Source organism: Pseudoalteromonas sp. PAST1 (genome assembly GCF_021532515.1).
Lineage (GTDB): Bacteria > Pseudomonadota > Gammaproteobacteria > Enterobacterales > Alteromonadaceae > Pseudoalteromonas > Pseudoalteromonas simplex.
Window position 1 is genome coordinate 57,672 of the sequence record NZ_JAKGBH010000011.1, and the last position, 57,671, is coordinate 115,342.

36 protein-coding genes (2 of these 36 cut by a window edge) are annotated in these 57,671 nt (G+C 39.8%); 22 read left to right on the forward strand and 14 right to left on the reverse strand.

Annotated features, from left to right (window positions below):
* Nucleotides 1-335, reverse strand: the 5' portion of a protein-coding gene (locus L1272_RS07495; protein ID WP_235373103.1) for a TIGR01777 family oxidoreductase. The gene continues 559 nt to the left of window position 1, outside the view; 335 of the gene's 894 nt are visible here — the first part of the coding sequence; it begins with the start codon at nucleotides 333-335; the stop codon falls past the left edge of the window.
* A gap of 97 nt (nucleotides 336-432) precedes the next feature.
* Entirely contained in the window at nucleotides 433-1,722 is a 1,290-nt protein-coding gene (locus tag L1272_RS07500) for a diguanylate cyclase domain-containing protein (protein ID WP_235373104.1), read from the reverse strand.
* A 203-nt stretch (nucleotides 1,723-1,925) separates the two neighbouring features.
* On the opposite strand from L1272_RS07500, the gene L1272_RS07505 reads away from it, so the two are divergent.
* Together L1272_RS07505 and L1272_RS07510 are read left to right on the forward strand one after the other, a co-directional pair.
* Nucleotides 1,926-8,240 (forward strand): M4 family metallopeptidase, encoded by a 6,315-nt coding sequence (locus tag L1272_RS07505; RefSeq protein WP_235373105.1) that lies wholly within the window; start codon nucleotides 1,926-1,928, stop codon nucleotides 8,238-8,240.
* Between the two features lie 160 nt (nucleotides 8,241-8,400).
* Nucleotides 8,401-10,419 (forward strand): ATP-binding protein, encoded by a 2,019-nt coding sequence (locus L1272_RS07510; protein ID WP_054551472.1) that lies wholly within the window; start codon nucleotides 8,401-8,403, stop codon nucleotides 10,417-10,419.
* Nucleotides 10,420-10,517: 98 nt separating this feature from the next.
* Here L1272_RS07510 and L1272_RS07515 read toward each other — a convergent pair whose 3' ends face one another.
* Nucleotides 10,518-12,740: an NADP-dependent isocitrate dehydrogenase gene (locus L1272_RS07515; RefSeq protein ID WP_138615917.1), complete on the reverse strand. Its 2,223-nt coding sequence runs from the start codon at nucleotides 12,738-12,740 to the stop codon at nucleotides 10,518-10,520.
* A gap of 432 nt (nucleotides 12,741-13,172) precedes the next feature.
* On the reverse strand, nucleotides 13,173-13,388 hold the full coding sequence (gene cspD / locus L1272_RS07520) for a cold shock domain-containing protein CspD (RefSeq protein WP_036968098.1): 216 nt from the start codon (nucleotides 13,386-13,388) through the stop codon (nucleotides 13,173-13,175).
* Nucleotides 13,389-13,597: 209 nt separating this feature from the next.
* Between cspD and clpS the strand changes: the two genes are divergently transcribed.
* Together clpS and clpA are read left to right on the forward strand one after the other, a co-directional pair.
* Nucleotides 13,598-13,906, forward strand: a complete 309-nt coding sequence (clpS, locus tag L1272_RS07525) for an ATP-dependent Clp protease adapter ClpS (RefSeq protein WP_161804337.1) — start codon at nucleotides 13,598-13,600, stop codon at nucleotides 13,904-13,906.
* Nucleotides 13,907-13,977: 71 nt separating this feature from the next.
* Complete coding sequence (gene clpA, locus L1272_RS07530; RefSeq protein ID WP_054551469.1) at nucleotides 13,978-16,242, forward strand: ATP-dependent Clp protease ATP-binding subunit ClpA; 2,265 nt, start codon at nucleotides 13,978-13,980, stop codon at nucleotides 16,240-16,242.
* A gap of 171 nt (nucleotides 16,243-16,413) precedes the next feature.
* Here the strand turns inward: clpA and infA are convergent, their stop codons facing one another.
* The 4 genes from infA to trxB all read right to left on the reverse strand — a co-directional run bounded on the left by infA (nucleotide 16,414) and on the right by trxB (nucleotide 19,192).
* Entirely contained in the window at nucleotides 16,414-16,632 is a 219-nt protein-coding gene (infA, locus tag L1272_RS07535; RefSeq protein WP_002962494.1) for a translation initiation factor IF-1, read from the reverse strand.
* 90 nt (nucleotides 16,633-16,722) lie between these two features.
* Nucleotides 16,723-17,427 (reverse strand): arginyltransferase, encoded by a 705-nt coding sequence (locus L1272_RS07540; protein WP_054551468.1) that lies wholly within the window; start codon nucleotides 17,425-17,427, stop codon nucleotides 16,723-16,725.
* Nucleotides 17,420-18,136, reverse strand: a complete 717-nt coding sequence (gene aat, locus L1272_RS07545) for a leucyl/phenylalanyl-tRNA--protein transferase (RefSeq protein ID WP_194441558.1) — start codon at nucleotides 18,134-18,136, stop codon at nucleotides 17,420-17,422. The genes L1272_RS07540 and aat overlap by 8 nt, the downstream gene beginning before the upstream one ends.
* A 105-nt stretch (nucleotides 18,137-18,241) precedes the next feature.
* Nucleotides 18,242-19,192 carry a thioredoxin-disulfide reductase gene (trxB, locus tag L1272_RS07550; protein WP_054551466.1) on the reverse strand — a complete coding sequence of 317 codons (951 nt, stop codon included), beginning with the start codon at nucleotides 19,190-19,192 and terminating at the stop codon, nucleotides 18,242-18,244.
* Nucleotides 19,193-19,480: 288 nt separating this feature from the next.
* Here trxB and pssA point away from each other — a divergent pair, with 288 nt between their 5' ends.
* Nucleotides 19,481-20,806, forward strand: a complete 1,326-nt coding sequence (gene pssA, locus L1272_RS07555; protein WP_235373106.1) for a CDP-diacylglycerol--serine O-phosphatidyltransferase — start codon at nucleotides 19,481-19,483, stop codon at nucleotides 20,804-20,806.
* Nucleotides 20,807-20,865: 59 nt separating this feature from the next.
* Here the strand turns inward: pssA and L1272_RS07560 are convergent, their stop codons facing one another.
* Complete coding sequence (locus tag L1272_RS07560; RefSeq protein ID WP_054562005.1) at nucleotides 20,866-21,609, reverse strand: YciK family oxidoreductase; 744 nt, start codon at nucleotides 21,607-21,609, stop codon at nucleotides 20,866-20,868.
* A 228-nt stretch (nucleotides 21,610-21,837) separates the two neighbouring features.
* On the opposite strand from L1272_RS07560, the gene L1272_RS07565 reads away from it, so the two are divergent.
* A complete protein-coding gene (locus L1272_RS07565; protein ID WP_235373107.1) occupies nucleotides 21,838-24,270 on the forward strand; it encodes a VolA/Pla-1 family phospholipase in 2,433 nt (810 codons plus the stop codon).
* A gap of 114 nt (nucleotides 24,271-24,384) precedes the next feature.
* Entirely contained in the window at nucleotides 24,385-25,401 is a 1,017-nt protein-coding gene (gene sohB / locus L1272_RS07570; protein WP_235373108.1) for a protease SohB, read from the forward strand.
* 76 nt (nucleotides 25,402-25,477) lie between these two features.
* Here the strand turns inward: sohB and L1272_RS07575 are convergent, their stop codons facing one another.
* Complete coding sequence (locus L1272_RS07575; protein ID WP_054551461.1) at nucleotides 25,478-26,809, reverse strand: dicarboxylate/amino acid:cation symporter; 1,332 nt, start codon at nucleotides 26,807-26,809, stop codon at nucleotides 25,478-25,480.
* Nucleotides 26,810-27,002: 193 nt separating this feature from the next.
* Here L1272_RS07575 and L1272_RS07580 point away from each other — a divergent pair, with 193 nt between their 5' ends.
* Both L1272_RS07580 and topA read left to right on the forward strand, forming a co-directional pair.
* On the forward strand, nucleotides 27,003-30,335 hold the full coding sequence (locus L1272_RS07580; RefSeq protein ID WP_235373109.1) for a hypothetical protein: 3,333 nt from the start codon (nucleotides 27,003-27,005) through the stop codon (nucleotides 30,333-30,335).
* Nucleotides 30,336-30,629: 294 nt separating this feature from the next.
* On the forward strand, nucleotides 30,630-33,290 hold the full coding sequence (gene topA, locus L1272_RS07585) for a type I DNA topoisomerase (RefSeq protein ID WP_138615908.1): 2,661 nt from the start codon (nucleotides 30,630-30,632) through the stop codon (nucleotides 33,288-33,290).
* A 133-nt stretch (nucleotides 33,291-33,423) separates the two neighbouring features.
* Here topA and L1272_RS07590 read toward each other — a convergent pair whose 3' ends face one another.
* Entirely contained in the window at nucleotides 33,424-33,666 is a 243-nt protein-coding gene (locus tag L1272_RS07590; protein ID WP_235373110.1) for a hypothetical protein, read from the reverse strand.
* A gap of 236 nt (nucleotides 33,667-33,902) precedes the next feature.
* On the opposite strand from L1272_RS07590, the gene L1272_RS07595 reads away from it, so the two are divergent.
* Entirely contained in the window at nucleotides 33,903-34,451 is a 549-nt protein-coding gene (locus L1272_RS07595) for a TIGR00645 family protein (RefSeq protein ID WP_235373111.1), read from the forward strand.
* 224 nt (nucleotides 34,452-34,675) lie between these two features.
* On the opposite strand, the gene L1272_RS07600 is transcribed toward L1272_RS07595, so the two are convergent.
* Entirely contained in the window at nucleotides 34,676-36,301 is a 1,626-nt protein-coding gene (locus L1272_RS07600; protein ID WP_235373112.1) for an alpha-glucosidase family protein, read from the reverse strand.
* A 683-nt stretch (nucleotides 36,302-36,984) separates the two neighbouring features.
* Here L1272_RS07600 and L1272_RS07605 point away from each other — a divergent pair.
* The 11 genes from L1272_RS07605 to L1272_RS07655 all read left to right on the forward strand — a co-directional run bounded on the left by L1272_RS07605 (nucleotide 36,985) and on the right by L1272_RS07655 (nucleotide 53,341).
* Nucleotides 36,985-39,777 carry a TonB-dependent receptor gene (locus tag L1272_RS07605; RefSeq protein WP_235373113.1) on the forward strand — a complete coding sequence of 931 codons (2,793 nt, stop codon included), beginning with the start codon at nucleotides 36,985-36,987 and terminating at the stop codon, nucleotides 39,775-39,777.
* Nucleotides 39,778-39,882: 105 nt separating this feature from the next.
* The gene (locus L1272_RS07610) at nucleotides 39,883-41,379 is read left to right on the forward strand and encodes a tryptophan halogenase family protein (protein ID WP_235373114.1); all 1,497 of its coding nucleotides are present in this window, start codon (nucleotides 39,883-39,885) and stop codon (nucleotides 41,377-41,379) included.
* Between the two features lie 2 nt (nucleotides 41,380-41,381).
* The gene (locus L1272_RS07615) at nucleotides 41,382-43,232 is read left to right on the forward strand and encodes a glycoside hydrolase family 13 protein (RefSeq protein ID WP_235373115.1); all 1,851 of its coding nucleotides are present in this window, start codon (nucleotides 41,382-41,384) and stop codon (nucleotides 43,230-43,232) included.
* Nucleotides 43,233-43,326: 94 nt separating this feature from the next.
* The gene (locus L1272_RS07620) at nucleotides 43,327-45,201 is read left to right on the forward strand and encodes an alpha-amylase family glycosyl hydrolase (protein ID WP_442961822.1); all 1,875 of its coding nucleotides are present in this window, start codon (nucleotides 43,327-43,329) and stop codon (nucleotides 45,199-45,201) included.
* The gene (locus L1272_RS07625; protein WP_235373117.1) at nucleotides 45,194-46,678 is read left to right on the forward strand and encodes an MFS transporter; all 1,485 of its coding nucleotides are present in this window, start codon (nucleotides 45,194-45,196) and stop codon (nucleotides 46,676-46,678) included. Before L1272_RS07620 ends, L1272_RS07625 begins: the two co-directional genes overlap by 8 nt.
* Nucleotides 46,679-46,690: 12 nt before the next feature.
* Nucleotides 46,691-49,090: a glucan 1,4-alpha-glucosidase gene (locus L1272_RS07630; RefSeq protein WP_235373118.1), complete on the forward strand. Its 2,400-nt coding sequence runs from the start codon at nucleotides 46,691-46,693 to the stop codon at nucleotides 49,088-49,090.
* Between the two features lie 60 nt (nucleotides 49,091-49,150).
* A complete protein-coding gene (locus L1272_RS07635; protein ID WP_235373119.1) occupies nucleotides 49,151-50,089 on the forward strand; it encodes an alpha/beta hydrolase in 939 nt (312 codons plus the stop codon).
* A gap of 207 nt (nucleotides 50,090-50,296) precedes the next feature.
* Entirely contained in the window at nucleotides 50,297-51,133 is an 837-nt protein-coding gene (locus L1272_RS07640) for a sialate O-acetylesterase (protein ID WP_235373120.1), read from the forward strand.
* Nucleotides 51,134-51,228: 95 nt separating this feature from the next.
* Nucleotides 51,229-51,666, forward strand: coding sequence for a hypothetical protein (locus L1272_RS07645; protein WP_235373121.1), 438 nt, complete (start codon nucleotides 51,229-51,231; stop codon nucleotides 51,664-51,666).
* Nucleotides 51,667-51,737: 71 nt separating this feature from the next.
* Nucleotides 51,738-52,319, forward strand: coding sequence for a DUF1287 domain-containing protein (locus tag L1272_RS07650; protein ID WP_235373122.1), 582 nt, complete (start codon nucleotides 51,738-51,740; stop codon nucleotides 52,317-52,319).
* Between the two features lie 101 nt (nucleotides 52,320-52,420).
* Nucleotides 52,421-53,341 (forward strand): hypothetical protein, encoded by a 921-nt coding sequence (locus L1272_RS07655; protein ID WP_235373123.1) that lies wholly within the window; start codon nucleotides 52,421-52,423, stop codon nucleotides 53,339-53,341.
* A gap of 66 nt (nucleotides 53,342-53,407) precedes the next feature.
* On the opposite strand, the gene L1272_RS07660 is transcribed toward L1272_RS07655, so the two are convergent.
* Both L1272_RS07660 and L1272_RS07665 read right to left on the reverse strand, forming a co-directional pair.
* The gene (locus L1272_RS07660; protein WP_235373124.1) at nucleotides 53,408-55,594 is read right to left on the reverse strand and encodes an OsmC domain/YcaO domain-containing protein; all 2,187 of its coding nucleotides are present in this window, start codon (nucleotides 55,592-55,594) and stop codon (nucleotides 53,408-53,410) included.
* A gap of 193 nt (nucleotides 55,595-55,787) precedes the next feature.
* Nucleotides 55,788-56,807, reverse strand: coding sequence for a LacI family DNA-binding transcriptional regulator (locus L1272_RS07665; RefSeq protein ID WP_138600573.1), 1,020 nt, complete (start codon nucleotides 56,805-56,807; stop codon nucleotides 55,788-55,790).
* Nucleotides 56,808-57,222: 415 nt separating this feature from the next.
* On the opposite strand from L1272_RS07665, the gene glk reads away from it, so the two are divergent.
* Nucleotides 57,223-57,671 carry the beginning of a glucokinase gene (gene glk / locus L1272_RS07670; RefSeq protein WP_235373125.1) on the forward strand. Its footprint extends 550 nt past the window's final position, so 449 of the gene's 999 nt are visible here — the first part of the coding sequence; its start codon is at nucleotides 57,223-57,225; the stop codon falls past the right edge of the window.

Genomic DNA, 57,671 nt, shown 5'->3' on the forward strand with positions numbered 1-57,671 from the left:
GCACTGCCAGAAATGAATGTGTGAGGAGGGGACTCACAGCGGCTAATCGCTTTTGAGATTTGTTGGGTAAGATTAATCCGGCTATTAAGTAAAGTGCGCTTTTGCGATTCACTCCAACGTTTATTGACGATTGGCTCTCCTGCAAGATTAATGACAGCATCAATCTCTTCAAAATTGAGTTCATCTAACGACTTAACAGTGTGTACCTGATGAGTCAGTATCACAGCAGCTTGTATCGGATTGCGTGTTAGCACAGTAACCTTGTGGTGATTAAGTAAGAAAGGGCACAAATGTCTACCAATGAGGCCTGTTCCACCTGTTAATAAAATATGCATAGTGCTACCTTAATTAAAATTTGTGTGTATTTTTTATACATAGTGATGGGGCTTTTTGCAAATTTATACGTATAAAGCAGTAATTTAGATTAGTCTTCTAGCCGCGATTGTTGTGTATGTGATAACTATTCTTTGACTCATGCTTAGCGTGATACATTGCTTGGTCAGCGAGTTTAAGTAGATGTTGATGATTTAGGCTGTGATCAGGAGCGAGGGCTACTCCAATACTTAATGAAATATTTAATGTCAGCTGTTCGAGTACAAAAGGATTGTCAAAACGTGCTAATAAATGAGTGATCATCGCATTAACGTATCTGTAATTGGCAATATTATGTGTAATTATGACAAATTCATCTCCTCCATAACGATATACATCATCATCAGCTCTAACTGATGACGTAATTCGTTTTGCGGTTTCAATGAGAATTTGGTCACCAATTAAATGACCATACTCATCATTCAGTTTTTTGAATTTATTGATATCTATAAATATAACGGCCAGCTTACTGTCTTTAGAACAAGTAGAAATGGCTTGCTTTAATGCAGGCTTTAGCTCTGTTCTATTCAAAACACCTGTAAGATGATCATGACTAGCTTGAAAATTTAACTTGCTCGTTCGTTTATAAACAATGTCACTCATGCGTGCAAAACGTTTTAACACAAAGCCAATTTCATCGTTGTAATTAATCGTCAACATTTTAGGTCTTTCGCCTTTTTCTAGTTGTTCAGTGTTTTGAATTAACAACTTAAGAGGTTTAAAAAGCCTTGAATTAATATAAAAAGCACAAAAAACTAACAAGGTCACTATTAATGGTATTTGCAAAGTAACAAACCTAGTTATGAATAGTCTGTTTCTTTGGTAGTCAGCATTTTGCTGTTCTAGCTTGGCACGTTCAATATTTTGAAACAGTAAAATATGCTTGCGGATTTGGTCCATATACTGTTTCCCCTCATTCGTCAAAACAATCGCTTTTGCTTCTTCGATTGCATATGGCGTGTTTTGCATTACAAGTGTGACAGTTAACGCTAACTCCGCTAACTTTTTGTCGACTAGCTCATCTATTACTGCAAGTGTATTTTGTTGTTCGGGGTTACTTAGCGTTAGTCTATTGATGGCTAAAAAATGTTGTTTAACTTGTTCAAGTGCTGCGTAGTAGGGTTCTAAATAGTTCAGATCTTGCGTTAATAAATAACCACGTTGCCCGGTTTCTGCGTTCGTTATTTGATTGTAGAGCTTTTCTGATTCATCGAGCACATCATGAGTATGGATCACTGCCTCAAGCTTAGCCTGACCTTGTTTATCTAATACATAGATAATGAAGGTATTGGCTACCACCACTAAAAAAATGGTAGATAGCAAAAAGATGAATTTAATTCTCAGCGACATTGAAATAGCGACAGCCTAAAATTACTAACCTGTAATGATAAAGTATTGACTGAGGTTGAGTATTTTACCAGTTTGAGTTTTGATATATGGATTCGAAATTTTAGCTAATTCATTAATGTGAGCTTAACAAATTGGTGCAGATTGTGTTTATTTTTGGTATTTTGGTCCCGATAATAAGTAAAAAATGTATTTAAGGAACTATTATGCATAAGGGATTAATTGCAGGTGCTGCAGTTTTTAGTATGTTCAGTGCATACTCTCTTCAAGCTGCAACAGTCGAAAGGGTAAGTCCATCTAACAAGCCTCAACTTCAAAACCTGTTGTTAATGAATCAGACTCTTCAAAAAAGCCAAATAAAAGGCTCTTATTTTGAAGAAATTACTTCTACTCACCAACACTCTAATAGTGTGTTAAGAAAAAGCTCATCAAATAAAATTCTGCAGCAGTATTACTCTGGTATTCCTATTTGGGGTCAGCAAATTCGTGTTCAAGAGAAGTCACAGCACATGAGTGGCTTTTTTGCGACCGGCATCAATTATGCGCAATTACAATTAAGAGCGAACAATCAATTTGATTTAGATACTGCAGTTAACGCAGTACTTGAAGCTGCTAAATTGTCATTAGACTTGCCATATAAGCTTATAAAATCAGAACGTTATATTTATGTTAAGGATGATAAAGCTCATTACGCATATTTAATTGAACTTGAAATTTTAAATGCCGAACATGAGTCAAAGCCTTCAGCTATCATCAGTGAAAATACTTATGAAGTGTATAAAGCGTGGAATAATATTAAGCACACACAGGCGATGGGTCCTGGGGGGAATGAGAAAGTTGGCCGTTATGAATATGGCGAAGATTATCCTGCCTTTGCAGTTTCTCAAGTAGGAGAAACATGCTTTTTAGAGAATGATAAAGTGAAAACTGTTTCGATGGAGTCAGGCAGTGAGCCATCATCTGCGTTTTCATTCCCGTGTGATCGAAATACTCACAAAGAGGTCAATGGTGCCTATTCGCCTTTAAACGATGCGCATGCATTTGGTACCTCAGTGTTTGATATGTATGAGCAATGGTACAACACGGCGCCCCTGACCTTTAAATTATTACTGCGTGTTCACCAAGGAGATGGATGGGAAAACGCCACCTGGAATGGCTCTGCGATGAGTTTTGGTGATGGTGCTGATAGCTTTTACCCACTAGTATCTTTGGATATTGTATCTCACGAGGTAAGTCATGGTGTAACAGAACAAAATTCTAATTTATTTTATTTTGACCAATCAGGCGGGATAAATGAATCTTTTTCAGACATGGCTGGTGAAACTGCTGAATACTTTGTCAGAGGCACTACAGATTGGTTGTCGGGTGCCGACATCACAAAAAATAGAACTGCATTGCGTTATTTTGAAACGCCGTCAAATGATGGTATTTCAATAGACCATGCATCACAGTTTTATTCTGGCATTGATGTCCATTACAGTAGTGGTGTATTTAACAGAGCATTTTATTTACTTGCAAATAAGCCTGAGTGGGATCCGCGAAAAGCTTTTCAAATTATGCTTTACGCAAACCAAAATTATTGGGTTAATTCAACTGACTTTATCGATGGAGCATGTGGGGCAATAAACAGCGCCATAGATTTAGGTTATGCAGCAAATGATGTTGTTGATGCATTCAATACGGTAGGCGTTGTATGTAATAACATCCAATTCATTGATAATGATAACGATGAAATGGATGACAACTGGGAGCTGTTATACTCACTCGACTCATCAGACCCTACAGATGCAGCAGGTGATCTTGATGAAGATAGATTGAGCAACCTAGAAGAATACAGATTAAATTCGTTGCCAAATAATTCTGATACAGATGACGATGGCCTAACGGACTATCAAGAACATCATGAATATCAAACGAGCTTAACTAATCCAGATTCTGATAACGACAAAATGACAGATGGTTGGGAAGTCAATTTTTCGTTAGATCCACTAGACAGTGCAGATGCACAAAGTGACTTAGATCAAGATAGCTTCACTAACCTAATTGAATTTTTATTAGGTTCAGACCCAACGGATGCTGATTCTACGCCTTCAATTCCTGCAACAATCTCTTTTAACTTTAACGATAATCTTGTTCCTGAAAGTTTTAATTTTACAGATCCTTCTACGTCATGGATAACGTCACAAATAGATGAAAGCTATAGCTTCTCTTTGGCTAATAATGATATTGACGATAGTCAAGCGACTAGTTTTGAATACAGCTTTGTAACAGACCAGACTAAGTATTTAAGTTTCATTTATAAACTTTCTACAGAAGCAGGTTTTGACCATTTGTATGTATACCTAAACGAGCAATTAATTGTTATTGATTCTGGTATTACCGATTGGCGCTCTTTCGAGCAGGTCATTCCTGCAGGCTTAAATACACTTAAATTCGCATATATTAAAGATGGTTCTGTATCATCCGGTTTAGATACTGTCTTCATTGATAACATTTATATCAGTAATGAGTTTGCCGATAATGATGGTGATTCAATACCTGACTCTTGGGAAGTTGTGCACGGCTTAGATCCTTCAAATCCAGATGATGCATTACTAGATAATGATAATGACGGTTTGAGTAATCTAAATGAGTTTTTACATCAGGGAGACCCCAATAACCTTGATACAGATGGAGACCAAATTCCAGACGGCTGGGAATATGAACATGGTCTAAATTTAACAGACTCTACTGATGCCATGCTTGATAGTGATAATGATGGATTTAGCAACTTTACCGAGTTTCAGTTACAAACTGATCCGCAGGATGCAGAGTCATTTCCAGAGCAATTGAATCTAACTAGTTCATTTGAAGATTCTAGACTACCTCAATGGTTTAACCATTCATCAGAGAACAATGCAGATTGGTACATTGATAATAGTTTTGCTAGCGATGGTTCGCAAAGCATTCGCTCCGGTAAAATCTCAGATGGTCAAATGAGCTCATTCAGTGCTACAGGCGTCTTCGCTGAAGCATACCTTGTATTTGACTATAAAATAGAGTCTGAAGAATGTTGCGACTCTTTTATAATGAAAATAAATGGTTCAAACAGTGATATTGAGTGGATCGCTGGGACTAAAGAAGGGTCGGTAATTGTTAAAATCCCCGAAGGTGTTAACGTTATTGAGTTTTCATATTCAAAAGATGGATCAATATCTACTGGAGAGGATGCTGTTTGGCTAGATAATTTTAAGTTTATTGCTAAAACGAGCGATGCTGATACAGATAGTGATGGGCTGCCAGATTTTTGGGAAGTTGAAAATGGGCTTAATTTAACTGATGCTAATGATGCATCTTCTGACTACGATAATGACGCATTAACAGCTCTGCAAGAGTATGGTATTGGAACAGATCCTAGACATTCTGATAGTGATGGAGATGAACTTCCTGACGGTTATGAAGTAAATATACTTATGACCTCACCGATTAATGCAAATGTTACTGGTGCTGATTTAGATGAAGATGGTTATACAGACGTACAAGAGTATTATGCACAAAGCTCACCTTCAGATTACGCTTCAACACCTTCAGCAATAAATAACCTTTTCGAAAGTTTTGAATATGGTGGGTTACCAAACAGCTTTACGGTGTTAGCAGCAAATAATGTTGACTGGATTTCAAGTGATAGTTGGTCTACAAACGGAGTGAATAGCCTTTCTTTCAATCCTAAGTTTGATGGCGAAAATTATACAGAAGTAAATGCAGGTTTTGCTATTGCTGGCTTGTTTGAGCAGGGTTTTATCACAATTGACTATAGAGTTAACAAATATGACCGATTTAATGTTCAACTAAACAACGAAAACATTCAGGTTCAATATAATGAGTCTCGTTTACTAATACCAGTCACTGATGGCTTCAACGTCATTAAATTTAATCTAGTTGATGCTGATTTTTACCGCTATGACCCATTCTTTATTGATAGAGTTATATGGCTTTCAGAGGTTGATACTCGTTTAGATAGCGACAATGACGGCATTCCAGATTTCTGGGAGTATCAATTTGGCTTAAATGTTCTTGACTCATTCGATGCAAGTCAAGATTTAGACAGAGATGGTTTGGCTAACATAACTGAATTTGAAATAGGGTCAAACCCAACCGCTGAAGATACTGATTCAGATGGTGTGGTTGATAGTGAGGATAGTCATCCAGATGATCCAAATTTAGGAGAAAATTTACCACCTGTTTTCTCTGATTTGACAGCTGTGACAATTGAAGGTGTCTATGAAAACACATCTATTCCTAGAAGTCTTTATCCTGAGGTTACTGATAACAATAGAGCAGCAGTTGAGGTATACCCTTTATCTAGAACGCTAGTATATGGCGAGAATCAAGTAACTTGGGTCGCTGAAGATATTGCAGGGAATAGCGCAAGAGCTGTGCAAACATTCTTTGTTACTGATACGACGGCTCCAACCATCCGAAATGATGTCGTCGCTATGAACGGCGAATTTACTGAAGAACAATTGTTTGAAACCTTGCTAGAGCAATTTATTGTCTTTGATAGGGTCTCAGGTATCAAAGAAATAACTGTCGAATCAGGGTTAGATATAGAATTTGAGTCAGGGCGTTACTCTGTAGATATTATCGCAAGCGATAATGCAGGTAATACAGCCTCAGGCACAATAAACCTACATATAAATCCTCGTATTGATATTCAGCCTTATACCCATGCTTATCGAAATGCTCTGCCCGTCGTTGCGCTTAATGTAAGAGGTAAACCGCTATATGATTATTTGGGGTTAAATTTAACTGCTGGAAATTATAGCCATTATGTTGGTGACTACAGTATTGAAGGGATTAAGAATGTAGTCTTCCCAAGTATCGTGGAATCGTCAATCGATTCAATTGAGCTTGAAGTATACGACGGCGGTTATACAGGGGAGTTTAGTAAATCTGAAATAATTCATTTAGATGAAGATGCTCCACGTACTATCAGTGCTACTTATAAACAAAATGGTAAGAAAATGGCAAGTTTGGTCAAAGGGAATAGCGCCGACCTTTCTATTCAAGTATATGGCTTTTCAAATTATGAAAGTTTAGAGCTAAAAGTAACATTATTATCTGCTGAACAAGTCATCAATGAAGTTGACGTGTATATGTATGACACATCAATTTGGAGTGGCTATTTTGGTATTGAAGATACTTGGCAAGGAGACATTACCTTACAGTATGACATTTTACAAAATGGAGAGTCGGTTCTGACTAAAACTGAGACCGTGCCATTAATTAATAATGTTAACTTTGATGATGAAAGTGCGGACACCGATGGTGATAATATCCCTGATATTGTAGAGTGGATAGGCGACAGTGATGGTGATGGGATTGTTGATTTCTTAGATAATTCAGCAAACACCTCGAAAGGGGTACTCGCATCTGACTCTTATGTATATACGAACAATGTTTTCCATATCATCAGAGCAGGTGACGTTATTCGCACTCACAGTGAGCACTTCATAGAAAATATGAATGTCTCTGAAGAGATGTTGCTTGATGCCTTCACGCAGATGAGGGTTGAAGATCCTCATTTCCAATTGAAGAGTGACATGATAAACATCAATGTTGAGCTCGCTCAGCGTACAGAATCAGTAGACCTTGCTTTACCAATGCTCGAAAACGCTTTATTAAGCGATGAGCTACAAGCACGCGTACTAACGTTAAATGGTTGGAAATCGGTAGAGATAATTGCAAGCAGCGAGTTTAGTGCCGAGTGCAGCAATTGTTCAGTGATTAGGATTGAAGATGGTAGTGAGTTTGACTTAGACGGCGTGAAAAATGGTTTTGTTGAGGTTGTCGCAAAACTTGCACAAGAAAGTCTTAATAGCGCACCAACATTGTCTCTTATTATTCCTGAAACGATAGAAGAGCTGCATATTTTCGTTTTAGATGCGTCAGGCACGTCAGATAGCGACGCAGATGAGCTAACGTATCACTGGTCTATTTCAATACCAGAAGTTACTATCGAAAACCAAAATGAAAGTATAGCAATCTTAAAAGTGTCAGAGCTAATAGAGTCAAAGCAAGGGACAATTTCTTTAACCATTAACGATGGTTATGAGGAATTTGTTCATGAACAATCTGTTCTATTCGTGCATGTAAACCAATTGCCAACTCTTGAACTTGCTAGTAGTTATACAGTTAATGAGAATGCAGACGGTGTAATTACCGTTTCTGCGATAGATAAGGAATCACAGTCGTTAACTTACAATTGGACACAAACGCAAGGTCTTCAAGCTGATATTCTTCAATCGAATTCGGCAACGTTAAAATTTAAATCTCCAGCTGTTTCAGAGGATTCATTGCTCAAATTCAAAGTAGCAGTTTCGGATGGGGAAGGAACTACAGAACAATCGATAGAAGTTACTGTTAAAAATGTACCTACTACTAGCAATAGTGATAAAGCTGAATCTAGTAGCGGTGGCGTTTTTGTATTTCTCATTGCTTTGTTACCTTTTGTTTATAGAAGGCGACTATACAGAGATTAAAATAGCGAAAAAAGCCCCTTTTAAAGGGGCTTTTTTAATAGGAGCAAGTCATTATAAATAATTTAAATACAGTCATAAATTATGATTACTACTGTTGTTATTTGAAATTCTTGGTATGCTTATTAAAGCAAAATAAAATTCGTGTAACTAGGGAGCTAGGTTGAACTTTCTGCGCCAATTTCACAACATCGTATCTGATCAAAATACTGACTTCTCAGAGAAAATAACAGAGTTACTAAAATTTGGTCTAGATGTATTTAATCTTGATTTTGCGATAATTAGTCGTGTAGAAAATAATGTTTACACGGTCATACACGTAATTGCTCCAGATGATGCAATTGCTGTTGGTACTCAGTTTGAACTATCGGGTACGTATTGCACCCATACGCTCACAGCGAATAAAGCGATATCTTTTCATCAAGCCTCTAAAAGTACTATTGCAGAGCATCCTTGTTATCTGAATTTCAAACTTGAATCTTATATTGGCGCACCTATTTTTGTAGGTAATAAAGTCTTTGGTACTCTTAACTTTTCTGCACCGCAAGCTTCACCGCCTTTTAATGATGATGCCCATGATTATGTTGAGCTTTTTGCGCAATGGCTTGGAAATGAGTTTGCACGAAATTCAGCATCAAAAAAATTAATAAAAAAGAACTCTATGCTTGCTCAAGTTGAGAAAGTTGCGAAGATTGGTTCATGGGAGTTAGATCTTGCATCAAATCGCCTTTATTGGAGTAAACAAACAAAAGCGATCCATGAGGTGCCAGAAGATTTTACTCCCTTACTTGATAATGCCATAGAATATTACAAAAAAGGGCCAAGTAGGGATGCTATTGAGCTTGCTGTGAAAGAAGCTATTGAAGATGGAAAACAGTGGAATATCGAAATTGAATTGATCACAGCGAAAGGTAAACCTATATGGGTATCCACTTTTGGTGAACCTGAATTCAAAAACGGAAAGTGCGTAAGATTAATAGGTACATTTCAAGATATTACTAAATCGGTATTATTGCGAGAAGAACTTAAAAAGCAAAAGGCAGACGCAGAACGCACCTTAGAAGATCGTAGTATTTTACTTGCAAAAATAAGTCATGAATTACGTACTCCGTTGAATGGTATAACTGGCATGTTGACGACTTTGCTTTATGAGAAATCTGAGCAAAAGCGTGAAGAGAAGTTGAAAGTTGCGCTTCGTAGCGCCGATATATTGCTTAATATTATTAATGAAGTTCTCGATTTTTCGAAAATTAACCATGGAGAGCTGAAACTAGAGCCATGTCATTTCTTGTTAAAGACAATTTTTGTTGACCTTGCTTCGTTATATTTACCGCTATACCAAGAAAAGAACTTAAATTTTGAAGTTGATATTGATATCAGTGATAAGTGCTGGACTTACTGTGATAACACGCGGATCACCCAAATAGTGTCTAACTTGTTAAGCAACGCATTAAAATTTACTGAGCAAGGTGATATTAAATTGCGCGCTGTCGCACAGCAACAAGGTGATGATGTGCTTCTAAATCTGCGGGTAAGTGATAGTGGTGTCGGCATGTCAGAATCTTTTATGAAGTCACTATTCTCACCCTTTACACAAGAAGTAAACAAAGAGCGTAAAAAAGGTGGTACAGGGCTTGGCCTTGCAATAGTTAAGGAACTTATTGACTACATGGGCGGCTCTATTAAAGTTACTAGCGAATACGGCAAAGGAAGTTGTTTTGATATTCAATTAACTTTAAAAAGGGGAGTAGCTCAGACGTCTGACCTTATTACTGCCGCAAATATTGACTTTTCAACCTTGCCATTGTCGATACTCGTTGTTGATGATAACCAAATTAATCGTTTTGTTCTAAAAGCCCATTTAGAAAAGTTAGGTTTAACTGCCGATTATGCATGCGATGGTATTGATGCGATAAATAAGTGCAAACAAAATAACTACAATCTAATATTTATGGATTGTGTAATGCCTGAAATGGATGGTATTGAAGCAACTAGTATTTTAAGAGAAGAGCTAATTTGCCCGGTACATAAAACTTACATAGTTGCTTTGACAGCTAATACTTCAGCCGATGATAAGGCTGCATGTAAGCGAGCTGGTATGGACTTGTTTGTTTCTAAACCTGTTAAAAATACAGCCATAGAACAAGCTATTATTTCAGCAAAAGAGCACTTATTTATGTAATGTTTTTTCTAATTAACCCCACTAAATGGCTCGCGATCAGAGTCCAATAAAAAAGGGTTATCAAATTGATAACCCTTTTTCGTAAGCTTAGTTTGAGATTAAACTAACTTTGCTAATATATCATTAAATGTAGAGCTTGGGCGCATCGCTTTGAATGCTAACTCATCATTTGGTTGGAAGTAACCACCAACACTCATAGCAGGACCTTGTGCATCGTTTAACTCAGCAACGATTTGGTCTTTTTGAGACTCAAGATCAGCAGCAATTTGCGTGAACTGTGCTTTTAATTCCGCGTCATCATTTTGTGCAGCAAGTTCTTGTGCCCAGAATAATGAAAGGAAGAAGTGCGAACCACGGTTATCAATCTCTTTCACTTTACGTGAAGGTGATTTGTTTTCCGCTAGGAAAGTACCTGTCGCTTTATCAAGCGTATCAGCAAGTACTTGCGCTTTCTTATTACCAGCATTAACAGCTAAGTGCTCTAAAGAAGCCGCTAGTGCTAAGAATTCACCTAATGAATCCCAACGTAAGTGGTTTTCTTTTTCGAATTGTTGAACGTGCTTAGGCGCAGAACCACCGGCACCTGTTTCGAATAAACCACCACCATTCATAAGTGGTACGATTGAAAGCATTTTAGCACTTGTACCAAGCTCAAGGATTGGGAATAAATCAGTTAGGTAGTCACGTAGTACGTTACCAGTTACTGAAATAGTGTCTTTACCTTCTTTGATGCGCTCTAAAGAGAATTTAGTTGCTTCAACAGGTGCTAAAATGTGGATTTCAAGACCATCAGTATCGTGGTTTGGCAGATACGCGTTAACTTTTTTGATTAACTCAGCATCGTGTGCACGGTTTTCGTCTAACCAGAAAACTGCTGGCGTGCTCGTTGCGCGAGCGCGGTTAACAGCAAGTTTAACCCAATCTTGAATTGGTGCGTCTTTCACCTGACACATACGCCAGATATCACCTTGCTCAACAGCATGCTCAAGTAAAGTTGTACCAGCTGTGTCAACTACACGGATTGTACCAGCTGCTGCTACTTCGAACGTTTTGTCGTGTGAACCATACTCTTCAGCTTTTTGAGCCATAAGACCAACGTTAGGTACGCTACCCATAGTTGTTGGATCGAATGCACCATTTTCTTTACAGAAATCGATTGTTGCTTGGTAAACACCTGAGTAACAACGATCTGGAATGACAAAGCTCGTGTCTTGTAATTTACCTTCGCTATTCCACATTTGACCGCTAGAACGGATTGCAGCAGGCATTGAAGCATCGATGATCACATCACTTGGTACGTGAAGGTTTGTGATACCACGGTCAGAATCAACCATTGCAATAGCAGGGTTGTTGTCGTATACCGCTTGGATATCCGCTTCGATTTCAGCTTTTTTAGCTGCATCTAGGCTTTCAATTTTTGAGAATACATCACCAAAGCCGTTGTTTACGTCAACATCTAGCTCTTTGAAAAGATCAGCGTGTTTTGTGAAAACGTCTTTGAAGAAAACTTTTACAGCGTGACCGAAGATGATTGGGTCAGACACTTTCATCATCGTTGCTTTCATATGTAATGAGAACAACACGCCTTTGTCTTTTGCTGCTTGAATTTCTTTTGCAAGGAAAGCTTGAAGCTTAGCAGCACTCATACGCGAAGCGTCAATTACTTCACCTGCTAGTAATGGTGTGCTTGCTTTAAGAACTGTAATGTCACCATTTTCAGCAACATGCTCGATACGTACGTCAGTTGCTTGTGCAACAGTGACTGATTGCTCTGAACCGAAAAAGTCACCGTCTTCCATGCTAGCAACGTAAGACTTTGAATCTTTGCTCCATGCACCCATTGAGTGTGGATTGTTACGCGCATATTCTTTTACTGAACCAGGAGCACGACGGTCAGAGTTACCTTCACGAAGTACCGGGTTTACAGCAGAACCTTTGATTTTGTCGTAAGTTGCTTTAACTTTCTTTTCTTCATCAGTTTTTGGCTCTGAAGGGTAGTCAGGTAATGCGTAACCTTTTTCTTGTAACTCTTTGATTACTGCACGTAGCTGAGGGATAGAAGCACTGATATTAGGTAGTTTGATAATGTTAGCTTCAGGTGTTTTAGCCATTTCACCTAATTCTGCAAGTGCATCATCAATACGTTGATCTTCTGTTAAGTACTCAGGGAAGTTTGCAATTACACGACCCGCTAATGAAATATCGCGAGTTTCAACTTCAACACCAGCAGCGTTTGTATACGCTTGGATGATTGGTAACAATGAATACGTCGCAAGAGCTGGCGCTTCATCTGTTTTAGTATAGATAATTTTTGATGTCATCATCATTCCTAGATAGTTGGCGTAATGTTTGGTAATGACTGCTAACAGTAACCCTTAATTAGCCATATTCAACAATGCAATAGATAGCTTTGAATTACCAAGCTTAAGTGCCTTGATAAAACAACAGCAAGCAGTCTGTTAGCTGTTGCCACTCAATACAAAGTATTAAAATAACCACAGCTGACAGACTGTAAAATTCTTATAGCTTAAATAAGCAAATCATGAAATTAGCCAAAAGCCTTACGTCAAAATGACGAAAAAGCTAAATTTAAGCAACAAGAGTGTAACAAGCTTGGCTCTAAAGGGCTAATAACAATTAATCAATTGGGGTAAACAAATGGAATTTCAAGGTAAGTGTAAGGATAAATTTTAGTGGAAGAGTAAGCGAGGAACTTAACAAGGTCGCTCGCTTGATACTCGAATAGGTTTTACCTAAGAGATTTCATCGTTAGGCGCAATATTCGTTGCGTGTAACCCTTTTGGACCTTGTTGCAATTCGAATGTTACATCTTGACCAGCTTTAAGTGTTTTATAACCGTCCATTACAATCGTTGAGTAATGAGCGAAGATATCAGTCTCGCTGCCGTCTTCTACGATGAAGCCAAAACCTTTGGCATTGTTGAACCATTTGACTTTTCCACAAGCCATACTTCTACATCCTTCTATAAGTTGACTAATTTAGTTATTCTAAACCGTGTAATTTGCTAGACTGACTAATGATTAATCAATCTATATTTGACTGTAGTTTATTTAGCCAGTCAGTCAAGTGTTTTAGACTATTTTTTAACAATTTATTTATTTTTTTATTCAAGTTTGCTTGAGTTCTAAAGACAAGACTATATTTAATTATGAGTGGCATGAAAGATTCTGGTGTTATTGAAACGGTTCGCGATAGTGAAAAGCAAAAATTGCAACCACCGCGAAAATATAAGGTCATTTTAAATAATGATGATTACACGCCTATGGACTTTGTGATAGAAGTACTAATGACGTTTTTTAATATGGATAGCGATAGAGCAACAGATGTGATGCTTCAAGTTCATCATAATGGTAAAGCGATATGCGGTGTTTACAGCGCCGATGTAGCTCATACCAAAGCTGAACAAGTTAATCGTTACGCACGAGACAACGAGCATCCACTGCTATGTAGTTGTGAGCAGGAATAAATACCAAGGTAGGGTGAACTTATTAGCCCGTCACAACGGTATATAAATATTATCTCAGTAAGGGGTTGCCAATGCTAAACAAAGACTTAGAACTAACCTTAAATGCGGCGTTTCGCGAAGCGAGAACACGTCGTCATGAATTTATGACCGTCGAGCATCTTTTACTTGCACTGCTCGATAACCCTTCTGCTGGGGAAGCGCTTAACGCCTGCGGCGTAGATATGGGCGCATTAAAAGTCGAATTATCAGATTTTATTGACGAAACAACACCGGTTATTCCTGATCTTGAGGAAGACAGAGAAACACAGCCGACGTTAGGTTTTCAACGTGTATTACAGCGCGCTGTATTTCACGTGCAGTCATCAGGCAAAAACGAAGTTACTGGCGTGAATGTGCTAGTGGCAATTTTTTCTGAACAAGAGAGCCAAGCAGTTTATTTACTTAAAAAATCAGATGTTAATCGTTTGGATATTGTTAACTTTATTTCGCATGGTATTTCTAAAACAGATGACGACATTGGCGGTGAAGATCACGATGACATTCATGAAGAAGTGCAAGAAGTGCAAGGTGAAGAGCCAACTAAGCTTGAAAACTTTACGACCAACCTGAATCAACAGGCCATTGATGGCAATATTGACCCATTAGTGGGCCGCGACAACGAAGTTGAACGCACAGTACAAGTGTTATGTCGTCGTAAGAAAAATAACCCGCTATTGGTTGGTGAAGCAGGGGTGGGTAAAACAGCCATAGCTGAAGGCTTAGCTTATCGTATTGTAAACAAAGAAGTACCTGAAGTGATTGCCGATGCAGTGGTCTACTCACTCGATATGGGCGCGTTATTAGCGGGTACTAAATACCGTGGCGACTTCGAAAAACGTTTCAAATCGCTACTTAAAGAGTTACAGGCTAAACCAGGTTCAATTTTATTTATTGATGAAATTCATACCATCATTGGCGCCGGTGCAGCATCGGGCGGGGTAATGGATGCATCGAACCTAATCAAACCGCTACTTTCAAGTGGTAAACTGCGCTGCATGGGCTCGACTACTTATAATGAGTTCAAGAATATCTTTGAAAAAGACCGTGCGCTAGTACGTCGTTTCCAAAAAATTGATGTGCTTGAACCAAGTGTGGCTGATACCACGAAGATTCTTAACGGCTTAAAAGAGCGTTACGAAGAGCATCATGGTATTCGTTACACACAAAAAGCATTGAAAGCAGCTGCAGAACTTAGTGCTAAATACATAAATGAACGTCACTTACCAGACAAGGCTATTGATGTTATTGATGAGGCTGGTGCTAATCAACGTTTACAGCCAGTTTCTAAACGTAAGAAAACAATTGGCGTGGCTGATATCGAGCTAATTGTATCTAAGATGGCGCGTATCCCTCAGCAAAGCGTTTCATCAAGCGATAAAGAAACACTTAAAAACCTTGATCGTAACCTGAAGATGCTAGTGTTTGGTCAAGACCAATCAATCGATGCGTTGACTTCAGCAATTCGCTTATCACGCTCAGGTCTTGCTAACGAAGATAAACCAGTGGGTTCGTTCTTATTTGCAGGCCCAACAGGAGTTGGTAAAACAGAAGTTACTAAGCAGCTTGCTAAGTGTATGGGTGTTGAGTTTATTCGTTTTGATATGTCTGAATATGTTGAACGTCATGCGGTCAGTCGTCTAATTGGTGCACCTCCTGGCTATGTAGGTTTTGAGCAAGGTGGTTTATTAACTGAAGCGGTAATTAAAAATCCGCATGCAGTTGTACTACTAGACGAAATTGAAAAAGCACATTCAGATATTTACAACATTCTACTGCAAGTAATGGATCACGGTACACTTACTGATAATAACGGTCGTAAAGCCGATTTCAGAAATGTAGTATTGGTGATGACGACGAATGCGGGTGTTCAAGAGACTGTACGTAAGTCAATTGGCTTTACTGAGCAAGACCATTCTCATGATGCGATGAGTGAAATCAACAAAGTGTTTTCACCTGAGTTTAGAAACCGTTTAGATAACATCATTTGGTTTAATCACCTTGAGAAAGAGATTATCTTGCAAGTGGTTGATAAGTTCATTGTTGAGTTACAAGCGCAACTTGATAAGAAGTCGGTTAATCTTGAGCTTACATCCAAAGCAAGAGAGTGGTTGGCAGATAAAGGCTACGATAAAGCAATGGGGGCACGTCCGATGGCACGTGTTATCCAAGATGAGCTTAAAAAGCCGCTGGCAAATGCAATCTTGTTTGGTGAGCTAGCCGATGGTGGTTCAGTTAAGGTTTCGATTAAGGACAAAAAAATCCACTTTGACTTTGAGACTAGCTTAGAAACGGCTTAATTTATCAAGCTGAAACAAAAAGCCCAGCAATTGCTGGGCTTTTTGTTTATTAAATGGAATTAAAACTAAGTTAGTTTGAACACCATTTAACAAACGCTTTTAGCTCTTTGTAATAAACACACCTGCTCATTCAAAGCAGCAAAAAGCTAAATCTCTCGTTAACGCACTAACTTAGCGAGCACGGAATACGATGCGACCTTTCGATAAATCGTAAGGAGTCATTTCTACGGTTACTTTGTCACCAGTTAAGATGCGGATGTAGTTTTTGCGCATTTTACCAGAGATATGAGCCACAACAACGTGACCATTTTCTAGCTCAACTCGGAACATTGTATTTGGTAAAGTATCAAGGACCGTACCTTGCATTTCGATTACGTCTTCTTTCGCCATGTTTAGCGTAACACCTCTTTAATAGTTAAACGCTGCAGATTTTGCCGAAAATACTGCAATAAGTAAAGCTACAGGGCTCAATTTTGTAAATTAAATCGCCAACCACTCGTCGCCAATGTGCTTTTGTGCAGGCAAAAATTGGGTTTTATATTTCATTTTAGTGCATTCGTCGATTTGGTAGCCTAAATAGACAAATTGTTTTGCTTGTTGTTTTGCAAATTTAATTTGTTCCATGATCATGATGCTACCGATACTGTATTGCTCATAGTCGGGATCAAAAAAGGTATAAATCGCTGATAGGGCATTGGTCATACAGTCGGTTACCGCAACGGCAACTAACTTATCGCCATCTCTTAACTCTATAAATGTAACGGGTAGCCACTGGCAAAACAAAAAGCTTTCGTACTGACTTTGGTCAGGCGGAAACATTGAACCATCTTGATGTCTTTGCGTGATGTATTTGCAATATAACGGGTAGTATTCTGCGCGTTCGTACTCACTATAACTGACCGTGAAAACCTTATTTGCTTTATTTAATTTGCGCTTTTGCGATTTTGAAGGAGTAAATTGTTGGGCTAAAACGCGCACTGAATTACAGGCATTACAAATAGGGCAATGTGGACGATAGATTTGGTCGCCACTGCGTCTAAAGCCTAATGCTAATAATTGTTCAAATTTATCAGGGCAATAACAACTCGGATCAAGTATAACAAGTAGTTGTTCCTGACGGTCGGGTAAATAACTGCAATCAAATTGCTGGCTTAAACCAAGCCTAGCGGGTAAGTGCTCAGTCATAAATATTAATCAACTCTTGTGGTTGCCACATATCTTTTTTAGGCACATAACTGTGTGCTAATTTAAGTCTAGTTAAAAATTCTCTACGTGGGATAACTTTTGCACCTAAAGTGATTAAATAAGGGTTTTCTAGTTGGCAATCAATAAAATGGGCTTGATGTTTGTTAAGCCAATTTACTAATGCCCACATCGCCAGTTTCGAACCATTACTGACTTGATGGAACATTGATTCACCACAAAAAATACCGTTTTGCATAATGCCATAGAGGCCAGCTACCAGTTCATCTTCATGCCAAATCTCAAGACTGTGTGCTAACCCCTGATGGTGCGCTTCAATATAGGCATGCATCATTTGCTCTGTGATCCAGGTACCTTCAGCATCGATACGTTGCTCACGGCAAGCATTGATAACATGGGCAAATGCGTGATTAATGGTGACACGCACAGGAAAACGCTTTAAATGCTTTTTTAAGCTACGACTGACATGAAATTCATTTAGCTCAATAACGCCGCGCATGCTAGGTGACCACCACATGATGGGCTCATAGTCACTAAACCAAGGAAAAACACCTGTGTTATAGGCATTTTTAATACGCTCAACTGATAAATCACCGCCAATTGCTAGCAGGCCATCGGGCTCATCAAGAGCGAGTTCTGGGTCTGGAAAATCAACAGTCTCGGGCGAGAGTTGGTACAGTTGCTTGATCATATCAGCTTGTCGTTGTTCTTTGTTCTGATTTTAACAAAATTTTAGCTATAAAAAAGGGGCTGTTTTACAACAGCCCCCAGTATTTAGTGCTTTAGATCAACTAACTTATAGGTTATCTAAAAAGCGTTCAGCATCAAGTGCAGCCATACAGCCAGTACCTGCTGATGTGATTGCTTGGCGATAAATGTGATCAGACACGTCACCTGCAGCAAATACACCTGGTACACTTGTTTGTGTTGCGTTACCGTTTAAACCAGATTGAACAACTAAATAGCCGTCTTTCATTTCTAGCTGACCTTCAAACATGTCAGTGTTTGGCTTGTGGCCAATTGCAATGAATACACCGGCAAGATCTAAGTTTTCTGTTTCTTCAGAATCAGTTGCTTTAATGCGGATGCCAGTAACGCCCATTTCATCACCAAGCACTTCATCTAATGTGCGGTTGTAATGTAAAACAACGTTACCGTTTTCAGCTTTTTCTTTTAAACGATCAGCTAAGATCTTCTCACTGCGGAAGCTGTCACGACGGTGGATAACGTGAACTTCATCAGCAATATTTGATAAGTAAAGTGCTTCTTCAACAGCAGTGTTACCACCGCCTACAACCGCTACTTTTTGACCACGGTAGAAGAAACCATCACAGGTTGCGCAAGCAGAAACACCACGACCTTGGAAGTTAGTTTCTGATTCTAAACCTAAGTATTTAGCTGACGCGCCAGTTGCAATAATTAATGCATCACATGTATATGTGCCAGAGTCACCAGTTAAAGTGAAAGGGCGTTTTGAAACATCAACTTTATTAATGTGATCAAAAACGATTTCAGTTTCGAAACGTTCAGCATGCTCTTTCATACGGTCCATTAATGCAGGACCTGTTAAACCGTGTGCATCGCCAGGCCAGTTTTCAACTTCAGTAGTTGTCGTTAATTGACCACCTTGCTGAATACCAGTGATAAGAACAGGGTTAAGGTTAGCACGGGCTGCGTATACCGCTGCCGTGTAGCCCGCAGGGCCAGAACCTAAGATTAATAGTTTACAGTGTTTTGCGTCACTCATGGTTTTTCCTAAAAACGTTTCAATACGATGTCTATGCGCCCGATTCTAAGAAAAACAAGGCGGAAGTAAACAAAAGCCCCGATTATTTTTTTAGTCAAATTGCGAAGCTGTCAAATAATCCTTACTTAATGCAATTTAAACACCTATTTTTGTTCATAAAATAGGCTAATTGCAAATTGTTCTGTGATCAAAGTACGGTAATTCATGACCAAGCAATTTTTTTTTGGTATGTTTTAGCTAATTTTGATATTAGCTCATGGTATGAGCTAACTAAACTAACAGGCAATTATGGTATTTTGGCAGGAAAAGCCCGCTTTTGGGCTGACTACAGAAGACGTACAGGTCTTAACCAATGCAAAAGAGTATCGCACTGAACTATTGCGTTTAATTGGTTCAGCGAAAAAAAGAATTTATATTACTGCTTTGTATTTGCAAGATGATGAAGCAGGACGAGAAATATTGACTGCCTTACATCAGGCATCACTTGCTAATCCTGAGTTAGAAGTAAAAGTACTCGTTGATTTTCACCGAGCTCAACGTGGTTTAATTGGTGCAGCTAAGTCTGATGGCAATGCCAGCATGTATTGTGATTTTCAAGAGCAGTATCAATCAAATGTGAAAGTACATGGTGTTCCGGTAAAAGCCAAAGAGCTTTTCGGGGTACTGCATTTAAAAGGTTTTGTGATTGACGACACATTATTATACAGCGGCGCAAGCTTAAATAATGTATATCTTCAGCAAGATGACCGTTATCGTTTAGACCGTTACTTCTTAGTTCACCAAGCTGGATTATGTAATTCGGTCATCGAATTTATAGAAACACATCTGTTAAGCTCAGTTGCCGTACCGCGAATTGATATGCGCCCACTGATACAATTTAATGATATTAAAGTGGCGCAAAAGCAATTGATGCGTGAACTTAAATCTGCAAGTTACGAAAGCGCTGCAGAAGCCAGTGCCGGTGAGTTGGGTGTGCGTTTATTTTTAGGTTTAGGGCGAAGAAGTAATAAGCTGAACCGTTTAATTAAATCGTTATTCGATACCACTGAGCAAGAGCTCGTTCTTTATACCCCTTACTTTAACTTTCCTGCACCATTAATGCGTTCATTACGCCGTTTATTAAAGCAAGGTAAGCAGGTAACTATTGTGGTAGGGGATAAAACTGCCAATGACTTTTATCTGCCGCCAAGTGAGCCGTTTAGTAAGATTGGTGCATTACCTTATTTATACGAAACCATTTTGTATAAATTTTTAAAGTCACAAAAACGCCACATCAGTAATGGTAATTTGAATGTTTACCTTTGGAAGCACGAGAGTAACTCGTTCCACTTGAAGGGGGTTTGTTCGGATAAGCGATTACACTTATTAAGTGGGCACAATTTAAATCCACGGGCATGGGGCTTAGATATCGAAAATGGTATTTTAATTGACGACCCTAAGCGGCATATCCTTGAACAAATAGAAAACGAAAAACAAGCTATATTAAAGCACTGTCGACGTTTAACAGGCCCACAAGACTTAGAAACGATGAATGACTATCCTGCGCCGGTTAAAAAGCTATTGGGCCAGGCTAAACGTGTAAAAGTTGATTTTATTATCAAACGCTTCATTTAATCGAAAAATTAAAAAGCAGCGAAAGCTGCTTTTTTTATGTCTAGATATTTGTTTCGGGCTTATTTTTGTTGAGCATCTAAAGACTGACCATTCACTTCTTTAGAGTCGTCGCTCATCAAGTATAAATAAGTTGGCATTAAATCTTCGGGTGTTGCTAACTTATCCCTATCTTCACCAGGGTATGCAGATGCACGCATTGATGTGCGGGTAGCGCCAGGATTGATACAGTTTACGCGAATATTGGTTTTACCCACTTCACAAGCCCACGTTTGCATCATGCCCTCTACAGCAAACTTTGAGATAGCATACGCACCCCAGTGTTCGCGGCCTTGGCGACCCACCCCAGATGAAGTAAAAATAACAGATGCACTGTCAGATTTTCGAAGCAGAGGGAACATAAATTTAGTGATCATAGCTTGTGCAGTTACATTCACTTTCATGATGTTTTCAAATGTTGATACACAGAAGTGCTCAAGTGGACCTAATGAACCTAAAATACCTGCATTATTGAGTAAGCCGTCTAACTTACCGAACTGCATTTCGATGGTTGCAGCTAAGTCACGGTAGTTTTGCTTTGTGGCACCTTTTAAATCCATTGGCACAATAGCCGGTTGTGGATAGCCAGCGTTTACAATTTCATCGTAAACACATTCAAGCTTATTGGTTGTTTTTCCGAGTAAAATAACAGTGGCACCATGCTTAGCATAAGTTAGTGCGGCAACACGACCAATGCCGTCACCAGCACCTGTTATTAAAATTACTTTGTCTTTTAGCGCATTCTCTGCGGCTTTATAAGTATGCATAAACGTACCATCGATTAAGTTTTTTACTATTTTACCATAGCAAAAAGCCAAGTTATCGAATTTATTGCAAATTAAGGTGGCGAAAATTGAAACTTTACGTTAAGTTTAACTGGTCTAATGTCTCATTAATAACCTAATTACATTAAATTAACTTAGAATGAAGGTAGTAGAACCACTACTTTTAACTTTGAACACACAATAACAATAAGATTTGCGCGGAGCGAAATTATGAAAAAACTGCTACTATCACTAGCCATTGCGTCAGCCATTACTGGCTGTGGTGGAGGAGAAACATTAGAAGATGTAAAAAATGATAATCCTCCTGTTCTCCCAACCGCGACAGTAAAATTTGACCCAGCGAATAGTGTTATCTCAGTGCCGAATGATTTACTTATGAGTGGTACGCTTGATGGTACTTTAAATATGCCGGGTGAATTAGACGACGACAATGTTAGTGTTGACCGTGCGGCCTATGCTGATCCACAACTTGCACTTGGTGCGCTTGATGGTTGGTCTACGCAAACTCCGTTTAAAATTGACTTAACTTTTCCTTCGGGTATCTCTCTTGATATGACATCTGCTGCTTCACCAGGCGCTGTGCGTATTTTTGAAGTTGTTATGGGTGCAAGCCAAACAGACGAAACCTGTTCACAAGTACCAGCTGGTATCGCTTGTAAATTAGTGTCTGAACTTACTTTCGGTGTTGACTTTATCACACAAGGTTCTGGTGATGCGGTTGCTGTGATCCCACTTAAGCCATTTAAAGCTGGCAGCACTTACATTAATGTTTTGACAACGTCATTAATGGACTCAGAAGGGCGCTCAATTGAGCCTTCTTCAACTTATGCACTCGTGAGCGAGGAAGCAACACTTATTACCGACTCACAAAAGTCACTTCAAGCGGTTATCAATAGCTATGAAAACGCAGTGACATCAGGTGGTGCAATCACAAAAGATGAAATCATTTACTCAGCAGCGATGACAATGCAATCAGCAGGTCAAGTGCTTGGAACAGTTAAGCAGCTTCTTGCTGCAAGTTTAACCCAAGATGCACTACCGACGCCTATGGTGCAAATTCCTGATCAACCCGTTATTACCGTTGAGCAAGTATTTGCATCACAAGGTATTACTGGTGTGTCACCTGTGTTTGGTGGTGTGCAGTATCAAAAAGGTAGCGTAATGTTACCTATGTATTTAGCTACACCAACTGGCACAACGGTTGATGATTTATCTGCGACTTACTGGCAAGGTTTATGTGATAGCGGTGTTGCGGTACTTGGATATGCAGCCGCAGCGGGTGATTCATTCCCAACAGACCCTATTAGCGAAACTGATGGCCTGTGTATGGCGTTAAGTGAAGGCAAGTTACGTGATTTAGGTTTAGACCAAACTAAACATCTAACTAAGTACAACACAATTCCAAAAACACAGAGCATCGCTAATGTGCCAGTACAAATTACTAAACCAATTTTACCTGTAATTAATGCAGTGCGAGCTCAGCTCGGCTTAGACGCATTGAGCATGCCTGAGACAGGCTGGCCAGTTGTTATCCTTCAGCATGGCATTACTTCTAAAAAAGAAGATATGTTAGCCATTACTGCACAATTAACACTGCAAGGCTTTGCAACAGCTGCAATCGATCATCCTATGCATGGTGAGCGTGGTGTAGATGTAGATGGCGACGGTACTGACGACTTTAATGCCTCTACTGGTTCGGTATTAAGCTATATGAACTTACAATCATTATTAGTAGCCCGTGATAGCTTACGTCAATCAGTTGCTGATTTACTTGGTTTACGTTTGGGACTTAACTTTACCGGTGCTGCTGATTTAAATACGCAAGATGTATCATTCTTAGGTCATTCATTAGGCTCGGTAGTTGCACCAGCATTTGTTGCTGTTACTAATGCACCGCTAGCTGACCAAGTTGATCCAATGTTCAACGTGAAAAGCGTAGCACTTGCTAGTGGTGGTGGCGGTATCGCAAGCTTCTTAATTGAGTCAAATACATTTGGGCCATTTGTTCAAGGCTCTGTATTACTTGCAGCCGGTACAGCTGAATCTGCTGAGTTTGGTGCTTATGCTCAAAATGAAGCGTTATCAAACTGTGGTGCACTTGCAGCTAATCAAACAGCTTTCGTTACTTGTGCTTATAAAGAGTATGTTGGTTCACTAACAGTCGCAGGCGAAACAGAAAAACTAGCAAACATTCAAAGTGTGATTACTCAATTTGCTTTTGCTGCGCAAACAGCCCTTGATAGTGGTGATCCTTCAAACTATGCAGCCTCTGTTGCAGCGCTTGGCACGCCTGTGTACATGAGTGTAGTGGTTGGCGATGGTGCTAACAACAATGCTGATATGGTTATTCCACCAATGGTGGCGAGCAACCCAATTGCTGGTAGCTTACCTCTTGCTAACCTAATGGGCTTATCAACTGTTGCAGAAACTCAAGGCCCGACTGCTGATGCAATGAGCTATGTGGTTAAATTCACGAAAGGCCATCACAGCTCTGTATTATCACCTGCAGCGACAGAAGATTCAGGTGCTACTGCTGAAGAAAGTGCAGCAGCAACAACAGAAATGCAATTACAAATCGCGACTTTCTTAGCAAGTCGTGGGCAGTATCTTCAAGTTACAAACACAGAAGTTGTTACTGAATAATTAAATGCTATTAATTACGTAATAACCAATTAAGTAAAAAGCCACATCATGTGGCTTTTTTTTGCTTTAAAGCGTGGTAAATTGTGCCGAAGTATTAATAAATGGAGAGTTTGATTGGAATTTTTATATGAATACGGGTTGTTTTTTGCAAAGACCCTGACATTTGTCATCGCAATTGCAGTGATTGTTGCCATTATCATGGGCGCAGCAGTGAAACCAAAAGCGAAGAAAGGGGAGATAACAATTGATGATTTAAGTGAGCAACTTGATGATCTAAAACAAAGCTTTATCGAAAATACCCTTTCTAAAAAAGAGCTCAAGGCTCATCAAAAACAGCAAAAAACTGAGGCTAAAAAACAGCAAAACGACGAGCCTAAATCGCGTTTATATGTCATTGATTTCAATGGCAGTGTTGATGCCCACGAAGTAGAAAGCCTACGAGAAGAAATTACCACTATTTTAACCATTGCTGACAAAGAAAAAGACCGCGTACTGGTTCGCCTTGAAAGTGGTGGTGGTGTGGTGCACGGCTATGGCCTTGCTGCCTCTCAACTGCAACGCTTACGTAATGCTGGCATTCATTTAACGGTAGCTATTGATAAAGTAGCAGCAAGTGGCGGCTATATGATGGCCTGTGTGGCCAATGAGATTGTTGCAGCACCTTTTGCCATTGTTGGCTCGATAGGTGTTATTGCGCAAATTCCTAACTTTAATAAAATCTTGAAAAAGAATGATGTTGATTTTGAGCAAATCACCGCAGGTGAATACAAGCGTACGCTAACTATCTTTGGTGAAAATACCGATAAAGGTCGTGAAAAATTCAAAGAAGAAATTGAACAAACCCACGGTTTATTTAAAACCTTTGTGAGTGAGCAGCGTCCATCTCTAGATATTGATACTGTTGCAACCGGTGAACATTGGTTTGCTACTCAAGCGTTTGATAAAGGTTTAGTTGATAAGATTGATACAAGTGATGATATCTTATTGAGCCAAGCTAAAGAACGTCAAATCTTTAAAGTAAAATACCGTGTTAAGAAGAATTTAAGCGATAAGCTCGCCGTCGGATTAAGTTCAGGGGTAAGTAAAGCAGGAGTGACTTTAATGTCTCGCTTAAAAGGCTTAAACCCTTAAATTTAAAAACATGAAAGCAGTATAAAAAACCCGCTTATTATTTAGCGGGTTTTTTTATGAGTTAATTAGTGTGAAATTAATTAATAGATTTATGGTAATCTTCTAAATCTTTAGCGGCATTTGGGTCGTTAAATACGTCCTCATCAAACTCACCTTCAGATTTTGCAACCACACAGGTCACCATGCAGTCACCGGTCACGTTAACAGCGGTTCGCGTCATATCAAGTAAGCGGTCGACACCAATGATGATAGCAATACCTTCTACAGGCAATCCAACTTGATTTAATACCATAGCTAACATAATAAGGCCTACACCCGGAACACCAGCAGTACCTACAGAAGCAAGGGTTGCGGTTAAAATAACCATCAGATAATCAGAAATCGTTAAATCTACTGCAAAAACTTGCGAAATAAAAACAGTCGCAACGCCTTGCATAATCGCCGTACCATCCATGTTGATGGTTGCGCCAAGGGGCACGGTAAAAGAAGCAACAGAGTTATGAGCACCTAACTTTTTATTTGCTGTTTCAAGGGTAATAGGCATAGTTGCGCTTGAGCTTGATGTACTAAATGCAAATAAACAGGCATTTTTCATTTTCTTTAGAAATGTAATAGGGTTTAGACCTGTAAACAGCTTAAGTAACAGGCTGTAATTCACAAAACCGTGAAATAATAAAGCAAAAACAACGACACCAAAATATAAGGCCAAGCTAGTGATAAGCTTTAAGTCAATGGTTGTAAATAATTTTGCCATTAAGAAAAATACACCATACGGTGCAATATTCATAAGCAGTGTTACAAGCTTTAAAATTACGGTATTTAAATCTTCAAAAACACTGGCCACTCGTTTACCTGCTTTTCCACTGAGTGCCATCGCAACACCAAATAACAAGGCAAAAACGATAACTTGGAGCATGTTGCCACTTGCCATTGCATCAATAGGGTTTGTTGGGAACATACCAATAATGACTTGCGCAAGGGTGGGAGCTTCTTTCGCACTATAGTTAGCATCTGAAGGTAAATTGATTCCCTCACCTGGATTCACTAATAACGCCAAGGTGATAGCAACAGTAATGGCGATTGCCGTTGTCGCTAAATAAAGCAAAATAGACTTACCACCTAGTCGACCTAACTTTTTTGGGTCGCTCAAGCTACAAGTTCCACAAACAAGTGATACAAATACTAAAGGCACCACAAGCATTTTTAAGCTTGCAATGAATATTTGCCCGCCAACATGGAAAATACCATCAACAAAAAAAGCTTTAATAGGTAAAGAGAATAACCCTAATGGAATAAGGAAATCGTCTTCACCCGCTAAAATGGCTTGAAAGATAAAACCAACAACTACACCAAGTACCATACCAACCATGATACGCGATGTAAGGCTTAAAGACCGTACTTTTGACATACACCTAATCTATCTTGTTATAAATTTTGTCATAGACTACCAGCATAAGGATTTTTATACAGAAAAATTCGATAAATAATTAAATTAATTCGTTAAGAAATGAATAAAAAAATGATTATTTTCGGACTGATTTTAGGTTAATATTAGGTAAATAATAAAACAAAGTTTGAAATAGCTAACTAGGGAGAGGTCAATGCCTTTATTTCGATGGCTAAGTGTAATAGTTTTCAGCTCATTATTAGCTGCATGTGGTGGCGGTGGCTCACTGGAAAGTGATGGTGGTTCGCTTGATGGTGGGGATGATTCAACAGCTGAAGCTAGTTATGAAATTGCAGTACAAGGTTTTTCGCTGTCATCTGGTGAACAAGATAATCAGGTAACAGCTGACTCTCCGTTAACAATATCTGCTACATTAACAAATAATGATGAAGCTGTTGCTGGGGTTGTGATTAACTTTAGCTTAAACGGCGATATTGGTCTTTTAGATCCAGTATCTGGAACTGATCTAACAGATAGCAATGGTGTTGCTTCTATTAAACTTACGGCAGGTGATACTGCTGGCGCTGGTATAGTAACTGCTACCTACGCTCTTGATGGAGATACCTACAGCGACACATTTGGTTTCACATCGGATGGTTCAGAATCAGATGATTCAAGTGTGAGCGGCAGCGTCACATTAAACCTCACAATTACAGACACTTCTGGAGCACCGTTTACTGTTGATAACCCTGTAAGCAAAGATAATAAAGGTACAGTCACAGCAACTTTGCTTGATGAAGAGACGCCCCTTGCAGGTCAACTTATTTCATTCAGCACTAATTTTACAGGTAAAATTACGCCTGTTTTAGGAACCGCTCTAACAGATTCAAATGGTGAAGCTTTTGTAACACTGAGCAGTGGTGATGCGAAAGGGGCAGGTCAAGTTGTAGCAACCTATACAGATGAAAGCGGTAATGCAGTCACTAAAATTGCTGGCTTTATTTCTAATGGTGATGAAGCCCCTGATGATGCTATACAGTATTCGGTTACAGCTTCTCTTTTAACTGGTTGTGTCCCTTCTTGGGATGACAATAGAAGTAACGTAAAACTAGACCCGACCTCAATAGCATCAGGCTGTAGCATAACTAACTCGGTATCGAGTGCTGAACTTGCTGATTTATTTATTGAAGTAACAAATCAGCAAAGTGGTGACGCTGTTGCTAATGCACTAGTCGAAGTAACAACTGATCTAGGGACAGTCCTTCCATCATCAGGTCGAGCGTTGACTGATAGCTTTGGTGTTGCACTATTGAAAATCCAACCTGGTAACACTGGCGGTGCAGGAACAATTACAGTATCTGCTTTAGATGAACAAATTAGCACTAACTTTGCAGTAGGTATCGCAGATTTAATTCTAGAAGTGGACAACGGCCTAAATGTTGACTCAAATGGTGATGTAATTCCTCTTAAAGCTGGAGGAAGTACAATTATTGAGGTCACTTTAAAGGACGAAGAAGGGAATTTATATACCACACCAACAGATGTAGAATTTAGTTCAACATGTGTTGATAACAATAATTCAAGTATTGATGCCTCTGTAAAATCATCAAGCGGTATAGCTAGTTCTACCTATAGAGCCAATGGTTGCGGAATTGATGATGTTGTTAATATTACAGTCGAAACGGGCGGAAAGAACTTTACTGCTTCAACGATCATCCCTGTTGAAGTTTCAGCAGTACAATCAATTCAGTTTATCGACGTCTCAGAACCGGTAATTGCTCTTCCTCCAGGTGAAGGTGGCTTACCGACACAGTCTGTCGTTCGCTTTAGATTATTAGATGCCGATGGCATTGTATCGCCACAGCAGCGAATTGACTTTAAGTTAACAGACTCAACTGGTTTAGCTGGTTTGACTCAACGTACAGCGAATACAGACAATGATGGTGTTGTGCAAACTACGGTCACTTCAGGTATTGTGCCTGGTCCTCTTGTAGTTAAGGCTTGTTTTGTTTCAAAAACAGATGTTGCTGCATTACCAGAAGGTGATGATTTATCATGTTGGACAGATGAGGTGCAGTTGTGTGCAGATGAACCAACAAATGACATTTGTCCTGAAGGAACGCTTCACCTCGTACCACTAGCAGAGCAAATCAATGCAGTATCATCGCAACTTGCATTATATTCAGGCATTACGGATCAAAATAGTTTCGATTTAAGCCCTCAAGTTTTTAACCCTAATGCACTGAATTACAATGGAATTACTAATAGTCTTACGGTTTATTTTGGTGATCAATTTAATCAATTTAATAGTAATGGTGTCGAATCAACAGTTTTGACAGAATCAGGCGCTGTAGGTCCACAAAGTAATGAAGCGGTGTGTCGTACTACTGACGCGTCATGTGTAGTAACGTGGCGTTCACAAGGTGAGCGACCGTTCTATGATTACAAGTGGGGTAATAGAATTGGTGAAATCGATGGTAACTCTGCAACTACCGAAGGTATAAACCCTAAGACGGGTGATGTTAACTGCGATCCTTATTTTGAAACTGCAGCGCCTTGTATCGGGACATTAGTTCGCGCTAAAAACGATCCTAATGGTGTTATACGAGGCGGAAGAACAAGTATTATTGCTGTTGCAAAAGGTCAAGAAAGCTTTGTCGATGAAGAGTCATCAGATGGAATAACTAGGCGCAATGGTTTATTCGATATTGGCGAATATTACACATTATATGACTTACCAGAAGCGTTTAATGATCATAATGAAAATAGCACTTTTGACAAGGCGAACTGCAGTGATGCAGATAGTGATAGTTACGATCCGAACACAGATCAATGTTCTGAATTAAACTCGCGTGGTGGTCATAACGAAACATGGCGTGATCTTAATAATAATGGAATTTATGACGGTGCAGATGGTTTGTATAATGGCTTATTGTGTAGTGAAGCTGCCTTTAATGCAGGCCAGTGTACCCGTGATTTAATTGAAGTTCGTAAGCAAATTGAAGTTGTCATGTCTGGTGATGATCCATATGTTCGCTTTGCTGTATTAAAATCCAATGAAGTAGTATCTGCTCCATATGAGGTTTTAGTGCCTGCTGATTGTTCGAGCACAATAGCTGGTGTATTTGAGGTATCTGATAATGCGTTGTGGTGCGATGTCGCCTCTATTGATTTATCTGAAGTATCTCGTGCTAACCCAGACTATGATGCAACAGACCCCAATGAAACAGATCCTGAGACCTTAGAAGTGGGTTTATCTAGTATCAATGTACGTATTTTTTACAGTGATGAGTTTGGTAATCCACTTCCTGCTGGAACTGAAGTGTCGCTAACAGCCGATAATGGAGATTTTTCTATTATTGAGCATGAGGAAACGATTCCGAGCACAAATCGTGACTCAACAATGTATTCTGATGTTCGAATTGCTAGGGAGTCTGATGGTAACCAAGATCAAGATGGTGTACTAACTATAACTTTCCAATTTGAAAATCAGCTTGGCGGAACTAAAACGGTGAGCCGCTCGATTTCTATAATCGATGATAAATAAAGTTAAATCTTAAAAAATGCCAACCAGAAGGTTGGCATTTTTGTTGCTGTTCTATATATTCCCCTTGAAATTACCTTAAAACACCACATTGACTAAATTAGCAACAAAAATTGTTTAATTATTCAGTCAATGAAGAAAAGTTTCTATTAAAAGCTTGTAACAATTGGTGTTTGTAGATATACCTATAAATATTCGTGCTCCAATGATAAAAATCATACTTATTTGTTTAATGTGATTGATATACATTTATAAGGGCAAAAAACTTTTAAAATACTCGGTCAGAAATAGGCAACTATGGGCAAATCACTTGTAATTGTAGAGTCTCCTGCAAAGGCAAAAACAATTAATAAATACTTAGGTAACGATTTCATCGTAAAGTCCAGTGTTGGGCATGTGCGTGATCTACCAACTTCAGGTTCAGGCAAAACAAAAACTGCAGCGACGAAAACCCCTGCTGAAGTTCGAAAAATGTCACCAGAAGAAAAAGCTGCCTATAAAAAGCAACGCGACTATAAAAATTTAGTTGCTCGTATGGGTATTGACCCTGAAAAAGGCTGGGAGCCACATTACGAAGTCTTACCGGGCAAAGAGAAAGTTGTTCAAGAATTAAAGAAACTTGCTGAAAACGCCGATAAAATCTATCTCGCAACCGATTTGGATAGAGAAGGGGAAGCGATTGCATGGCACCTCGAACAAATTATTGGTGGCGAGCCTGAAAAATATAAGCGAGTTGTTTTTAACGAAATTACTAAAAATGCAATTCAACAGGCATTTGAAACACCCGGTGAACTAAACACTGACATGGTTTATGCGCAACAAGCGCGTCGTTTTCTTGACCGCGTCGTGGGTTTTATGGTGTCGCCATTACTGTGGGCTAAAGTAGCACGTGGCTTATCAGCCGGTCGTGTGCAATCTGTTGCAGTACGTTTACTTGTTGAACGTGAACGCGAAATCAAAGCATTTATTCCTGAAGAGTTTTGGGATATCCACGCTGATGTTAAAAATACAGAAGCTGCTTTACGCTTAGAAGTTACTAAACACGCTGACAAGCCTTTTAAGCCAGTTAATGAAGAGCAGGCGATGTCTGCTGTTAGTGAACTCGAAAAAGCTGACTACAAAGTCATTAGCGTTGAAGAAAAGCCTAGCAAGAGTAAACCGAGCGCACCTTTTATTACTTCAACCATGCAACAGGCTGCCAGTACGCGCTTAGGTTATGGTGTTAAGAAAACCATGATGCTTGCTCAGCGCTTATATGAAGCGGGTCACATTACCTATATGCGTACCGACTCAACTAACTTATCGAAAGATGCAGTTGAAATGTGTCGTGATTACGTGACAGAACAATTTGGTGAAAAATATTTACCGAAAGCACCGATTAGTTATAGCTCTAAAGGCAATGCACAAGAGGCACACGAAGCGATCCGTCCTTCTAGTGTTACCGTACTATCTGGTCATTTAGACGGTGTTGAAGCAGATGCTAAAAAACTTTACGAATTAATTTGGCGCCAGTTTGTTGCCTGTCAAATGGTTCCTGCAGAATACGATTTAACAACCTTAACAGTGGGTGCTGGCGAATATCAGTTAAAAGCTAAAGGTCGCGTTCTTCGCTTTGATGGTTGGACAAAAGTCCAACCGGCTGTTCGTAAAAAGAATGAAGAAGATCAATCACTGCCAGCAGTTAAAGAAGGTGATGTTTTAACGCTTGTTGAGCTAGATCCTAAACAACATTTTACAAAGCCACCTGCACGCTTTAGTGAAGCGAGCCTAGTTAAAGAATTAGAAAAGCGTGGCATTGGTCGCCCATCTACTTATGCATCTATCATCTCTACGATTCAAGATCGTGGTTATGTACGTGTTGAAAATCGCCGCTTCTTCGCTGAAAAAATGGGCGAGATAGTTACAGACCGCTTAGTTGAGAACTTCGAAGATCTGATGAACTTTGACTTTACCGCTAAGATGGAAGGCCGTCTCGATGACATCGCAGAGGGTGAGCGTGTTTGGACACAAGTACTAGATAGGTTTTATGCAGACTTTTCAACTCAGCTTGAAATTGCCTCAGGTGACGAAGAGCAGGGTGGCATGCGTCAAAACCAAATGGTCGAAACTGATATTGATTGCCCTACGTGTGGTCGTAAGATGGGGATTCGTACCGCATCAACGGGTGTATTTTTAGGTTGTACTGGTTACAACTTGCCACCTAAAGAGCGCTGTACTACAACCATGAATTTGGTATCAGGCGATGAAGCTATTGCTGCGGATGTCGAAGACGTAGAAACTGAATCTCTAATGCAAATGAAGCGTTGCCCAATTTGTGAAACGGCAATGGATTCATACTTAATTGACGAAACACGTAAGTTACATGTGTGTGGTAACAACCCGGCATGTAAGGGTTATATCGTTGAGCAAGGCACCTTTAAAATTAAAGGCTACGACGGCCCTATTATCGAATGTGATAAATGTGGCTCAGACATGCAGTTAAAATCTGGTCGTTTTGGTAAGTACTTCGGTTGTAGTAATGAAGAGTGTAAAAATACACGTAAGTTACTCAAAAATGGTGAAGCTGCGCCACCAAAAGAAGATCCAGTTCACTTACCTGAACTTGAATGTGAAAAGTCAGAAGCTTATTTTGTACTGCGTGATGGTGCGTCAGGTATTTTCTTAGCGGCTAATACTTTCCCTAAATCACGTGAAACGCGTGCGCCTAAAGTGGAAGAATTAAAGCGTTTTAGAGATCGTATTTCTGAAAAGTTTTATTACCTTGCTGACGCACCTACACAAGATCCTGATGGAAATCCTTCAGTCGTTCGCTACAGCCGCAAAAATAAAGAGCAGTATGTAATGAGTGAAGTAGATGGCAAAGCCACAGGTTGGACCGCCCACTACCAAAATGGTAAATGGGTAGAAGAAAGTAAAAAGAAAGCGCCTGCTAAGAAAAAAACAGCAGCCAAAAAATAAATCGCCAGATTATATAATCGAAGTCGCGGCGTAATGTCGCGCAAACTTATTGTTAATTTGAGATGCAAATAAAAAACCGGAACGCACATCATTGTGTCATTCCGGTTTTTTCATATTCTAAGTAGACGTAAAATTAGATTTGTACGTCTTTTACTTTTTTATAGCCTTCAGCTTCAAGCTCATCGTTTACACATTTTAATACGTATGGCTTTAATTCTTCGTTGCTGATGTCATCATCTTTTGCCCAGTTTAAACACATTTCAGTGTATTCTTTGATCATTTCAGTTGATGCTTCAGGTGCTTCGTTAGCGATTGCATTCGTTGCTGACACGCTTAAAACAGGTGCCAAAATTAGTGCTAGCAATGCTTTTTTCATTTAATTATTCCTAATCAAAAAATTAATTATCACTGGCTAAATGCACATTAATGGTGCGCAATGTGTATGTCACTTTGCTTGAGTGAATTTATAAACTAAATTTCAAAAAAAGATAACGAAATTTTTTTATCGTAAAGATAAGCAAAAAATAACCACTATTTTGCCTCTAATGCTGGTAATCGTAAGGTCAAAACACGTATTATCGCGCTAATTTTAAAAGAAAAGTGAACTAACTTATGTCTGAACAAGGGACTCATTCAAAAACAAAGAAAGTACCAACCAAACTAGAACAAGTTGTAGAGAGTTTTATTTTTCGCTCGCGTTGGTTACTAGCGCCATTCTTTATTGGCTTATTAGTCGCTGTGGTATTACTGCTGCTAAAGTTCTTTAAATATTTATACAGCATGGCTTTAAATACGTTCACTGCGTCAAACCAAGAGCTTTTGATAGGTATTTTGACTTTAGTTGACACTGCGCTACTAGCTGGGCTTTTGCTTATTATTATTTTTAGTGGTTATGAAAACTTTGTTTCAAAATTAAATATAGAAAACCATGAAGATAGACCAGTTTGGATGGGCAAGGTTGGTTTCTCTGGCCTTAAGATGAAGTTGATTAGTGCAATTGTTGCAATCTCGGCTGTGGAGCTTTTAAAGGTATTTATTAGCTCAAACAACCATTCAACAGATGAGTTACTCTGGAAGGTGTTAATTCATGTCACGTTTGTGGTGTCGGGGGTGTTGTTTGCTCTTACAGATTACATTAATAGTAAAACCATGAACCACTAATACCAATCCGCTTAATTAAGTAGTCTATTTTGAGGCGATAAAACCTCGTTGATAACAAGGCAAAAATTTAGTTATTTAGTTGTTCTAAATGAGGAATTTTTAACGCAGTTAGCGACAGGTTTAATCCCTCAAAATGATTAAGTATTATTGCGGGTTGGTATAATACCATGATCAGAAATAAAAAAGCCCTGCAATTGCAGGGCTTGGTGTTTAACAACTGATTATTAATTCAGGGTTGCGTAAAAGCAACCAAACCCGGGCAGAGTGACTGTATTATTGTTTAATTCAGCTGTGTGATGAGAGATCTCTGTATGCAGTGAAGACACAGTATCAGAGAGTGTCAGTTCGCTACTTTGAGCACCTAAGTTGAATGCACAAAGCATTTTAGTGTCGTTGAGCGTTCTATAAAAAGCAAGTACTGGCTCTTGTGTTTCGATAAATTCAATGTCGCCTTCAAGCAGTACGTTCTTATCTTTACGCCATGCCATAAATTCACGATACGCATTCAAAATTGAATCTTTATCTTGATCTTGCGTGTTTACCGCAACTGATTTGTGTGCATTGCCTACAGGTAACCAAGGTTTTACTGTAGAGAAACCAGCTTGCTCAGCATCTGCTGCATCCCATGGCATTGGTGTACGACAACCATCACGGCCTTTAAAGTTTGGCCAGAATGTAATGCCGTATGGGTCTTGTAAGTCTTCAAATGCGACTTCAGCTTCACCTAAGCCAAGCTCTTCACCTTGGTACATACACACGCTGCCACGTAAAGACGCTAACAGGGCAGTAAGCATTTTACATTGCTGCGGATCAATTTTTTCACCTTTACTCCAGCGGCTAGCAACGCGTTCTACATCATGGTTACTAAATGCCCAACATGGCCAGCCTTCGGTCATACGCTGCTCAAGAGTACTCACTGTTGTACGAATATATTCAGCGCTATAGTCGTTAGTCAGTAGCTCAAAGCTATAACCCATGTGAAGTTTGTCACCACCTGATGTGTATTCAGCCATGGTTGCGAGTGAATCTTCAGATGAGATTTCGCCTAATGCAACGGTACCAGGGTACTTGTTTAGTAGGGCACGAATGTCCTGCATAAAAGTCAGGTTTTCAGGTTGTGTATTATTGTAGTAGTGATATTGGAAAGCGTACGGGTTGTCTTCGCTAAAACCACGACCTTGACGTTTTTCTGGTGGCTTAGCCGGGTTGTCACGTAATTGCGCATCGTGATAGCAAAAGTTAATTGCATCTAAGCGGAAACCATCAACGCCTTTCTTCAGCCAAAACTCAACATTGTCTAATACTGCTTTGCGTACTTCAGGGTTATGGAAGTTTAAATCAGGTTGTTCAGTCAAAAAGTTATGTAAATAATATTGACCACGACGCGGTTCCCACTGCCATGCAGGACCACCAAAAATAGATAACCAGTTATTTGGTTGTGTACCGTCAGGTTTGGCATCTGCCCACACGTACCAATCTGCTTTATCGTTGATCTTATCTTCACGGCTATCAAGGAACCATTGATGTTGATCTGAGGTATGGCTCAATACCTGATCAATAATGATCTTAATATCACGTTGGTGAGCTTGTGCAATGAGTTCATCAAAATCATCAAGGTTACCAAACAATGGGTCGATATCACGATAGTCACTGATGTCATAACCAAAGTCTTTCATTGGTGATTTAAAGAAAGGTGAAACCCAAATAGCATCAACACCTAGGCTTTTAATATAATCAATGCGATCAATGATACCTTTGATATCACCAATGCCATCGCCATTGGTGTCTTGGAAACTGCGCGGATACACTTGATAAATAACCGCACCTTTATACCACTGCTTTTGAGCCATGTTTTTCTCCATCGTGACACTCAGAGTGTGTAAACTGTAAGGCAACCATTAGTCGTATATGTTGCCGGAATGTCAAAAGCATACGTGAAGGGTGTGATACTGTAAAAACTCTGCATACGTATGCACGCCAAATTCACCTCTGTCCTCAGTAAAACTTATTAACTTGATTTAAAATTGAGCAGCATAAATTTAGCGCCGTAAAATTTACCAATTAGTAAAGTAATTGTCTTATTCCAACTCAAAACGCCAGCGTGGTGCATAATATAGCTGGCTTACACCAGAATGGTGCAATGTGATTATTGGTAAGACCAATTATCATTGTTCCATGTGCGTTCCTATTATTATTGCGTTAAGTCACCATTTAAGCGGGATAAATGGCCTAGCACCTATTTCTGTAACCAAATTGGGGGCGAAAATATAGCGAAAATGTTTCATTACTATTAATTTACACAGTAAAATTGATAAATCATTTATATTCAATCGGTTATGGGGTGGATTTGTAAAGATGGTGTTAATATTTGTAATGATGAGCTACGCTGAATACGTATGCATAAATTTGTTAAGAAAATAACCAGGGCGTTAATATTCAATTCGACAACAAAATCAGTCAGCGAATAACAGCTATTATGTTCATGAATAACTGCAACACGTTGACATTACAATTTGGGTAATGGGAAAACATCATGTCTATGTTCAAACCAAGTATATTAACTCTGGCTTTAACAGCCGCAGGTTTAAATAGCTTTGTAGTGTATGCTGCAGAAGAAGAAGACCAAAAAACAAAAAACGACAACGTTGAAGTTATCGAAGTAAAAGGTTTTCGTGGCAGTGTTGTAGAATCTATTAATACTAAACGCTTCACTCCTGAAGTTGTTGAGTCAATCTCAGCTGAAGATATCGGTAAATTACCTGATTCATCAATTGCAGAATCAATTGCACGCCTTCCTGGTTTAACAGCACAACGTCTAGACGGTCGAGCTAGTCGTGTAAGTGTTCGTGGTTTCAGTGAAAACGAAAGTGCAACAACATTCAACGGTCGTGAGCAAGTTTCAATCGGCGACAACCGTGGCGTTGAATTTGACCTTTACCCATCAGAAATTATGAGTGGCGTAACGGTATACAAAACCCCAAGCGCAGGCATTGAAGCAGAAGGTATCGCTGGTGTTATCGACATGCAAACTGTTAAACCTTTAAGCAAAGGTGAGCAAGTTATCATGTTCAATGGCCAGTACGAACAAACGGGTTTTGATAAATTAAACCCAGACGGTGACGATCAAGGTTTCCGTGGTACGTTCTCATATATTGATCAATTTGCTGATGACACAATCGGTGTTGCATTTGCATACAACACGATGAGTTCTCCAAACCAAGAGAAACGTTGGAACGCATGGGGTTACCCTGAGTTTACAGGTGAAGATGGTAATACGTACTCAATCTTAGGTGGTGCTAAGCCATTCGTACGTTCATCAACGCTTGAACGTGATACAGCCATGCTTGTTATTGAAGCTGCGCCGACTGAACGCCTGAACATGACCTTTGATGCTTTATATGTAGATTTCTCTGATGAGAAAATCTTACGTGGTATCGAAGTGCCATTTGCATGGGGCCAAGGTTCAATTGACCCAAGTTCAGCTGTTGTTGACGCAGATTCTGGTTTCATCACAAGCGCAGTAACAGAAGGCCAACGTGTTGTTGTTCGTAATGACTACGAAGAGCGTAACGCGGAGCTAACTCAGTTTGGTTTTAATGCAAATTACGACATCAGCGATGATTGGTCAGTAGAATTTGATGTAAGCCGCTCTGAAGTTGAGCGTCAAATCTGGAGTATCGAAAGCTACTCAGGTACAGGTCGTGGTGATGCAAATGGTGTTGCTGATACGATTGGTTATGAGTTTGACGGTGGTAACACAGGCGCACAATTCAGCCATAACCTTGATTACAGCGATTATGACTTAATTCAACTTGGTGGCCCATTATCTTGGGGTGCAAGTGCTGCACTTAACGATAAGTACGGTCTAACTGATACTGCTTATCAAAATACTGCGCAAGATGGTTTCATCAATGCGCCAGAAATCAATGATGAACTAAGCACATTGAAGCTTGCGGCTAGCAAAGTACTTGATAACGCGTACATCAGCCGTGTGTCATTTGGTATGTCTTACCGCGACCGTGAAAAGAGCAAAGTGTCTGAAGGTTACTTCATGACATTAAAAGACTTCTCTTTATCAAACCCGGGTATGTTATCAATCCCAGAGCAATACCGTTTAGGGTCAGCTAGCCTTGATTTCATTGGCATGGGCAACATGGTTGCTTACGATACCAACGGTCTAGTGAATGATGGTTACTATAGCCTGCTTCAAGAAAGCTTAACTGATTCAAAACACAAGACACAGTCTTGGACAGTTCAAGAAGAAGTAACAGCGTTCTTTGCTCAAGCTGACATTAATGCAGAGCTGGGCTCTATCCCTGTAACAGGTAACGTTGGTGTGCGTTATGTGAAAACTGAACAGTCTTCACAAGGCTTCGCAGCTAACACTGTGGATGGTTTAGTTGTTGTATCACCAACAGATGTAAACCATGACTACAGCCACTTCTTGCCAAGCATCAACTTATCATTTGCAATTGATGAAGAGCAAACAGTACGTTTTGGTGCCGCGAAAACCATTTCTCGTGCTCGCTTAGACGAAATGAACGCGTCAGTTAACGCTACTTACAATCAACAACCAGATGAAAACGGTAACTATTGGAGTGTATCAGGTGGTAACCCTGAGCTTGAGCCAAAAGAAGCAACTGGTTTTGATTTAAGCTACGAAAACTACTTCCATGAAGAAGGTTACTTCGCTGCAGCTGTATTCTATAAAGATATCACTCAGTGGATTTTCGATGGTACTTATGAAATCGACATGAGCGGTGTAGCTGATCCGTCTACTGGTGAAATTCCTGCGACTTCAACTGGCACAGGTTCAGGTAAAGTGAACGGTGGTTCTGGTGACCTATGGGGTTATGAGCTTTCATTAACTCTACCATTCACTATGTTCAGCGAGTCACTTGATGGTTTTGGTTTAATCGCAAGCCATACAGGTGTTGAGCAAGACTTAACTGACCAAAATGGTAACGATTATGAGCTACCTGGTTTATCTGACCAAATCGATAGTTTAACAGTTTACTTTGAGCGTAACGGTTTCCAAGCGCGTACTAGCATGCGTAAGCGTAGCGACTTTAAAGGTGACGTATACGGTTTAGGTTTTGCGACTACACAAGTTGACATTAAAGGCGAAACAATTTGGGATGCTCAAGTTGGTTATGACTTTAGCGAAGGCGGTGTAGAGAGCCTTGACGGTTTATCTGTCACTTTCCAAGTACAGAACATCACAGAAGAGCCGTTCACGTCACTACAAGGTGATAACTCACTTCAAGTACGTGACTACCAAGACTACGGTCGTACATTCCTGTTAGGCTTCAGCTACAAGCTGTAATTAGCTAAAACAGCGATAGAAAATTGCCCTTGTGATTTGTTTTACAAGGGCTTTTTTATATCAGTGAGCTACACTCAATGAATAGAAATTGGCGTTAGGTGTACTATGGAAACAAAAAAAATAACCAAGGTCGTGATTGCCGGTGGTGGCACAGCAGGGTGGATAACCGCTGCATTACTTAATAAAGTACTGGGCAAAGTAATTGATATCACGCTGGTAGAGTCAGCAGAGATTGGCACTGTTGGTGTAGGCGAAGCAAGCATCCCACCTATTTTGCATCTAAATGGTGCGCTAGGCATTTCTGAAAAAGAATTTATTAAGGCCACTGGTGCAACGATTAAGCTCGGTATTGAGTTTGAAAATTGGCGCAGCCAAGATCACAGCTACATGCATGCCTTTGGTGAAATAGGTAAAGATTTTCCGTTTTGTGAGTTTTATCATTTTTGGCTAAAAGCAAATCAAACACAAAACGCGCCTGACTTTTGGGATTTTTCACTTAACTACCAAGCAGCAAAAGCGCATAAATTTGCTCACCTTAAGCACATTCCTAACACTCAGTTGGCGGGCTTACATTATGCCTATCATTTTGATGCCACTCGATACGGCGAATTCTTAAAAGAGTTGGCGCAATCTCGGGGCGTTAAACGCATTGAAGGCAAAATTGAATCGGTTAATCAATGCCATCAAAGCGGGCATGTTCGTTCTTTGTTACTTAAAAATGGCGAGCAAATAGACGGCGACTTATTTATTGATTGCACCGGTTTGCGTGCTTTATTAATAGAGCAAACACTTAATACCGGCTTTGAAGATTGGTCGCATTGGTTACCGTGTGATAGCGCGATTGCGGTGCAAAGTGAATCAGCTTCGGATGCAATTCCTTATACACGTTCAATTGCAAGAGACTCAGGCTGGCAGTGGCAAATACCATTACAGCATCGAGTAGGCAACGGGCTTGTGTATTCTTCTCGTTTCTTATCAGACGAAGCGGCAAAACAACAACTCTTGGATAATTTACCTGCCAAACCACTGACAGAGCCGCGTGTTATTAAGTTTAAAACAGGCCGCCGTTTAAAGCAGTGGCATAAAAATGTGGTATCGGTCGGCTTATCAAGCGGCTTTTTAGAGCCATTAGAATCGACCAGTATTCATTTAATTCAAAGTGCAGCCATTCGTTTAATTAAGTTTTTTCCTCATCAAGGTATTAAACAAAGCCTTGTAGATGAATTTAATCAACAAAGTAAAACAGAATTTGAGCGAATTCGTGATTTTATTATTCTTCATTACAAGCTTACTGAGCGTGATGACAGTGCGTTTTGGCGTTTTTGTAAAGGCATGGATATTCCATGCAGTCTCAGAAAGAAAATTGAGCTATTTAAAACCAGCGGCAAGCTAATTAGAGAAGACGATGAGCTATTTGCCGAAATCGCATGGCAGCAAGTAATGATAGGGCAAGGGCTTATCGCAGAGGATCACCATCCTTTAACAGATGCGTTATCTGATAAGCAATTAAATGAGTTATTTAGCAATTTAAAAACCTTGATTAATAGCACTGTCGAGCAGTTGCCGACCCACAATCAATTCTTAGAAAAAGTACAAAATTAATTATGAAAAAAACACAAACATTTTTAGCGTTAACAACCGCATTTACACTTTTTAACTCAACAGCAAGTTTTGCAATTACTGCGTCACCAGAAAACTGGTGGGTAGGGATGCAAAACGACTCATTACAAGTCATGCTTTACGATAACAATATTGCTAACAAAGCGTGGCAAATGGTGCCTTACAAAGGCGTTGAGTTTAAAGGGGTGACAACAACAAATAACCCTAACTACGCGTTTTTAGATTTAACCATCAGCGAGAATGCAAAGGCGGGAACACTGACTTTTAAAGCTGAAGACGGCACCACCTTTACTTATCCGTTAAATGAGCGTGATAAGCAAAGTGCCAATCGTCATGGCTTTACAAATAGAGACACGCTTTATTTAATAAACCCTGATCGCTTTGTAAATGGTGACCCAAGTAACGATAGTGTTGCAGGTATGCAGGAGGCTGCAAACCCAAGCTTTAAAGGTGGCCGACATGGCGGTGATATTCAAGGTGTTATCAATAGCCTAGATTACCTTGAGGACCTCGGTGTAACGCAACTTTGGTTAACACCGGTGCTTGAAAATGACATGCCAAGTTATTCTTATCATGGTTATGCTATTACTGATTTTTACAAAGTTGATCCGCGTATGGGCAGTAATGCGCTTTATAAAACCTTATCTGCAGAAGCGAAAGAGCATGGTATCGGCTTAGTGATGGACATGGTACTTAACCACTTTGGTTCATCGCATCAGTGGATGAGTGACATGCCAACGGCAGATTGGGTTAACTTTGATGGCAAGTTTGAAAACGGTAAAAATGCCACTAGTCACGCCAGACAAACAATTCAAGACCCTCATGCGAGCCAATACGACAAACGTCAATTTAATGATGGTTGGTTTGTTGAGACGATGCCTGATTTAAATCAGCGCCAGCCGTTACTATCAACGTATCTAATTCAAAATGCCATTTGGTGGATTGAATACGCCAACTTAAGCGGCATTCGTGTTGATACCTATTCATACTCAGATAAAGCATTTTTAGCCGATTGGACTAAAGCGATTATGACCGAGTATCCAAACTTTAATATTGTTGGTGAAGAGTGGACAACCAACCCAGCAATTGCATCTTATTGGCAACGTGGCAAAGTCAATCAAGATGGTTATACCTCTGAGTTACCAAGTGTAATGGACTTTTCATTACAAGAGGCGTTGATCCAAGCACTTAACGAAGAAGAAAGCTGGAATACAGGTTGGGTTAAAGTGTATCAATCGCTGGCGAATGACTTTTTGTATGCTGATACAGATAACATTTTAGTGTTTGCAGATAACCATGACATGAGCCGTGTTTACACTGAGCTGGGTCAAGACCTTGCAAAAACTAAATTAGCCATGACGCTGTTGTTAACAACTCGTGGTATTCCACAAATTTATTACGGCACTGAGCTGCTGCTCGATAACACGCCAAGCAATGACCACGGTGATATTCGCATTGACTTCCCGGGTGGGTTTAAAGGTCAAAAAGCGAATGCCTTCACAGGTAAGGGGCTTTCAGCTGATCAGCAAGAGATGTTAGCTAGCATGAAAAAACTGCTTAAGCTTCGTCAAGAAAAACCAGCGTTAAGCGAAGGTCGTTTAATGCATTTTTCACCCAAGCAAGGCGTTTACAGCTATGTGAGAGAGCACAATGGCCAAACTGTATTGGTTGTTCTTAACAAAAACCAACAAGCTATTGATTGGGATTTAAGCTACATGCAAGAAGTGCTGAAAGGCAATAATAAAGGACGCGATTTAATCAGCGAAGAGCGTGTTGATCTTGCTGCGCCAATCCGCTTAAAAGCTATGCAAGCACGCTTAATAGAGCTTGAATAATTGCAACTAATAGGCTGAATACGTATGCATTTACTGTCCGTATGCAGCCCTTAACATTAGTATGAACTGATATTTACAGAAAAATGAAGTAATGATGACAACATACAAACTAACTGCGTTAGTAGTGGCTTCGGTTTTAGGTTTAACTGCCTGTGGTAACGATGCGCCAGTACAGCAGAACACGCAACAGCAGCAATCAGAATCTAGCCAAGCAGCTATCTCTAAGCCTGTGGTTTACCAAGTATTCACTCGATTATTTGGTAACACTAACACCACCAATAAACCGTGGGGCACATTAGAAGAAAATGGGGTAGGTAAATTCGCTGATTTTAATGATGCAGCATTACAAGGCATTAAAGAACTAGGTACAACACATGTTTGGTATACTGGTGTACCGCGTCATGCTTTAGTAACTGACTATACCGAATACGGTTTGTCACAAGATGATCCTGATGTTGTAAAAGGCCGTGCAGGCTCGCCTTATGCAGTGAAAGATTATTACGATGTTAATCCTGATTTAGCAATTAACCCTGAGCGCCGCTTAGAAGAGTTTGTAGAGCTAATCAATCGTACTCATAAGCACGGTATGAAAGTGGTTATTGATATTGTGCCAAATCACGTAGCGCGTAACTATGAGTCGGTTGCTAAGCCTGAAGGCGTAAAGGATTTTGGTGCTGAAGATGACACGACGAAAACCTATGCTCGCGATAATAACTTTTATTATGTAACAGGGCAGTCATTTCAAGTGCCAACAAGCGATAGCTACCAAGTGTTAGGTGGTAACCCGCATCCTCTTGCTGATAATCAGTTTGCCGAAACCCCTGCAAAATGGACGGGTAATGGAGCCCGTGCCGCTAAACCTGACATTAATGATTGGTACGAAACAGTTAAAATCAATTACGGTGTGAAACCAGATGGCAGCTACGATTTCCCGACACTACCGGATGATTACGCTGATAAAGATTACCGTGCGCACTACGCATTTTGGCAAGATAAAGACCTACCAAATAGCTGGTATAAATTCCGCGATATCGCGCTTTATTGGTTAGATAAAGGTGTTGATGGTTTCCGTTATGATATGGCCGAGATGGTGCCTGTTGAGTTTTGGAGCTTTTTAAATTCATCAATCAAGATGCAAAAAAGCGATGCCTTTATTTTGGCTGAGGTATATAACCCAACGCTTTACCGCCCATATATCCAACAAGGTAAGATGGATTACCTTTACGACAAAGTCGGTTTTTACGACACGGTTAAAGCTGTGATGCAAGGCAAGCAATCAGCGGATACTATTTTCGATATCCAAAGCCAAGTGGCGGATATTGAAGAGCATATGCTGCACTTCTTAGAAAACCATGATGAGCAACGTATTGCTAGCCCAGATTTCGCTGGTAGTAGTGAAAAAGGTAAGCCAGCGATGGTGGTATCTACATTGATGTCGCGCTCGCCAACATTACTTTATTTTGGTCAAGCTGTCGGTGAAGATGGCTCTGAGGACGGTGGTTTTGGCGACCCAACGCGTACCAGCATTTTCGATTATATGGGTGTACCTGCGCATCAAGCATGGATGAATAATGGTAAATTCGATGGCGGTGCGCTTTCAAAGCAGCAAGCTGATCTTCGCGCTTACTACACCGAGTTAATGTCGTTAAACACACTGCCTGCCATTGTTGGTGGTGACATGCAAGCGGTTGAATTGACAGGCTCAGAACAAGTCATTGCTTTTACGCGCAAGCTAGGTCAACAACTAGTGCTTGTAGTAAGTAACTTTTCAGAAAACCCACAAAATGTTGAGCTTACTCTTAACCAAACGTTGTTACCTAAGCTTAATCACAGTGGCTTAACGTTAATTGATAACCTAGAAAATCATGCCGACATTGTGATTTCTGAGGCAGCTACGAATGCGCCAATTCAACTACAGCTGAATGGCTTAAGCAGTGCAGTATTTACCTTAAAGGCTGACTATGAATAATAACAAACCAACGCTGAGCTTTTGGCAAATATGGAATATGTGTTTTGGATTCCTTGGTATCCAATTTGGCTTCGCATTACAAAACGGTAATGTAAGCCGTATTTTTCAAACTTTAGGTGCCAATGTTGATGATATTCCAATCCTTTGGGTTGCAGCACCATTAACAGGTCTAATTGTACAACCGATCATCGGTTACTGGAGCGATAAAACTTGGAATAAGTTAGGTCGTCGTCGTCCGTTCTTTTTCTATGGGGCTATTTTAACGACGTTATCGTTATTCATTATGCCTAACTCACCAAGCCTTTGGATTGCGGCGGGTATGTTATGGATCATGGATGCGTCAATTAACGTGACTATGGAGCCATTCCGCGCTCTTGTCAGTGATAACTTACCGAAAAAGCAACGTGCAACTGGTTATGCGATGCAAAGCTTCTTCATTGGTGTTGGTGCGGTTGTTGCGTCTGCATTACCTTGGATGATGACTAACTGGTTCGATATTGCTAATACGGCACCTGCTGGGCAAATTCCAGATTCTGTAAAATTTTCGTTTTACTTTGGTGCAGTAGTTTTATTAGTTGCTGTGTTTTGGACTGTATTTACCACGAAAGAATATTCACCAGAAGAACTTGAAAGCTTTCATGAACAAGAGCAAAGCGATGACTCGAGTGATGTTCAAAGTGATGTAAACTTTAACAAAGGCGCTGCAATCTTTACGGTTCTTGGTCTAGTAGTACTTGGTATTGTAACGGGTCTATCACTTGAAAAAGAGCTTTATTTACTCGCTGGTGGTTTGATTAGCTTTGGTGTTATTCAATTTATTGCTGGTGCTTTAAAGGCTAAAAACGCAACCAGTGGTGGCTTTTATCAAGTTGTGAATGATGTATTCACTATGCCAGAAACGATGAAACAATTGGCTTGGGTACAATTTTTTAGCTGGTTCTCATTGTTTGCAATGTGGATTTACACCACGTCGGCAGTAACTAGCTTCCACTACGGCAGCAGTGATACAAGCTCTCTTGCCTACAATAACGGTGCGGATTGGGTTGGTGTATTATTTGCCGCTTACAATGGTTTTGCTGCCATTGCAGCACTGTGTATTCCGATTATTGTTAAAAAAGTAGGGCTAAAAATGGCCCATGCTCTCAACCTAGTGTTAGGTGCATTGGGTCTGGTCAGCTTCATTATTATCAAAGATCCAAGTTTACTGATCTGGCCAATGATTGGAGTAGGGTTTGCTTGGGCGTCAATTCTCTCCTTACCATACGCAATGTTAAGTACCTCAGTACCAAGTAAAAAAATGGGTGTGTACATGGGTATTTTTAACTTCTTTATTGTTATTCCGCAGCTGTTAGCGGCAAGCGTATTAGGCCTAATTTTACGTCACTTTTTTGATAATCAACCGATTTATGCGTTAGTGCTAGGTGCAGTGTCATTCGTACTAGCAGCGGTCGCTGTGCTGCGCGTTAAGCAACAATAATAAGGACACACAATGAAAAATTTTAATCTTATTACAGCAAGCTTGTTAGCGTTAGGTTTAACAGCTTGTAGTTCAGAGCAATCAGTTAATACAGTCGCTGAGCAAGTGTCGGCGCCAGGCGCACCGGGCGTTGAGCCTTTTTGGGCATACTCAGGTAAAACGGGTATTGGTACCTCTTACGAGCAATACCAAGACGGCCACTATAGCGACGCAGCTGCTACTGGCAAAGTATCAAAAGTTTGGTTTTCAATCGCGAAAGGCATGATCACAGAAACCATGTTTGGTTTAATTCACCAAGCGCAAATCAAAGATATGCAGTTTGTTGTAGTCGGTAAAGACTTTACCGTTACAGAGAACGATAATCTCGATGTGAGCATTGATTATTTATTCAAAGACGACGCAGGTCGCCCATTATCGCTTGCTTACAAAGTGGTAAGTAAAGATAAGCAAGGTCGTTTCACCTTAGAAAAACATATCTTTACAGATCCAAACGGCCAAACTTTGTTTGTTCGTAGCGTATTTAATACCGACCTTGAAGGTGTTAAAGCCTACGTTAATGTGAATCCTTACATCGATAACAACGGCTTAGACGATTTCGCAAAAGTCACTGATAAGGGCCTAGTTGCTTGGCAAGATGATAACTTTTTATCTTTACAAGCCGCTCAACCATTTAAGCAAGCAAGCGTTGGCTTTACAGGTGTTAGTGATGGCTTAAAAGAGTTAAAAGCAACACAATCACTCTCAACGACTTACCAAAATACCGGTGATAAGTCGGGCAATGTAAGCTTACTTGCAGAGCTTGGCGAAGTATCAAAAAACACCACTTTTGATTTAGCTTTAAGTTTTGGTAACACTGAAGCTGCAAGTTTAAAAGAAGGTCAAGCAAGTTTAAACCAAGGCTACCAAAAAGTGCTTGCTGCATATAACGGTGAAGGTGCTGCAATTGGTTGGCAAGACTACTTAGCAAGCCTTGAACCTTTGAGCACATTAACTAACAGCACCGCAGATAATGGTAAGTTGCTTTATACCAGCGCCATGGTGTTAAAAGCGCAAGAAGATAAAACTCATGCTGGTGCTTTAATTGCGTCACTTTCTAACCCTTGGGGTGAAACAGTATCAGCCAAAACAGGTTCTACCGGTTATAAAGCGGTTTGGGTACGTGATTTCTATCAAGTAGCAATGGCATTTATGGCCATGGGTGATACACGTACCGCAAAAACGGCGTTTGAATATCTAGAAAAAGTACAAGTAACAGATAACACATCAGGCAATGGTGGTGACACGGGTTGGTTCTTACAAAAGACGCATGTTGATGGTGAGCTTGAGTGGGTAGGTGTTCAGCTTGACCAAACAGCAATGCCAATTATGTTAGCGTGGAAACTACATCAAGCTGGCGTACTTAGCGATCAAGAGCTGACAGATTGGTATGGCAAAATGTTAAAACCAGCTGCTGATTTTTTAGTTGATGGTGGCCTTGCGAAAATTCTTTGGAACGACACACAAATTACACCGCCAGCAACGCAACAAGAGCGTTGGGAAGAACAAAATGGTTTTTCACCATCAACAACTGCAGCGGTTGTTACAGGCCTTGTGACAGCTGCTGATATTGCTAAAAAAGCAGGTGACACTAAAAATGCAGAGCGTTACTTAGCAACGGCTAAAACCTACAACAGTGAAATTGAAAGCACAATGTTTACGACTCAAGGTAACCTTAAGTCTGAAAACAGCGATGGTGAATATTTCATTCGTATTGGTCAAGACAAAGATCCAAACTCATCAACCACACTTAACGCCAATAATGGCCGTGAAGGTTTTGATAAAAAGCAAATCCTTGATGGTGGTTTCTTAGAGCTTGTACGTTATGGTGTTCGTGATGCACTTGCGCCAAGCATTGTAAAAACATTACCAGAATACGATGACGAAACCTTAGTCGATAATCTGCAAGTGCGTTACACCTTTAATTTTGCTGATGGCTCAGGGTCATTCCCTGGTTACCGTCGCTATGGTAACGATGGTTACGGTGAAGATGAAGTGACAGGTAACAACTATGCCGAAGGTGGTAACAACACCCCTGGTCAACGTGGTCGTGTATGGCCGTTTTTCACAGGTGAACGTGGTCACTATGAAATCGCTGCGGCAAACGCAACTAATAGCCTTGATGCGATGAAGCAACAAGCGATTAAAGACACCTATGTAAAAGGTATGGAAGCATTTGCCAATGAAGGCATGATGTTACCTGAACAAGTTTGGGATGGCGTAGGCAACAATAAAGCAGGCTATCAGTTAGGTGAGGGGACAAACTCAGCCACACCACTGGCTTGGACACACGCTGAATACATTAAGTTACTCCGTTCAGTGAGTGATAAACATGTGTGGGACCATTACCCTGTGGTTGAAAAAGCCCTCAAGTAATACCTTATTAATAAGCCGCAATTCATTTGCGGCTTTTTAGTTTAAATTTGAGTAGACATTATGTTTAAGAAATTAATTTGTTTAACCTTGATGCTATTTACAGGTGTCACTTTTGCAAATGTGATAATCCCTGAGGTGTCAAAAGGGCATCTTGATGTTAAAGAAAACTTTAGTTCAAAGTACGTTGAGAGCCGCTTTTTAAATATCTGGTTACCACCAGGTTATAACAACACGCGTAAGTATGATGTTTTATATATGCATGATGGTCGAATGTTGTTTGATGCCAAAACAACATGGAATAAACAAGAATGGCAAGTTGATGAAGTTGCCGCGAAGTTAATTCAAAGCGGTAAAGTTAAGCCATTTATTGTTGTTGGCATTCCAAATGCGGTAGAAAATCGTCATAGCGAGTATTTTCCGCAAAAAGTATTTGAAAGTTTAGCAAAGCAAAAACAAGCAGATTTATTTGAGTTAGAGAGGTATCCAGGGCAAAAGCTGTTTTACTCTAAGGTTTATTCAGACAACTATGCTCGCTTTGTTGTTGAAGAAGTCATTCCCTTTATTGAGGATAACTATTCAGTAAATAAAGGTTTTGAACATCGGTATATCGCAGGATCAAGCATGGGAGGGCTTATTTCTTGGTATACATTACTTCAATATCCAAATGAGTTTGCCGGCGCAATTTGTATGTCTACGCATTGGCCAGGGATTTTTACTTATGACAAACAAGTATTTACTGCTTTCAAGCAGTATATTTCTGACAATATTGGCAAACTAACAACACAAAAAGTTTACTTCGATTATGGAGATGGCACATTAGACTCCATGTATCCTGATCTTCAAAAACAAATTGATAATGTATTTATGCAACACGGTTATCCAGCTTCGTTATGGCAGAGTCAATATTTCCCAGGTGCGACGCATGCAGAAGTTGATTGGGCTAAGCGATTGCAAATCCCACTTGAGTTTATGTTCAGAGCAAACTCGCAAGCACTGTAATAATTGATTGATTAAAAGAATCGAACTGCTTCTGCTAGGCTAAATGCCTGTATTAAAGGTATTTATAGCACGAAGCTATAACTATGAAGTAAAAACTTAATTACATACCCAATATTTATTGGGCATGGCTTTTGGTAAAAGGAAAAATAATGTTAAAAAAACTAGCCTTATGTGGTTTGTTAGCAATAAGCACGCAAAGTAAAGCGGATGACTATTTGCTTTACTTTATGGGGGGGGCAATCAAATATGGAAGGTTTTGGCTTTAATAAAGACTTACCTGCACAGTATAAAAAGCCAGTTGAAAATACCTTATTCTTTTTTGGTAACCCTGTTGCTGATGATGCATTAAATGGTGGCAAAGGTGTTTGGACTAATTTAATGCCTGGTTTTGGAACAGGGGCAAGATCGACAGAGCATTCAATTATTTTATCTGACAGGTTTGGTCCTGAATTGAGTTTTGGTAAACGCTTATCTGAGCTAACGGGTAAAAAAATAGCCATTATTAAATATGCGCGGGGTGGCTCATCTATTGCACTTGGGGCATCTGGCTTTGGTACGTGGGGGCAGAACTATGCTGACAACACTAAGATCAACCAATGGGATAACTTTCAAACTACCGTAAGAGCTGCGTTAGCGAACAATGATATAGATGGTGATGGTGAAGCCGATACTTTAGTCCCAGCAGGGATAATTTGGATGCAGGGTGAGGCAGATGCCTATCATGAGCAAGCATCTAAGGTTTATTTAGCTAATTTAACAAGCCTGATGAATGATATGAAGATGACTTTTGGCAATAGAGAGTTACCAATCATTCTTGGCAGAATCGAAGACTCTGGTAAAACACCTGAAACACGCATGATGCCATATATAGAGAGAGTATGGGATGCTCAGAAAAAGTATGTTTACTCAAATGCTAACGCTCATTTAGTCGCCTTTGATGAGCCGGTCGAATTCATTGAAGATAAATGGCACTATAAAAGTAATTACTATATAAAACTAGGTAACCTTTTTGCAGAGAAAGCAGCCGAAACATTAGCTAAGTAAGTTTCTTTTAAATATCTAATTAAATAATTAAACCGCCGAATTAACCTCGGCGGTTTTTTGTTTATAATAGGGCCAAATTTAAAATGGAATTTACCATGAATAAGCAAAATTTTATTCTTGTTATACTTATTCTCATTGCTTTACCTGTGTGCTTAATTAAAGCTGAGGCAGCTGAACTTAAACCCTTCACTACAGATGGTTGCAGCTCTTTTCCTGATGGAACGATAGAACACAAAAACTTATGGTTAGCTTGCTGCACTGCCCATGATCTCGCTTATTGGCAAGGCGGTACTTTCAAGCAACGTGAGCAAGCTGATATAGATTTAAAAGCGTGTGTTGCACAAGTGGGTGAGCAAGAAATTGCGGTATTGATGCTTGCCGGTGTCAGAGTGGGAGGGACACCTTTTTTACCTACCAGCTTTCGCTGGGGTTATGGCTGGCCATACCCCAAGTTTTATGGCGAACTCACTGAGCAAGAGCGCTCACAAGTTGAAAACCGTTTAGCAGAATACGCTAATACTGAACAGCATTAATACTTAATAAAGAGAATGGGCAGAGAGCAGCCTATTCGAGTTTTTATAATTATTTAAAATGGAGTTTGTAGATGATCAAAACAGCCGGGATGTTACTTTTATTATTAGCTCTTAATTCTCAAGCACAAAGCTTTCAATCTAAACTTGTTGAAGCTGCTAAAGAGCGTACTGAACACTTTGTAGTTTATAACGGAAGTTATCGAAAAATAGACTATCCCAATGGTGATGTACCTAAGAATATAGGTGTATGTACCGACGTGGTTATTCGTACTTACAGAGCTTTAGGAATTGATTTACAAGCGCTTGTACATGAGGATATGCGCGACAACTTTAGCTTATATCCTTCAAAACGAATTTGGGGCTTAACCAAACCAGATACCAATATTGACCATCGCAGGGTACCTAACCTACAAGTGTTTTTTGAAAGACATGGTGAAAGTCATGTTATTAGTAAAACAGCTGCTGACTATCAAGCAGGTGATATTGTGACTTGGGTTCTACCTAATAATAGGCCTCATATAGGTATCGTTACAGATGAACTATCGAAAGATAAATTAAGACCTCTGATTGTTCATAACATAGGCTGGGGTCCTAAAATGGAAGATATGTTATTCACTTACAAAATTACAGGGCATTACCGATATAAACCCTAACATTCACACTAAGCTTCAATTAGTTACCACTTTAGTATACATTTAAGGCATTGCTGTACCTTTATTGGGTTTGGTCTGATTTTTAACTTAAAGGGATTTATATGAAAAATGTTAGTAAATGCATTGCCAGTATTTTGTTGCTACTTCCGACGACTATTTTTGCTGCTCAAGAAGTTGTGATCGAAAAGTCAGATAAATTTACCGAACTCTCAAAAGACTTAAAGGTAAGTGTTAGGACTGGACCTACAAAAAATGCCAAAATTTATGACTTTTCGACCAAAAAAATAACCATCACTGATGAGCATAGTGCGCCTTTTCAACGTTACTATTTGCAAATTGCCTCAGCAGATAAAGAATGGGCTAAGGAAATCATTACGTTTGATGATAAAACAAATATAATTGACTTAAATGCACTACTTTTTGGTCAATTGGTAGACACTTCTGAGCTGAAGAAATTAGACTCAGCGCATGCTTTTTCTTTATATAATCGTCTTGAAAATATTCTCTCGGAAGAATATGGCACATTTGAACAGGTTTACAATGATGGCCTTGCGGACTATTTAAATTATATGTCGATAGACGCCGGTTTTGAGAATTACATAGCAAGAACCGGGGGAGCGGGCGATAAACTCACAGAGTCACTAAAAGAAATAAAGCTGCCGCCTCTTGTTGAACACCAACAATTGATGAGTGAGTTTATTAAAGCTGTAAATCAAAAGGACAAAACCTGGTTGTTGGCTCAGCAAAGACCAAATTCCTCAGAGCGAGACTCGGGAATTTATGCGCGCGGTTTAAACGTGCTGTTTGAATATTTTGATAGCATAGGTAACCCTACAAAGTTTAGTGTTACCCGAGAAACACAAGGTCGCTCTTATGATCTTAATTCAAATAAACACTTTATTGTTGAATTGCTTGAGCACAAAGGCCGACGAGAAAAAATAGAGATGGAGTTTATGTTTGTAGATACATATGGTGGCCGCTTTATTGCTGAATACGACATTACAGGTGTGCGTTTTCGTTAAGTAACGGTTTTAAATAAAGCAGAAAAGCCGCAGGTTACGAAAACATGCGGCTTTGATATTTCTTGGTTACAGCCCTGCTTTTTTAGCGCGGGCAGTGTGTAGTTTTTTGTAACTTTCGATTAAACGAAGGTGTCTGTCTAAACCCTCAAGCTTCATGCTGGTTTCTGTTAAACCATAGAACATTACATCGCCGTTAATTGAACCAACGACAGCATCCATCGTATCTTGTCCAAACATACGGGTGAAGCTATGAATGTAATCTTCAATCTCTAGGTCATCGCTGAGTGCGACTTCTAACGTTGCATGCATTGCTTGGTAGAATAGGCCGCGTTCAACAATGGTATTATCGTTATACTGTAAGAATGCTTCAACAAGCTCCATTGCTGCTTCTAAGTCACCAAGAGCTAGGTAAATAAGTAGCTTCAGCTCAAGAATCGTTAACTGACCCCATACTGTGTTTTCATCAAACTCAATACCGATTAAGGTGATGATATCTATGTAGTTATCAAGTTCACTTTGTTCTAAGCGCTCAACTAAATCAGCAAGTTGATCTTCTGATAAACGATGCAGGTTTAGGATATCTTCGCGGAAATTAAGTGCTTTATTGGTATTATCCCAAATCAAGTCTTCCACTGGATACACTTCTGAGTAATCAGGCACTAAAATGCGGCATGCGGTACCAAGATCTGAGAATTCAGCAATGTAAGCTTCTTTACCTAAACTTTCTAATATACCGAATAAGCTCTCAGTTTCTTCCTCATTGCTACCAGAGAAATCCCACTCTACAAAATCATAATCGTGTTTAGCGCTGAAGAAACGCCATGAGATCACGCCAGTTGAATCAATAAAGTGCTCTACAAAGTTTTCTGGCTCCGACACAGCCATGCTATTGAACGTCGGCTTAGGCACATCGTTTAAGCCTTCAAAGCTTCTACCTTGTAATAGCTCAGTTAAGCTGCGCTCTAACGCAACTTCAAAGCTTGGGTGCGCACCAAAAGAAGCAAATACACCGCCTGTTTTAGGGTTCATAAGTGTTACGCACATCACTGGGAACTGACCACCTAGCGAGGCATCTTTTACTACAACAGGGAAACCTTGTTCTTCAAGACCATTAATACCCGCAACAATACCTGGGTATTTATTTAAAACGTCCTCTGGTACGTCTGGTAAAACAATTTCTTGCTCAATGATTTGGCGCTTAACTGCACGCTCAAAAATTTCAGATAAACACTGTACTTTTGCTTCGGCAAAGTTGTTTCCAGCACTCATACCATTACTTAAGAATAAGTTTTCAATTAGGTTTGAAGGGAAGTAAACCGTTTCACCGTCAGAGTGGCGTACATAAGGAATAGAGCATATACCACGTTCTTTATTACCAGAGTTAGTATCGATTAAGTGTGAGCCGCATAGCTCACCATCTGGATTATAAATTTCACGGGTATAATCATCTAATATGCCCTCAGGTAGAGAGTCATCGTCAGTCAGAGCAAACCACTTTTCATTTGGGTAATGAACAAACTCGCTATTAGCAATGTCTTCACCTAAGAACTGGTCGTTATAGAAGAAGTTACAGTTTAAGCGCTCAATAAATTCGCCTAAAGCTGAGCATAGCGCGCTTTCTTTCGTTGCACCTTTACCATTGGTAAAACACATAGGCGAAGCTGCATCCCGAATATGAAGTGACCATACATTTGGCACAATATTACGCCATGAAGAAATCTCGATTTTCATCCCTAACTCTTCAAGGATGGCCGTCATATTTGCGATGGTTTCTTCAAGTGGTAAATCTTTACCTAAAATAAAGGTATTACTGTCATCACCGGGTTTTGCCATCAACATTGCTTGCGCGTCGGCTTCGATGCTTTCAACAGTATCGATCTTAAATTCAGGGCCAGTTTGAATAACACGTTTAACTGTACAGCGCTCGACAGAGCGTAAAATACCTGTGCGATCTTTCTCAGAAAGGCTTTCTGGTAACTCAACCTGAATTTGGAAAATTTGGTTATAGCGGTCTTCTGGGTCAACGATATTGTTTTGCGCAACACGAATACCGTCAGTCGGGATATCACGTGAATTACAATACACTTTAATAAAGTAAGCCGCACACAATGCAGAAGATGCTAAGAAGTAATCGAATGGACTTGGTGCAGTGCCATCACCCTTATAGCGAATAGGTTGGTCTGCAATGACAGAGAAATCATCAAACTTTGCTTCAAGTCTGAGGTTGTCGAGAAAATTAACTTTAATTTCCATTAAAAAATTCCACCTTTGTGCGCGTTGTTATCTAAAGCATTGTTAGCCAGATAAGCATTTTCAACATAATAGGTGTAATTATCTGCTTTTTCGAAGTAATAGTCTTGGGTAAATCGAAAAAAAACTGATTTTAATGCAATAAGTGTCTGGTTAGGGAGGGAGTAGGCGATAACAAAGCTGTTATCGCTAAAAATTAAACACTTGAACCGCGAATAATTAACCGAGGTGGTAAAAGGGTATTCTCGACATCTTCACCACGAATAAGTTTGAGCAGGTTATCGACCAACATTTGTCCGGCGAGGGTGGTGTCTTGCTGAACAGTGGTAAGTGGTGGGTTTACAAAGCTGGCAACCGCAATATTATCAAAGCCAACAACGTGCACATCATCAGGAACCTTTATTTTTGCTTCTTTCAATGCGCGAATAGCTCCAATCGCAATAAGGTCACTGGCAGCAAATAATGAGTTAAAACGAATGTTATTTGCTAAGAGTGAACGAGTCGCGTGATAGCCTGATTCTTCTGTTGAAATAGCATTTGCCATCTTACGTTCGTTTAAATTCACGCCCTTGGCTAGAAATGCATCTTTAAAGCCTTGGTAGCGAGCAAAAAATTCTGGACTATGCTCAGATGCATCACCAATAAATGCACAATCGGTTCTTCCTGTTGCGAGTAAATGTTCTGCTGCTAATTTACCACCTCCGTAGTTATCACAGCTCACAGTTAAATCTGGGCGGTTATCGACGCTTGCGCCCCAACAGACAAATTTAGTGTGCTGATCTATTAGGGTTTTAAATTTAGGTTGATAATCAAGGTAATCACCATAACCAAGCAGTATTAAGCCATCTGCACGATGGCTGTCTTCGTAATCGGCTTGCCAATCAGAGCTGCTCGACTGAAACGATACCAGTAAGTCGTAGCCTTCTTTTGCACAGGCTCTGGTTATACTACCTAGCATCGCCAAAAAGAAAGGGTTTATTTGTGATTCATCCGAAGTGGGATCTTCAAATAATAACAGGGCGAGGGTGCTACTTTGCTGTGTTCTTAAGTTACTGGCATTTTTATCAACTTTGTAGTTGAGCTGCTTTGCTACCTCATGAACACGTCGACGGGTTTCTTCGTTGACCAAAGGGCTATTTCGCAGCGCGCGAGACACGGTTGACTGCGACACACCCGCATAATGTGCAATGTCAAAAGATGTCGCCTTACCTTTCATATGGTTACCAAATAACAGAACTAGTAATTGCCATTTTCGGCTATTTAATATTTTTTTCAAGCTATTTGTGACAAGCCGCGAGAGTGTGGCTGTTCTGTACACAGTTAGGTATTTTTTATGCGTATATAAATGTCTTTTCGATACTTAATACGCATGTTTTCTCATTAAATACGTATGCATGCACAAATAATGAAAATTTTTATTGATCCAAATCTGACACCGGTGTCATAATGTCACTGTTTTATCATTTTGTTGTCAAAACGTATTTGGCTGCCCATTCATTTGGGCAGCATTTTTTTAATACAAAAGATAGCTTCTTTGAGGCAATGACCCAAAGTTTAGCAGACACAGTGGCTTTGCCATTGAAAACTAGAACAATAAGCGGCAACTAGCTTAGACAAATAGAGAAAACATCATGAACACACAGACAACCACAGAATTCGCTCCTATTCTTGTTGCCGATATCGGCGGCACTAACGCTCGTTTCGCTTTAATCACTGACTTTAATGCACAAACTAACCAGTTTGTTATCGAGCACAATTTAACTTTTCCAAGTGCAGATTTTGGCTCTTTAGAAAGTGCGATTAACCAGTACTTTAGTCAAATTTCGTTTCCAAAGCCAAGCCGTGCATGTTTAGCAGTAGCTGGCCCGATTAAAGCAGGTCAAGTTCATTTAACTAACCTTGGCTGGCACTTTAACGTTGCCGATTTAAAAGCTGAGTTTTTATTTGAGCAACTTGAAGTAATCAACGACTTTGCAGCATTTGCTTATGCGGCACCTTATTTAGATGATTCGCAAAATATGGCTGTTAAAGCAGGTCAGGCGGATGAAAATGCGAATATCGCAGTTATGGGGCCTGGTAC

What these genes read in the sequence shown, in the direction of transcription:
- L1272_RS07580 (WP_235373109.1), top strand. Translation starts at nt 27,003, where the DNA reads ATGCCTTTATTTCGATGGCTAAGTGTAATAGTTTTCAGCTCATTATTA.
- L1272_RS07600 (WP_235373112.1), bottom strand. Translation starts at nt 36,301, where the DNA reads ATGGCTCAAAAGCAGTGGTATAAAGGTGCGGTTATTTATCAAGTGTAT.
- L1272_RS07625 (WP_235373117.1), top strand. Translation starts at nt 45,194, where the DNA reads ATGAATAATAACAAACCAACGCTGAGCTTTTGGCAAATATGGAATATG.
- L1272_RS07635 (WP_235373119.1), top strand. Translation starts at nt 49,151, where the DNA reads ATGTTTAAGAAATTAATTTGTTTAACCTTGATGCTATTTACAGGTGTC.
- L1272_RS07515 (WP_138615917.1), bottom strand. Translation starts at nt 12,740, where the DNA reads ATGACATCAAAAATTATCTATACTAAAACAGATGAAGCGCCAGCTCTT.
- L1272_RS07560 (WP_054562005.1), bottom strand. Translation starts at nt 21,609, where the DNA reads ATGCATACTTATAAAGCCGCAGAGAATGCGCTAAAAGACAAAGTAATT.
- L1272_RS07630 (WP_235373118.1), top strand. Translation starts at nt 46,691, where the DNA reads ATGAAAAATTTTAATCTTATTACAGCAAGCTTGTTAGCGTTAGGTTTA.
- clpS (WP_161804337.1), top strand. Translation starts at nt 13,598, where the DNA reads ATGAAAGATTCTGGTGTTATTGAAACGGTTCGCGATAGTGAAAAGCAA.
- aat (WP_194441558.1), bottom strand. Translation starts at nt 18,136, where the DNA reads ATGATCAAGCAACTGTACCAACTCTCGCCCGAGACTGTTGATTTTCCA.
- L1272_RS07660 (WP_235373124.1), bottom strand. Translation starts at nt 55,594, where the DNA reads ATGGAAATTAAAGTTAATTTTCTCGACAACCTCAGACTTGAAGCAAAG.
- L1272_RS07645 (WP_235373121.1), top strand. Translation starts at nt 51,229, where the DNA reads ATGAATAAGCAAAATTTTATTCTTGTTATACTTATTCTCATTGCTTTA.
- clpA (WP_054551469.1), top strand. Translation starts at nt 13,978, where the DNA reads ATGCTAAACAAAGACTTAGAACTAACCTTAAATGCGGCGTTTCGCGAA.
- L1272_RS07620 (WP_442961822.1), top strand. Translation starts at nt 43,327, where the DNA reads ATGACAACATACAAACTAACTGCGTTAGTAGTGGCTTCGGTTTTAGGT.
- L1272_RS07655 (WP_235373123.1), top strand. Translation starts at nt 52,421, where the DNA reads ATGAAAAATGTTAGTAAATGCATTGCCAGTATTTTGTTGCTACTTCCG.
- L1272_RS07500 (WP_235373104.1), bottom strand. Translation starts at nt 1,722, where the DNA reads ATGTCGCTGAGAATTAAATTCATCTTTTTGCTATCTACCATTTTTTTA.
- L1272_RS07575 (WP_054551461.1), bottom strand. Translation starts at nt 26,809, where the DNA reads ATGTCAAAAGTACGGTCTTTAAGCCTTACATCGCGTATCATGGTTGGT.
- L1272_RS07640 (WP_235373120.1), top strand. Translation starts at nt 50,297, where the DNA reads ATGACTATTTGCTTTACTTTATGGGGGGGGCAATCAAATATGGAAGGT.
- L1272_RS07565 (WP_235373107.1), top strand. Translation starts at nt 21,838, where the DNA reads ATGAAAAAACTGCTACTATCACTAGCCATTGCGTCAGCCATTACTGGC.
- trxB (WP_054551466.1), bottom strand. Translation starts at nt 19,192, where the DNA reads ATGAGTGACGCAAAACACTGTAAACTATTAATCTTAGGTTCTGGCCCT.
- L1272_RS07610 (WP_235373114.1), top strand. Translation starts at nt 39,883, where the DNA reads ATGGAAACAAAAAAAATAACCAAGGTCGTGATTGCCGGTGGTGGCACA.
- L1272_RS07615 (WP_235373115.1), top strand. Translation starts at nt 41,382, where the DNA reads ATGAAAAAAACACAAACATTTTTAGCGTTAACAACCGCATTTACACTT.
- pssA (WP_235373106.1), top strand. Translation starts at nt 19,481, where the DNA reads ATGGTATTTTGGCAGGAAAAGCCCGCTTTTGGGCTGACTACAGAAGAC.
- L1272_RS07595 (WP_235373111.1), top strand. Translation starts at nt 33,903, where the DNA reads ATGTCTGAACAAGGGACTCATTCAAAAACAAAGAAAGTACCAACCAAA.
- L1272_RS07540 (WP_054551468.1), bottom strand. Translation starts at nt 17,427, where the DNA reads ATGACTGAGCACTTACCCGCTAGGCTTGGTTTAAGCCAGCAATTTGAT.
- infA (WP_002962494.1), bottom strand. Translation starts at nt 16,632, where the DNA reads ATGGCGAAAGAAGACGTAATCGAAATGCAAGGTACGGTCCTTGATACT.
- L1272_RS07605 (WP_235373113.1), top strand. Translation starts at nt 36,985, where the DNA reads ATGTCTATGTTCAAACCAAGTATATTAACTCTGGCTTTAACAGCCGCA.
- L1272_RS07650 (WP_235373122.1), top strand. Translation starts at nt 51,738, where the DNA reads ATGATCAAAACAGCCGGGATGTTACTTTTATTATTAGCTCTTAATTCT.
- cspD (WP_036968098.1), bottom strand. Translation starts at nt 13,388, where the DNA reads ATGGCTTGTGGAAAAGTCAAATGGTTCAACAATGCCAAAGGTTTTGGC.
- L1272_RS07505 (WP_235373105.1), top strand. Translation starts at nt 1,926, where the DNA reads ATGCATAAGGGATTAATTGCAGGTGCTGCAGTTTTTAGTATGTTCAGT.
- L1272_RS07590 (WP_235373110.1), bottom strand. Translation starts at nt 33,666, where the DNA reads ATGAAAAAAGCATTGCTAGCACTAATTTTGGCACCTGTTTTAAGCGTG.
- L1272_RS07665 (WP_138600573.1), bottom strand. Translation starts at nt 56,807, where the DNA reads ATGAAAGGTAAGGCGACATCTTTTGACATTGCACATTATGCGGGTGTG.
- topA (WP_138615908.1), top strand. Translation starts at nt 30,630, where the DNA reads ATGGGCAAATCACTTGTAATTGTAGAGTCTCCTGCAAAGGCAAAAACA.